This window comes from Halorarum halophilum, assembly GCF_013401515.1.
In the GTDB taxonomy this organism is placed as follows: Archaea; Halobacteriota; Halobacteria; order Halobacteriales; family Haloferacaceae; genus Halorarum; species Halorarum halophilum.
The window spans coordinates 1,380,725-1,438,167 of record NZ_CP058529.1 but is presented as its reverse complement, the minus strand read 5'-3'; the positions used below and the strand labels follow the sequence as shown (position 1 = coordinate 1,438,167).

The following is a 57,443-nucleotide window of genomic DNA, read 5'->3' as shown; positions in this document are numbered from 1 at the left end:
TGATTTCAATGGCCGCGTCGTCCGCCGCCGTCCCCGTGATCGTGACGTCCTCGAAACTGATCGCTCGGTCTGCGCGAACGGGATCGACGGCGTGTTTGACCTTGATTGCGTTGATGCCGTCCGCATCGATCCTGATCTCGGTGTTCCGAACGGTCGCCGACGCAAGCGATTTGCCGAGGGCGATTCCCCCATCGCTTCCGGTGACCTGCTCCATCTCGACGGTACAGTTGTCGACGAGCACGTCTTGCCCGTGCGTGAGCCGAATCCCGCGCATGTTGGTGTACGAGGCGGGGGCACTGTCACACCGGACGTGGACGTTGCGGACGACGCTGTCGGCGCCGACACGGACGTTCGAGATGTTCGAGTTCGCGTAGTAGCCGCCGATGACCTCGACGGATCCGTGGTCGGGATCAGCGTACAGGCCGTTATCGTGGTAGCCCTCGATCCGGCAGTCCTGAAACCGAATGTTCCCCCGGTGCGTACTGCCGACGAAACAGCCGGTGACTCCCGGGACAGTGGCCCCGTCCGGGAGCCGCAGCCGGTCGACGACGCCAGTTCCCTCCGGGTGCGTTACGTCGACGCGAAGCCCTTCCCCGCCCGCGTCCTGTGCCCCGACCACGTCGAGATCGCGAACGAGCAGGTCGTCCGCAACCAGCGCGTTCAGTGGACGCGATCCCGTCTGTGGTGCCCGGAAGTCGAACGTGAGCCCCTCGACCAGCAGACCCGAGGCTCGGTCGGGTCGGCCGAGATCGAAGAAGTAGTCACTGAACCCGGCCGCAGGCACGATGACGGCCTCAGGGCCGACGATCCCGAGGTTTTCGAATTCCAGACACTGGACTCTCGCGTCCAGCTGATACCGGCCGGCAGGGAGATACACGAGTGTGTCGTCGGCCATCGTCTCCTCCAGAAGGCTGACGACCGACGTCTCCCCTGACGTCTCGGCCCCCGCTGCAGCCAGATCGACGACCGTGTCGAACTGGTCGGCGTACGGCGGTTGGTCGGTGGGTAGCATTGGCGTCTCCGTCGGCGTCTGATTCGACGGGGAGGAGTGTGGCTCTTCCGGAGCCGAGGACCGGTCACTGTCCCCGAACAGCCCCACACAGCCGGCAAGTGCCGTCGCGACGCTGGTTGCGCCAAGCGTTTGCAGCACCTGCCGTCTGCGGGGCTCGGGGCTCGTCATGCACGAGAATATGTAGTGATGGGAGTACTTCAGTACAGGCTACATACCAGGGACAAGCGCCGGTTCCGATGGGCTTGACAACTGGGATGCGGGGCGGTTTCTCGAGCGGGTGTCCACCATGTCCGCACCGAAACCGGGCACTGACTGGCGTCTTCCAGCGAATCGCCGTCGTCCGGCCCGGAGTGTCGTCTCGCCCTGGCGAACGGGAACGAGCGCTCCGGTGAACCATTCTACACTTCCAAACTGACTGCCAGTAAGAAACCGAGCTCATCGACGTGGCGACAGTCACGTCAGCTGCTCGTGTCACCCTGCATCACCCGCACCCGACCACTCCTGGCGCCACACGTCCCGCATCGGAAGAACAGCCGGACCTCGGCGGTCGGCTGCGGGAGCAATTGACTGATCGCAACGTCGGCAGCGCCACAGTTGGGACATGCGAGCCAGTCGGCAGGAGGGAGTTCATTCATTTGAACAGGTTAACATGTTCATCCATAGTGAAGTTTTCTCCGCACCCTTCGCTCGTGAGTCCCCGAGTCCTCGAAATGTGGAATGAGGAAGTGACCGACTTCGAAATCCGACACACCTGCGTTAGTGCTCCTCACGTCACAGTCATCCGTCCGGACGTGCCGCTGCCGTCATGACATGCTGGTACGTCTCCGGGCTCCCACCCCGCTATTCGGATGTCGGTCGGCCTTCAGACGGTGCGGTGTCGCCGTGAGACTGAGCGAGCGAGGACGCCCTGCTACGAGCGATTAGGCATCGTCAAAATCTTGGGTGAGGTGGAGGACCTTCTCGACGTACGGTGGGGGATTTCCATAGCGGATGATTCCACTGTCGTGGTCGTACTCGATGAGGCCGAGGTCATCCAATTTTGGGAGCCGCACATGATACAGCTCCACCGCGATCCTCGTGCGGACAGCATCGGGGGATCCCGCCGCTGTGTCGCCCGTCTCGATGGCCGCAATTACGTCAACGAGCTCGTCGAACTCGGTCGATTCATGCTCCAGCAGATGGTACAAGATGTACCGGTCGTACTCCCGGACCAGTCCCTCTAACGGACGGTCGGATACCGACTTCCCGCCGTCTGCAATGAGCGACCCCTGGTTGGTGTGGAGGTGCGGCCACTCCCTTCCCCGATCGTCCACGCTCGTGACTGTGGATACACTGCATTTCTCGCTCGGGTGGCGGTTGTCTCTCATCCTCTCTCGGGTACGAACGCGAGCGGCAAAGTCACGAGTCCTAAAGAACGCAATACTCCCACTTCGCTGATGTACCAACAAATTTCGTCAGGCAATCAATGGACGTGGCTGGTGAACCGGGGTGGCCGAACCGTACTGAATTCTGATGCGTTTCGGTGATCACGTGTGGGCATCTCGTTCGCTGGCGAGTCGCCGTGACGCGACGACCGATGACCTACAGAGATTGGGTCGACTACAACTCGCGTCCTCGCCACGTCGGCTTTGAAACCAAACCTCCCGACCGCACCCGACGGGACGGCCGGCGTGGATGGCGCAGTGTGACCCGGCAGGAGAATGGGGGACGTGGGGACGATTGCTTCGTTGGGACCGCGCCAAGCCGGCGGCGGGCGCAGTCGGTGGACTGGCCCCGGCGCCTACCATAGTTAGGCCTCCCGTCATCCACTACATCCCGACGACGAATGCCGGAGCGGCCAGCCTAATTACGTTACCTCGTCGCTCCCCCACAGCCCGAACCGTTCGGGTGCCCTGTGGCGAGCGGTACGTCCCAGCGTCGTCCACTCGGCAGTCGACCGGCAGCAGGCGGTGGCGCGTTAGGCGGCCAGCGCGTCGTCGATGAACGCTTTCACGAGTTTCTGCATCCCCCCACGGGCGTGTTGGTGGAACGTCGCCGGTGCGACATCGAGCGAGTCGGCGACCTCTTCGCCGGAACTGTCCCGCGGCCACTCGAAGTATCCTGCGTAGAACGCGGTCTCGAGGATCGTCCGCTGGCGAGTCGTCAGCATCTCTTCGAGCGACGTCCGGAACTCGCGGTTCGCGTGGATTGTCCGCTCGTGCGTCTGTTTGCTGACGAGTTCTGTTTGCGCAAACGTCGACTGGACGGCCTCAACGACGGTTCTGACGTCGGCCGTCTGGGGGAACGCTGCGACGATCGTTCCCCGTCCTTCGGTGAACCTGGCAGTCTGGATCGTGCCGCCGTACTCGGCCAGGGCGGTTGCCAGTGATGGGCCATCGACGATGAACTCGAAGAGTGCGCCGCCCTCCTGCTCGTCGTCGTCGTGCACACTGACGACGCGTGCGTGCTCGATGCCGGGATCGTCGCTGGCGAGGTCCAGCACACGCTCAGGCGCGATCTCGGGGACTGTGAAATACTGGAGATACGTGCCATCGGATTGCGAGGTGATCCCTTCGAGCTCGAACTCTGCGTCGAGTTCGGCTGATGCGGTCACGAAGAACACGGTCGGATCGTGGAACCCGAATTCGAGCTCCACGACCGTATCGGCGACCAACGCTTCCTTCCGTTCGACGGCGTTGATTGCGAGCCCGATCGTCTTGCCGAGTTCGAACAGCACGGCCTGCTCCCGGACGCTGAACGCGTTCGCGCGTGACGAGTACGCGACGAGCACGTCGTAGACCGTCTCCTTGTAGATGAGCGGGATCACCGCAGCCGACGGCTGCCCCCGCCCGAACGCTCCGTCGTCACTGGATTCAGGCCCGGGCAGTCCAGACGGGAGTCTGCTGACGTCACGGATGAGTTGGATGTCACCCGACTCGACTGCCATCGAAATCGCGTCAACTGTGTCGATATCGAACGCTCGTCCGAACGAATCGGTGCTGAGTCCGTCGCCGGTCGTTGGCGTGACGTCACGGAGACCAGTATCGACTTCGCCGATCCACGCGGCATGATACAGTTTTGCAGCAGCGAGCGTTTCACAGACCTGGCTCTCGATCTCCGCTCGAGTGGCCGCCTGGACCAGCCCCTGGTTGACCCGGCGGATGACGGTATTGATCTGATTGAGTGTCTCGAGCTCGTCACGCTGGTGGCCGAGTTCGAGCTGCTGTTCTTTCACTTCGGTGATGTCGTCGATGACGCCGACGAACCGGTACACCTCGCCGTCCTCGTTCTGCAGCGGGAACGCGAAGCCGTTAACCCACCGGATGGATCCATCAGGCTGGACAACACGGTACTTCTCCTGAAACCTGATTGCGGTGACGGCGTTGCGCGACGTCTCCGTCACCTCCTTCATCGCCGTTTCGACGCGACGCTGATCCTGTGGATGGACAGCATCGAGGTGATGTATCAGGTTGTCGTACACGGAGTCCCGTGAACGGCCGGTGATGTCCTCATAGGCGGGGTTGATGTACAGGACTTCGCTCAGGTTCGCGTCGGCCATCCAGATGGCGCTGTTGATGTTTTCGGCGATCTGGCGGAGCCGGCCCTCGCTCTCGCGCAACCGCTTTTCGCGTTCCTTGCGGTCGGAGATATCCGTCGCGATGACGACCGCTTTCTCGACGTCGCCGTCCGGGTTCTCGATGGGGGCGATACTGAGGGCGGTCCAGACGCGCTTGCCGTCGGGACGCTCCAGCCGGAACTCGGAGTTTAGCACGCGCTCGCGATCCTCGAACACCCGACTCAGCAGGTCTTCGGGCTGCACCTGCTGTCCGCTGGCGCCGTAAAACCGGCGCTGAGAAACGTCGAGCGTCTGGTTCGTGATCTCTTCGATCGTCAGCCCCAGTAGCTCCTCGGCTTGGTCATTGACGCGGGAGATGTTCCCGTCGGGCGTGATTACGCCAACGCCGACCGGACTGGTCTCGAGGATGTGCTCGATGACGTCGCGCTCCTGGCGGAGTGCCTCCTCGCGCTCCTTCCGATCGGTGATATCGGTGGCGATGATGGCTGCCTTCTCGACGTCGCCGGCGGCATCCGTCATCGGCGCGATGCTGATGGAGGCCCAGACGTGATCGCCGTCCGGTCGTTCGAGGGTGAATTCGGTGTCGATGACCTGCTCGCAGTCGTCGAACACTTGGCTCAGCAAGTCCGCAGGCGATACTTGATTCCCCTCCGAGTTGTAGAGTTTTCGCTGGGACGCGTCGAAGGTCTGGCTCGAGAGCTCCTCCATGGTCAGCCCGAGCACCTGCTCGGCCCGATCGTTCACCCGGGCGATGTCGCCGTCGGGCGTGATTACCCCGATGCCCACGGGGCTCGTGTCGAGGACGTGCTCGATCAACCCCCGCTCCTGCCGGAGTTCCTCGGCGCGTTCCTTCCGATCTGAAATATCACGAACGATGCCGACCGTCCCCTGGATCGATCCATCCGAGCGGAGGAGGGTAAGCCGCGCTTCGCAGGGGATCGTCCCATCGGCGGCAGTGTGTGCGTCGAACTCGACGGTCGCGATCTGGTCGTCGCCGTCGAGCAGGGTCTTGATGGCGGTCAAAAAGTCGGGGATATCAGCCGTGTCGACGACTATCGACGCGTGCTCGCCCAGTAGGTCCTCACGCGAGTACCCAAGCGCCTCGATGATCGGCTCGTTGACCATCCGAAAGTAGCCGTCACGATCCAACTGATAGACGCCATACCCCGTCATCCCAGTGATCGCCTCATAGCGGTCGATCGTCTGCTCGTACGTCTCGGAATCGATGGAGTCGCGAACGAACACCGCATACAGCTGGTGACCGCCGACCTGGAATTCTCGCAGATCGGCACGGACGCGAACCGCGCCACCAGCGGCATGTCGTGTCAGTACATCCAGTCGGTCGGTTCCCTCGGCGGCGGAGCGGAGCGTCGATACGTCCCATTCGATGACGAAGTCCTCGACCGATCTCCCCACGAGTTCGTCGGGTGGATACCCCAGAACATCGCTCATCGTCTCGCTGGCAAAGACAACCGTCTCGTCGGAGTCAAGGATGAGCGTATCGAGCTGTGCGGTTTTGAGTATACTCCGGAAGAAGTGCTCGTGGTTGAGGGGCTCGGGGGTGGATTCAGCGCTGACGGTCGTGTCAGTCGCGATGTTATCCGGTGGAGAATCGTGGGCCATGACTGTCTAGGATGCGGGGGAGCGATGGTAAAGACACGTCAACGGATATGTGGCGAACAGGGTGAGAATACACAACCGTTCCCTGCGAATGTTTGCGGTTTGTGTACTGATAGTCCCTCGAAGACGGGAACCGCTGGCGTGGCTGGGATGGCAGCCCGACAGCGTCGTCAGGTGAGCTAATGACGCGACGACGACCTCGTCGCTCCCGGGGACGAGCGAGGGCCCTGATCGCAGCCCAATAGTCGACGGTGAGTTAGCTTGCTATAGGCGGTAAGCTCCACCCTCAGCGGAGCGAGCCGCGTTAGCGGCATCGAGTAGGGTAGTTTACAGAATGCTGTCGAGATACTGGGCCTCCCAATCCCGCCGATCCGCGAGTTCACGTCGACCGCGCTTGGTCACGGTGTAAACGTTCGTCCGGCGATCACGTTCCCCTTTCTCGATGAGGGCCTTGTCGACGAGCGTGTCGAGATTGGGATACAGCCGACCGTGATGGATCTCTTTCTCGTAGTACTGATCGAGCTCATCCTTGATGGCCAATCCGTGGGGCTCCTCAAGGCCCGCACTCACGGCCAACAGATCGCGCTGGAACCCGGTAAGGTCGAACATATGCCTCCAGAGTACTCCTATTCCAATCTGACCTATAAACCCGCTGTAAACTGAGTGAGAAATGTGTGAGGGAATGCAAATATTCGAAGCCATGGTCCGGAACAGAAGCTGTCGTTAATTGCTTCTACCATTCCCGACAGGGGATGTTCCCAATTGGGGCCTGCAGGACGCATGCTCGATCGCACTGCGATATGTCTGCTGCTGGCTTTTGGGGCCACCGTACATCGTCGTTGACTGTGCAACCGCTGGCGTGCCATAGTACTGTCCCAACCAGCCTCGTGACCTCCTTGCGATAGAAACAAAATGACTTCACAACTGTCGAACTATAACATACACCCATAATCGGGTCATATCTTCATTCAGAGAGACGCGTATGATTTCGGCATGGAAATTCAGAGTAATATACGGTTAACCGTTGACAGAGAATGCTAACGTAGCCAATAGTTAAAAGTGAATACGAAGAATACGAGTTCACAATGGGATTCGAAAAATTCGACGACTCAGGGCGCGGCCGTGGGCGCAGGGCCGGCACCGACCCGATGATCTCCATCCGAAAGTCGGGCAGCATCGGGGCGAACCAACCAGTGACCGAGGAGTACTTCGACGGGATGGATGGGGCGGTCATGTACTTCGACGAGGACACCAACCGTGTCGGGATCGAACCGGTCGCGGACACGGACGCTGACGAGGCCGCCTACACCGTGAGCAAGACCGACTCCGGCGGGACGATCGCTCCCAAGGCGTTCCTCCGGGAGTACGACCTCATCCCGGACGTCACGACTCAGTACGCGCCGGAGTGGGACGAGGACGCGGACCTCATCAGCATCGACCTCGACGACCCGATGGGAACGTACGGCTCCCCGGCCGACGACTCCGCGGACGACGAGGAGTAGTCCACCGACAATCCGCCCCCCCACTCCATCCGCCGTGTTTGGCCGGTGTGTGTACTTGCAGTTGCGCTGGCAGGGGACGTACTCGCAGTGTTTGTGACGGAATTACAGCACATCAACATCCAGGACATCAGTGAGCCCTGGAACGTCAAAATCGGCGTCCGTGACGGCGAGCCGTTCGCCGAGTTCCATCGCGGCCCCAGCGATGAACGCGTCCCGAGCTGTGAGCGGATCGCCGTCTTGTTGGAGGTGTGCCTGGAGCTCGCCGGCAGCGCGCGCAACGCCATCAGTCCCATCAACGACCGACAGCCACCGTAAGGCGTCGTCGACGGCGTCGAAGTCCGCCGGGCCCGATTTGTACACCTCTCCCTGATAGACCTCGAACAACACAAGCGGCGGGGCGACAGGGCGTTCATCGAGGTGCGACTCGACGTAGGTCACGACATTCTCATTCCCGTCGAGATAGTCGATGAGGACGCTGCTGTCATACAGCGTCATCGGGTACCGACGTCCTGCTTCATCTCCTCCCGTGCCTTCTGTGCCTTCTCTGCGGCATCAGTTCCTTTCCAGAGCCCTGCTCCCTTCCGTACAGTCTCACGCCGTTCACGGACCAGTCGAGAGAGTAACTCATCGAATGTCTCGTCCTCACCTTTGAGTGCGGCAAGCGCTTCATGGGTATCGTCCGTGACTCGAATGCTTTTACTCATACGAGTCTGTATACGGGTCGGTATACAATACTGTTGTGCCACCCCTGAGTGACCCAACTAGTACACACCCGCGGCCTCAGACGCCGTCCATCGCATCGGCGACAAGCTCCCGCGCGTTCCCCAACAACTCCGCCGCACGACCCGCGGATCGCGCCTCGGCGGTCACGCGAACCAACGGCTCGGTCCCACTCGCTCGGATCAGGAACCAGCCATCAGAATGCGCAACACGCACGCCGTCGAGCGTCGTCACCTCCTCGTAGCTCGACTGCACCGTCCCCTCGACAGCATCCATCACGCGCTTTTTCGCGTCCGTCTCAACCACTGCACGCTGAATCGGATACGAATCGTATGCAGTCACCAACTCCGAGAGCGGCCCAGACTCGACTACAAGCTCCGCGAGCCGACGTGCAGCAAGCGGCCCATCCGGACACAGGGTCTCCCCGGGCCAAATCCATGCCCCGCTTGGCTCCCCGCCGAACACGACGTCGTCTGCACGTGCCGCCTCCGCAACGTAGACATCACCGACACGTGTCCGGACGATCTCGCCACCCCGCTCCGCCACGGCATCCGCGACAAGCAAACTCGTATTCACCGGCACCGCCACCCGATCGCCCTCGCCGACCATCGCACTCCCGAAGAGCGCCAGCAACTCGTCACCACCCAAGAACCTCCCCGTCTCGTCGACCGCCATCATCCGGTCGGCATCGCCATCGTGGGCGATCCCCATGTCTGCATCCGTCGCCGCGACGACCGAACACAACGTCGTACAGGTCGTCGCGGTCGGTTCGCTCGGCCGGGCCGGGAACCCGCCGTCTACATCGGCATTAAGCGTCTGCACGTCTGCCCCGAGCGACCGGAGAACCTCCACTGTCGTCCCACCCATGCCATTCCCTACGTCGACGACCACGCTGAGCCCCGCGAGCGACTCGCCACCATCCACCAGCACGTCACGATGCCTGTCGGCTGCCTCATCGATGCACACCGCGTCACCCAGTTCATCCCACGCAACGGGCAATCCAGCCGCATCGCGAATCGCGTCTTCGAGTAGCTGGCGCTGTCCCTCGTCGAACGCCTGGCCGCTTGGCGTCCAGAATTTGAAGCCGTTGTCCGCTGGTGGATTGTGCGACGCAGTGACGATCACGCCTGCGTCGGCATCGTGCCACCCTACGCTCCGTGCAAGCGTTGGCGTCGCAACCTGGCCAAGCCGAATCACATCGATCCCGGCTTCACGAGCGCCACTCGCAAGCGCATCGGCCAACAATTGCCCTGTGTCGCGACCGTCGCGACCGAGGGCGATCGTCTCGTAGCCACAGGCACCAAGCGCGTGGCCGATGGAGAGCGCGAGCTCGGTCGTGACCGCCTCGCCGAATCGCCCGCGGATGCCGCTCGTACCAAACATTGCTGACACGTCAGCACGATCGATATTAATCTACTGGGTGTTCGCTGGCAGCGACGGAATCTGTCCCAGAGATGGGACCTGGCCAAAGGGACTACCAAGGGTTCGAGACAAACAAATTGTTAATATTGAGGGTTTCAGTGTGGATTGCTGATAATCTATGTAACTCGCTGAAAATAGACTTATGGACGTTTGACCGGATATTTTGTTCCGTGCCGAAGCCGCACACCAAACGCACGTTTCTCAAAGGTATCGCTACCACACTCGCAGTCGGTGCAAGCGCAACGACGGTCCTCGGCCAGAGCAACAAGTCCATCGAGTGCGCGGAGGTCGCCGTCGAGGCGGAGTACGTCGTCTTCAGGAACACGGGCGACAGTGAGGTCGACGTTTCCGGCTACGAAGTGGCGTTCGAGTACGGCAACGATGGCACAAATCAGCGACGAGCGCTCCCCAAAGATACGACGATCGAGGCGGGTGGAGAGCTCAAAGTCGCCTCCGGGTACAAACCCGTCGACGATGCCGATGTGACGTTCGACTACGACGGCGGCGTGCTCAACGATGATGGGAACGACGTGGTCGCGCTGCTCGACCCCGACGGCAACGACGTCTGTACCACCAACGACCAGCCCGTTTCAACCTCGACCTCGACTGAGACTTCGTCTAGCACCGGCGACTCCGGCGGGGACGACACTGAGGACTCGACTGCGACTGACGAGGAGTCGACGGCAACCGAGGAAGAAACGTCGACTGAGGAACCCACGTCGACTGCAGAGGAACCGACTTCGACCGAGGAACCGACCGCGACTGCGGAGCAGACAGCCACAGAGGAATCCTCGACGCCGACCGCAGATGACGGCGAGAGCGACAGTACTGACACGGCCACGTCGACGCCAGACAGTAGCGCCGAGAGCGGTGACAGCGAGACGACGTCCTCGGACGACGACTGTTAACTGCGCCACCGCCTCGCGATTTTTGGGTGTCGTTGCTTTGGAGTCCGAAGTGTTATCCACGATACGTGGAGTGCGGATTACCTCATGCAGGTGTTTCAGAACGCGCTCTCGACGGCGTTCCATCACTATGACGAGTCATCGCTGGCAGTGCATGTGAGCGGTGAACGAACGATCGGTGGCAGTTCTCCATGGGTTGTTGGCGACAGCATCGCGGCTATCGATTTCACGGAACTTGATCTGAATCACTGTCCATGACCTCCCAACTTCTCAAGCGGAGACGCCAGTATCCCCTGTCAGATCGTATCGCGGTCAGTGTAGGTATGACGCTCGACGATGACGTCGTCGTCAAACGTGTGGAAGTCAGCCCACCCAAAGTCGACGGTATCGCCGCCCTGCTCGCCGGCGTAGCGGCCGTGAACGGCGACGGTGTCATTGTCGACGACGAGTGACTCGATGGTGTGTTCGCCTAGTTCCAGTGGGCGTTCTTCGAGATAGAAGGTTTGGAGAGCCTCGATCCCCTCGATGGGTGGCTGGCCAGGCCGGTGATACGTTATCTCCTCATCGAATAGTTCGAAGACGCCGTTGTAGTCGGCAGCATCAATGCAGTCGTAGTACCTGCGGACCAGCGCCGCTAGACGTACGGTCGAGTCGGTGGGCATATTGAGACGAACAGGCCGCCACCTGGTGCTAGTTTGCACGGCGGCAAGCCGTACCTGTACCTGCGAAAGTGGATTTCCAAGCTTGCGTTTCGCCCCTGTGGACAACGAGGCGCCGCCGGACCTCCGCTGGATAGTTTTTTGGGGGCGACGTCCAACGAGCCAGAATGTAGCGCCAGTACTGACTGTACGCGCGATATTCGAACCCTTGCCGGACGGGCGCAATTAAATAGCTAATCTGCTGGTTTTCTACGCCCGATATCGTCCCTATCGAACGCTGTTGCAGTACTCCGCAATTCTCGCAGCGTACTGTATCGAATAGTTCAGTAGCGTCTGCGAACGGACGGTTCTTCTTCGGCTGTCTCGTTCACGCTCACCCAACGGAATGTGCGGCAACGCATCACGGGACATAATTCCATGAGTAAAACTGGGGATTTATTATGTGGTGGGTGCTAGCAAGTCACTATGAGATATCAAATTGGCCCTGACGAGCCGGTGGACGTTGCAGTCGTTTCGGCGGTGAGTGCGGCCGAAGAGTGTGCGCCGGAGGCGCTCCCACAGCTGACCGAAGCTGTCAACCCCGATGCGCTGAACGAGATCTTCGCGCCCAAGGACGAGGGGCCAACTCGTCGCTCGGGAACAGTGTCATTCGACTACAGCAACTCCCGAGTCACCATTGAACGCAACGAATACCTCACGGTTGAACCACTCGACGTGATTCCGACGCCATAAGCTCGCGCAGCCCTCACCGGTACTGAGTGGTCGTGTCCACGGGCTCCCCGAGTTTTCGCTACCACACCGGTTCCGGTAGTCACGTGTATACTCGCGAAACGGCTATATAGCGGCGCTGGCGTACAGCGGAGGAAAATGGGTGAGGACGAGCCAACGTCTGGTGGCGACCCGGAAGGGTTCGGCATGTGCACGGAATGCCGGAACGTGTACACGGTGCAGCAGACCACGGAGAATCAACTCCGCCCGATGGGAACGAACGGTACGTGTGAATGCGGGAACACGGAGTTTGTCCCCTACACCGATCCGTAACGTCACGCTCAGTAAGAACGGGTTCTCAAACTCCAGCCCTCAGCCTGCGCACGGCCGTCGGCGATACAGGTGTCAACCGATACTGCCCGCTACGGTGATGAGGATGACGCTGTGCCGCATTCGCCCGCTTCCTGGGACGCCACTTCGCTCACAACGTCGACCGCCTCGTCGCCGTGAACGACGATCTCGTACCCGCAGTACGTGAACTTGATTCGACCACGCTCGGTAGACTGTCCTCCACGTAACGGAGCAAAGATGGAATCCAGTGCATCAGTGTCAATGGCGTCGACGAGAACGGGAAGGTCAGTCGGGTCAACCCCTTCCAGCGCTGCGACCCTTTCGATGACTTTGGTGCTCACTGCGGTCCCATCGGTACGAGGCTGAGGTGACTCGCTCTCCATCTCGTAGAGATTCCCAGTACCCGTGAATAAGCGTAGGGGAAATATTCCTCCATTTTGAGATAGAACCCAACCACGTTGCTTGGTTCGAAAACCCGACCGAATTCTCAGCATCATCTCTGCTGTGTTTTGCCGTTCCCATGCTCGGAGATCGCCTTCCGGCTTCACCGAGTCATCTATCTCACTCACTGAACCGACCGACGAGCTGGTGGGAGACGTTCGTTAGGTAGGTCGCCCCCAGAGTCGCGGCGACGATCGCGCCAGCGAGATTGTACAGGAGGTCGCCGACCGTGTCATTCACGCCGTGCTGGGCGAGCACGGCTTCGAAGCCGAACCGGAGGGCGGCAAGGTCGATAGCGAACTCGACGAGCTCCCAGACGACGCCGACTGCCAGCACGAACAGCAGGATGAACGCGAACATCGTCTTCGCGGGGAGGTAAACCGAATCGGCGTGGAGGTCGATCGCACGCACGATCGTGTACCCCGTGGCCGCGACCAGCGACGCCGACATCGCGTGAGTCAAGCTATCCCACTGGCCGATGGAGTCGTATAGCCCGGCGGACCCGAGCGTATGGAGGAACGCCGCCGCGGTCAGCCAGATGACGAGCTCCGGTTCGATGGGAAGCCGGTAGTTCCGCTCGAGGAACGCGGGGAGGAAGGTGACCGTCAGGGCGATACCCGCGTTCGTGATTGTTGGGACGTCGCGGACGACGAGCCCGTAGACGAGGAGCCCGCCGAGGACGATCTGCATCGGCCACGAGAGTCGCCGGATGCGTTTCTCGGAGATGGCGAAGCGATCGCGAATGAGCGATGGTGTTGGGTCCGGCTCCACAGCAGGCGCTTCACGGGGGGCCGCAGTATTCGCGGTCGAGTCAAACGACCGATATCGGAGATAGCCAGTGAAGACCACGCCAGCTACCGATCCGGCGATTGTCGCAAACAGGAAGTCGATCATCATCGCATGATTGGCGGCATCCTGGGTTCGACCGCCCACGAGATAGGACGTTCCGAGCGCTATGTCGGCGATCCACTGGGCGACGTTCCAGGTCGCGCCGATCGCCAGCGTCGCGATGATGACGAGTGCGACTGCGAACGGGCGGTTCATCCGCACTGGCGTGAAGGTATGCACGTCAACGGCGACGATCAGTGCGACCGCCGCGACGGCAAGATACACCGCGATCGGCGAGAGCGCGGTCTCATCGAGGATCGCCGCGTCGACGACCGGGATCGCCACCACCAGCAGCAGTTCCCATGGCGGCATCGCAGACGGATCCCGTAGCACCGCTGCGGGAAGGACGATTAGCACAATCGCCATTCCTGTGAGGGAAAGCCAGCGGTACGAACCAGCGACGCCCAGCCAACTCGCCAGTCCGGCGAGCAGCACGACAACCAGCCAGCCGGCCGCGGCATTCCGTCTCGTCTTCTCGATAGCCCCACCGAACCGAGCACCCGTCATGGAAAGCAAACACGCCCTGCCAACCTGAATAGTCTCTGTATCGAATGACGGCGTGTTGGGACGTATCACCGGCGATTACGGCTTCTCATAGGAACGAGGGGGACATTGAGTAGCGGCGTGTGGTAGACTCAAGCAGTACGAGCACGCGCCGACGTATCCCCTCGACGCCGCGTCCCTGCGCTGGTGAACTGAGTAGCGAATGGATACTACATAAATAGTAACCGCCACCAAAAGTGATATGAAACGTGTTTACGTACTAACCCATCGGGGACATCGATGGACTATCAATTCGAGTGCGGGTGTGGTGAATCGATCGCTGATTTTACGCGGGGTGGAGATATCGAAATCAGCACGAACACGATCTGCGAGGCGTGTGGCACGAGATACGCGGTGACCATCACGACGATCCAGAAGAAGTACGACTGAAGGCGGTTCTATGGGGTCATCTCTGCTCAATCGTTACTCACAGGTGACCTCGCAACGCGACGGATTCACTGTCCTTCGAGCCTTCTCTGGTATGGACGAACGTTACTCCAACTAAGCGCTCCGAAGCATGAGTTCAGAGTGCGCTACTCTTCGATAGTGGACAGCGTGTCGGTGATGTACAGTTCTGCATGGCAGCCCGGGCACACAAACCCCATTCCTGTCGGTTCGCCCCGCTCAACGTTCTTGATGATGGTCTCATGACAGCGACCACACTCATACGAGGTATCCCCAGTCCCTCGAAAAAACAGGTGAGTCCGAAGGTCGGGCTCATAGAGGTGATCGATTTCCGCACGCGAAATATCGGTCCGGTCGAGTGGAGGAATCCGAATCGTTCCCATGAACGAAAGCATATGCGAAAAACAATTAGCCTGTTGACTAGACGTTCGGCGACGTTCATTCGGCTCCCCGCGAACGCTGGCAGAGGGGTGGCTGGTCAGGGGCACGCCCATTCGCTTGGAACGGGGAGAGGGATGCGAGAGAACAGGGTCCGAATGAAATCACCTAGCAGTGTGACTCCGAGCAATCGATTCCGTTCCCGGATTCAGCCGTCGCGTACCCCATCGAGGTAGTCGTCGATGAGAACGTCGAAGTTCCCGTCGTCGTACTGTTCTCGCAGGGCAACGGCCGCACATCCCCGGTCGGTGATCTCGTAAAGGCCGCTGTTCGGCGCCGGGCCGACCCGTTCGACCAGGTCGTACTCTGCCAGAACCGGGAACCGCGTGTTGATGTACGACCGGTTTTTGTCGAGCTCGTACGAGAGGTTCGCGGCGTTATTCCGGTTCCCGTCCGCGAGTGCCTCTAGGATTTCGAAATCCGTCGGGGACGTGAGTCTCATTTCCCGAAACCCACGAACTAGCCCACTAAAATGATGATGGATCCGAAGTATTGGTGCGCGCCGTCAGTGCAATTACGATTTCTTCTTACCGGGACCCGAACATACCACAAATCGGTTTTAGGACGCGACCGCGCCACAGTGCCTTGTAGGATCCGTCATCTCAACATCAGTGACGACATGAGGCACAAATGTGAACTAAACCCACCATGGCACCCCTTATACAACCAGCGGAGACGTTAAGGGACATGGGCCTTGTCGAGCCGTTTGACCCACCTCAGCCATGCTCACACAGCAAGGCCAGCGTGAACTCGACGCTCGAGGGACGTGGGAAACTGAGTGGGTCGACGGTTAGAGCTCGAATCGAATAATCTCTCCTCGGTCGCACGCCGGACATCTCGTCCGCTGACACGCCACGGTAGTTCCGCAGTGTCGACACTCACAGACCGTGTCCGGATCACCGGCCTGGCCGAGTACTCGTTTGACTAATTGATTCATGATTGGGCGCGGTATTGAGAGCGAACGTCCTGCGAGCACTCCGAGCTATCGACCCCCATGTCTATCTCCTTCCCCTCACGGTATCCGATGAAGGCGAGTTGGGTAGGGAGATTACCAGCACCGTATGCGTAGTCGCCACGCAGTCGATTTGGGAATGACATGGTTCTTGCTGGGAACGCGGAACAGGCGGCTGAGCGCCGTAAACGGGTTCCAGCAGGCTCGTCATCTCGAGCCCACATAAAACTCAGTAGAGCGGCGTGAAAGTGAAGCGGTACACGGACGGGTTGTTAGTCGACGATCTCTACGGCCGTGATCTCGAACCGAGCACCACCCTCCTGACCATCGGTCGCCTCGATCGCCCATCCGTGTGCGTCGACGATCTGTTTCACGATTCGAAGCCCGAACCCGGTCCCGTTGGTGCTCGTCGAGTAGCCGGCCTCGAACACCGCCTCACGCTGGTTTGGTGGGATGCCTGGACCGTCGTCTTCGACGTAGAAGCCGGTGTCCAAATCGCCTGCAGTGATGGTGACGTCCGGACCGCCATGGTCGATGGCGTTCCGAATGAGGTTTTCGAACAGCTGCTGCAGTCTCCCCTCGTCGGCCTGGATGGCGTGCGTCATCTCCATCACGAGTGTGGCGTCACCCGTCTCGACGTACTGCCAGCTTTTATCGAGGGTTGCAGCGAGTTCGACCGTCACGAGGTCGGTGACGGCGACGCCCTCGCGGGCGAGTGTGAGGACGTCGTCGATCAACGTCGCCATCCGGTCGAGCGCGCGGTCGATGTGTGGCAGCTGGTCGCTGTCACACTCCTCCGCTGCCAGTTCGAGCCTGCCCTGGGCGACGTTCAGCGGGTTGCGGAGATCGTGCGAGACGACGCTCGCGAATTCGTTCAGCTGTTCGTTCTGCTGTTTGAGTTCGGCTTCGGCAGTCAGTCGGTCGAACGCCTGCACCGTATGTTCGACGAGCAGTTCGGCGAGCTCGCGATCGTCCTCGTCGAAGTGACCGACCTCCTCGCTGACGACCTGGAAGACGCCGTAGTCGCCGATCGGGACGCTGATCGCCCCCCGATACGGGCCCTGGGGGTTCGCCCTCTCGACTGTCTGCACGTCATCGAACAGGAATGACTCATCACTCCGGTACGTCTTGCCGACGATGCCCTCATCGACGGCCATCGTCGTCGCGCCATCGGGGGGGACGCCCTTCGAGAGCGCTGTGATCGGCAACATGCCATCCTCCTCCAGGTTGATCACGCAGAGATCGAACTCCAGGATGGTTTCTGCGGCCTCGATCGTCCGCTCGCAGATCGCCGTTTCTGTGTCATAGCGTGTTCGATCGGTTGCGATGCTATGGAGCTCCCGGAGCGCCTCCTCGTGCCGTCGGCGCTCCGAGATATCCAGGTGGATGCCGGTGGCACGAATCGGCGTGCCGTCGTCGCCCCGTTCGACGACCGTCCCGATATCCCGAATCCACTTCCAGTCGCCGGACTTCGTCAACATCCGTTGGTCGCTCTCGTAGTAGTCCGTCTCCCCCGCGAGGTGCTCGTTCAGCGTTTCCCAAACCCGGGGCAGGTCATCAGGGTGGACCCGGCTCTCCCACGTGCTCAACGTCGGCTCGAGTTCCTCGAGCGAGTAGCCGAGCATCGTTGCCCACTGCTCGTTAATCGTAATCTCGTCCGTCTGGACCATCCAGTCCCAAACGCCAAGCTCCGCGCTCTGCATCACGAGATCGAACCGATCTTGAGTCTCCCGGAGTGCGCGTTCGCGCTTCTTCTGCTCGGTGATGTCTGTAATGAACCCCTCCAACCGCTCTCCGGGGATCCTTCCTGTACAGTCCCTCCCTCCCCGCTCTCGCACCCACTTCGTGTCCCCGTCCATCATCAAGATACGGTAGGTGACGTCGAACTGCCTCCCCGCCTCGAGGGCGTCCTCGATGTCCTGGACGGCCGCCTCCCGATCGTCCGGATGGACGATGTCCGTCTCCCACCCCACTGTATCGGTCTCCAACGCAGCTGCTGCATAGCCGGTGAGGGTTTCACAGTCGCCTGCGACGTTCTCCATCTGCCAGGGTGATTGCGTACGACAGCGATACACGATCCCAGGGAGGACGTGGATGAGCATCTCCAGTCGACGCTCGTGTTCCCCGTTCGTCCGTCGATGGCGCGCGCTCTCGACAGCGTTTTGGATCCGGTTTGCTAACAGCGTGTACTGGTCCATCCCACCTCGCTTCTGGAGGTAGTCGGTAACTCCCGCTGCGATGGCGTCGCTGGCGATCACCTCGCTGCCTTTTCCGGTAAAGAGAATGAACGGAATGTCGCCATCGCGTTCACGGACGACGTTGAGAAAGGCGATCCCATCCTGACCGGGCATCTCGTAGTCGGAGACGATACAATCGATCGCACGACTGGCAAGCGTCTCGAGCGCGCTCTCAGCGTCGAGTGCGGTGATGACCTCGATCCGGTCGTCCTCCCGTTCGAGGGCCGTCGCCGTTAGGTCCGCAACGTCGGATGCATCGTCGACGTGGAGGACACGAATCGCGTCGGTGGTTCCGGTCATACGGCGGGTGCTGCGTGTGCCGCTCGAGCAAGCTGTCCACCACTGCCCGAGGATCCCTCGCTTTCACCACCCCACCACAGAGATGGTGTGACAGCTGAGTCTCGATCCAATCGGTCGCGAGAACTGTCTCCCTCGGTGCCGATTCCGTGTCCCGAATCCACACGAATCCGACCATGTCCACTCCGGTGTTCGATATCACGTCGGTCCCTATTGGGGTATGCGAGGGAGGGCAGATGGAGTGCAAGGCGGATGACCGTTGTACGTACAGACGTCATATGTCAAGCCAGGCATGAGATGACATATAGTTAAGGATTTTGGTTAGCTGAAACAATATCTGCGCTCGGCGATTGGTGTCTCTCTGGCCCGTTCCTCCGTGCTGTGCCCACGTGTTCAATCGGAGAGTGTGAACCACGTCGAGAGCTTCGATCGCTTGTCGGAGAACGTGATTGGAGTTTCGCTTACAGGGGGTTCATCCAAGTGCGTTCAAATCGGCCTCACCAGCCTCCGCACTGAACCAGCGAGTACTGATGCTCAGTATCCCGGGTGTTGTTCGCACTTCGACTCCTCACTGGGTTGACTCCGTTCATCTCGGATCTCCGTTAACGAGACTCTCGACTCATGTACGTTCAGAATAACGAATATCGCGGACCAACAACACGTCCCTGATGACGCCCCCGCTGTCCCGGTTGGGTGGGAGATGAGCCTCCGCGAACTCACGGCGTTCGTGATCGTCTTCGAGATGTGCGCACTCGGCGTCGTGTTCGCGGGCATACTCGGGGCAATCGTCGCCAACGGCGGCGTTCAGACGATCACGATCGACATGACGATGTTCGGCGAGTTGTGGATCGAGTACGTCCTCCTGCTGGTCATGATGGCGGTGACCCCGTACGCCCTCTACGTCATCGAGCGTCGCCTAAACACTCGGTGACGAACTGACGGGCACAGTCCCTGATCGAGGAAGCCTCCATGCTTTGATGGTTCCCGCGGCTTCGACGCAACCGCATGCGGCTCGGACCTCGTAGTATGGATTCAGCATCAGTCCCTGATCGATTTCGCATCTCGAACTAATGTGTCTCCAACAAGCGACACGGTCGCCCAGCAGTACTAGCTGCAGTTCCTTCTCCCCCGGTCCATGGCACGGGTCGGATGGGCGACGAGGTTCCAGACGTGACTCGTCGGTTCTGCCCGAGCTGCCGAGCGGAGGGCAAGATGATCACGACGGTCGCCTGGCAGGCTGACAGCTGTGGCCCCTGTAGCCGTGCCCTGCCCGACGAGTAGCGGGGCTGGCGCCCTCACAGAGACACCGTAAGGTCTGACGGGTCGGTGGTCGGAGCGGGCGTTCGTGTTCTGATGGTGCGATCCGTGAATGACGGCTGCAGGCGCTGCGGGACACCGTTCCCCGACATCGTCGTCCACTGGCTCAGTTAGTCGAGGTTTGCCAGTGGTCGCATGCGGCTCAAGTACGCGCTCGCTGCCAGTCCCGCGATCGTGCTCACCAGGATGGAGACCACGAACCCACTGAGAAGGACGCGTGGCACGACCGAAACCACCCCGTCGAAGCCCGTGACGGCCACGGCGACGCGGTTCAGTACCCAGATTCCCGGGATGGAGAACGCGATGCCAAGCGCGCCGCCCAGGAGCCCGATGACCAACGCACGCGTTCCCACGACCACGATCAGTGAGAATTGAGACGTGCCCAGCGCCTTCAACGCGCCAAACGTCCTGCGGTGGCGGTAGACGAACGAGAGTTGGAGGTTCGTGAGCAGGAGCACGCCCGCGACGAGGGCCATGACTACGAGGCTCGCCCCACTCGCGAGGACCACGGCCTGTTCCTCGAGGGTCGCCCGAAGCTGTTCGTGGTTCGTCCGGACCGTATACTGTGGGTACTCCTCCTGCAGTTCGGCTTCGACGGTCTCCGGATCCGCACCGTCGGCCAGTTGAATCGAGATGAACGTTGCCCGGTCACTCACCGTGGTCCCCGTAATCTCCTGGAGTTCGCTCAGGTGGATGGTGACCGTTGGCGCCCCGACGAACTGGGAGTACGTCGGCGAGATCCCGACAACGGTGAACTCGTGGCTCCGTGCGGCCCCGATCGAGCCGCCTACGTAGATCGTATCGTTCACCGAGACGTCCAGCAGCTCCGCAGCCCGTTTGTCGATGACCGCCTCGTACGTCATCGGGCCAGTGTAGGTGCCGTCGGCGTAGTGGATATCCTTCTCGCTGACGTGCCGCCCGTCAGTGATGCGGACAGATGCACCACGAGCCGGTGCGCCAGCGCCGATAACCGTCTCGAATTCGGAGGTGTTCGTCCCGACATACACTGTCTGGAACCCCATCGGAACCGCGGTGGTGACGTCCTCTCGCTGTTCGATTTCGGTGGCGACCTCATGTGAGTTAATCAATGTGTTCTTGAAGCCGCCGACGCTCCCGGGCTGGAATTCTAGTGGGCCGCCAGTGACCCAGAGGTCGCGATTGGACTGGTCGAACTGCTGTTGGCCGGTCTCGAGGACGCCGACGCCGACGCTCGCCAGCAGGACTGCTGCCAGCACGGCCAGGGCGACACCAAGAACGGCTAGGAGTGTCTGGGTTCGTTCGTGGCGGAGTTGGCGCACCGCGACGCCGAGGAGCCCGACCAGTCGCGACAGCCGACTCACCGTGACAACACCTCGAGCGCATCGGTGCGACGGCTCAACAGAACGGGGTATGCTGCACCGAGGACGCCGATGACGCTGGTGACCACCAAGGCGTACACTGTCAGGCGCGGGTCGAGCATAGCAACGGCCCCGACACCGAACGTCACGGTACCGAGGTGGTTGGCGCCGACGATCCCGAGTACGCCGACGCCGAGCCCGACAACACCGCCGATGGCTGCCACCACGACTGTCTCGACGGCGACGAGCGTAGAGCGAGCACGGTTCGAATACCCAATCGCTGCGAGCGTTGCGAGTTGTCGCCGGTCGGCGCTCACTTCGAGTCCCATCAGCGTCGTGACGAACAGCACCCCGACGACGACGGCAGATACGAAGGCACTCAGCGCGACCGCGAGCGGGAGGTTCGACGTGGAGACCTCCTGTGCGGAGAGCCCGTCCCGTTTGACTACTGTCGTCTGTGGATAGACCCCCTCGAGGCTCGATTCCACAGTCGGATCCGTCGTACTGACCAAGATCTGGTCGGCTTGGTCACCTGCCGTCTCGCCGGTCAGTTCCTGAAGTTCGCTCAGGTGGACGACGACGACCGGAACGGTTCCCGCAGCGTTGGAGAACCCGCCCTGGGAGACGTTCGCCACCGTGAAGCTCCGATTCGTCTCCCTGCTGTCGACCGCCATCGTGCTCCCGGTTGAGAAGTTGGCAAGGCGGGCCGTCGCGTCGTTTGCGACGACCTGGCCGGTCCACGGACCGTCGTACTGTCCGTTCGCGTAGTGGGGGTCACCTGGCGTGAGTGCGACTGTCGACACTCCGTTGAACGGTCGCCCATCAGCCGGCGCAATGATGCCCACCGCCAGCACGTACTTCCGGTCGCCGGTGACCTCATCGCGAACGGGCAGCAACTCCAGTAATACTGGCGTCGAATACGGTACGCGGTCATCCGCTTCGATGCGTGCGCTCACGTCGTGCACGTCGCCCAATTGGAGACTGTCGGTCGAGATTGCGATCGACGACACGGAGCTCTCCTCAGGGACAATCCAGAAGTCCACACCGTCGCTTTGGACGACCGACTGGGACGCCAATCCCAACGAGACGCCGGTCACGGTGACCATCAGGCCGACTGCAATCGCCACGCCGAGCACCGTGAGGAGAACACGTTGTGGTGCGATTCGGAACCGCCCGATGATCCGCCGAACCGCGAGCGAGACGTGTCCGGCACGACGTCGAAGCCAGATGGCTCGCTTCCCGTTCATCCGTCAGCCAGCTGTCGGCGCCCATCGCGAAGTCGCACGACCCGATCGGCGACGTCGATCGTCGCCGCGTCGTGGGAGGCGACCACGACGGCATGCTCATCGCTCAGTTCCTCGAACAGATCGAGTACGCGCCGGCCCGTCTCAGAGTCGAGTTCCCCCGTCGGTTCGTCGGCGACGAGCAGGTCGGGCTCGGTCGAGAGCGCGCGAGCGATCGCGACCCGTTGCTGTTCACCCCCGCTCAATTGCCCGGGTCGGTGCGTGGCTCGACTGGACAGCCCCACCGCCTCGAGCAGTTCGGTCGCCCGTTCGCGCCGTTCGCGGCGCGGCATGCCGAGTTCGATCAGCGGGAGCGCCACGTTCGCCCGTGCCGACAGCGCAGGCAGCAGGTGGAACCGCTGGAACACGAGCCCCACATGATCGAGTCGGAGACGGGCCCGCTCCCGCTCCGAGAGGCGCGTGACGTTCCGTCCGGCGACCGTGAGCGACCCGGCGGTCGGCGTGTCGAGCGCAGCGAGCAGGTGGAGCAGCGTCGACTTCCCGCTCCCACTCGGTCCCTGGATCCCCACGATCTCGCCGCTCGAGACCGACATCGAGACGCCGTCAAGCGCTCGAACGACAGGCTGGTCGCGTGACCCGAACAGCGCGCCTCCCGACCCGCGCCGGTACTCGCGGACGAGCGAGTCGCAGGTGACGACCGTGTCGGCGTGCTCGCCATTGCGTGCCTCCACGTCCGCATTCCGAGACGACATCTACTGCCACCCGTTCTCTCAGGGGATTGATAAAGACTGCGAGGTCGGGAGAATCCATGCGGGGCTGTCCTGACGGAATCTGCCGCTACTTCTGGGACACTGACTCACGCGCTGGCTAACCAACTCTGTCGTCTCGGGTTGTTTCCTGCGAGGACTGATCCCTCGGTGATTCCGGGTGAGTCCATTGATTGTGAGCGTATAGAACCTAGTCGAATTCCCACTCCGATGAGGCACGAATCGGGGCGGGCAACGGATGCGCGAACCTAGCTTTCTTCGAGGAGAGAATCCCGCCGTTTACGGCGAGGAGGATGTCACTCCCGTCTGCCCGCCCTGAGCTGCATCCAGGCTCCAGCGAGTCCCAGGAGGGCAAACCCAAGGATGGGGAATCCGGGTGCTGTCGTCTCCGTCGTGGTCGTCTCGGTGTCAGCTGGCTGGATGGCGTTCGGCTCCGTCGTCGTCGTCTTGTCAGTCGGTTCGGCGGGCGTCGCGTCGGATGTGTCCGGTGACGAGGTGGTCGTTGTCACGGTCGGGGACTCGTTGGTGGCTGCCGAATCCGTCACTGTCTCATCCGGCGTTTCCTCCGCTCCATTCCCGGCATCGCCACCACCAGAGGACGTGTCCGACTCGTCCGCATTCACCGTGATGATCGACACTGAACTCAGCCCTGTCACTTCCTTCTGACCATTGAATTCGTTGTCGCTGTGGGTCGTCACGTACATCGAGTACTCCCCCGCTGCAAGCGTCCCTGGGATGTCCGCGACGTAGGCACCACCGTCCTCGGACGCCGTGAACTGCGTATCCCACGTCCCGTTCGAGAGCGTGACGGCTACGTGCTCGGGTGTCGTCGACGAGCCCGACAGCATCGCCTCAAGCGTGAACGACGAGCCGGCGGTCACGTCAGTTGGGGCGTCGACGTCAATCTCGTAGTCGGTGATCACAACCGGTTGGATCACCTGCTGTACGCCGTTCACGCTCACCACGAGGACGTACGACCCTGACGTGTACCCGGACGTGTCGAACGACACGGTTCCATCCTCGGTCTCACGGGTCGACTCGACGATTTGGCGATCGCTATTGTAGAGGTGGACCGAATACCGATCGACACCAGGTGTGTCGACGTCGAACGTCAGTTCCCCCTCGGTCGGGGCCTTTCCCATTGAGGCCACCGTGTACGATTGGCCCTCGATGGTGATTGTCCGCTCCGGTGTATCGATCTCCGTGTCGACCGTGATCTCGTACTGGCTGTCGCCCGATGCGATCAGCGGTACCGTCCCAGAGACGATCAGCAGGGCGCACAGCACAACAACCATAGCCCGTCGAGCTGTCATCATCATCCGTTCAGCCGCACGTCGTGTTCCTCATCAGTCATTCTCTCTAAACTACTTGATTTCCACCGCATAATAATAAGTTGGGTAACGGTGTAACACAGAGTGGCTGGTAGTTTCTGATCTCAATTTGACGCTTCAAGTCGACCGAATAGCTTGAAACGTGGGAACCAAGCCATGTCTGATGGCAAGGACTCGCCGCACAGAACTATCACTCACCGCACGTAAAATCGTCAATCACCGGCTAACTATTGATTCGATGATTATCACTTACTAACTGACTTCGAGCCTGAAATTGAGAAGAGCCAACCATTATAATACCAGGGTCGAATACGTGTCATATGACTAAACAGCGTCCGTTCCGAATCAAGGGTCTCGGGCTGTTCCTCGCCCTTCTGATGCTCGCGTCACCAGTGGGCAGTTCGATCGCCTTCGCGGCACCCGCAGAGACCGGCCAACCCGCTGCAGGCCCGACGAACTCGTCGCTCCAGACGACCGGCGAATTCCCCGGGATCGAGCTCGATGGCGACGAGCTGGTCGATGCTGGGGATGGGGTCTCAATCTGGGACCGTGCAATCTTGCCTCTCCGAGCGGATGACGACGCCGCAGCACACAGCTCGCCGAACGCTGAGGCAAAGGTGCGCGTCGAGGAAGAAGGAATCGAGCGGTCATTGAACAAACCCACTCTCAGCGTGTACAATACTGGGACGGCGATCGACCTGACGTTCCTCCCTAAGCGTGCTGACGCGATTCCCGATGACTTCCACGGCGGCGAAGTCCAGCTGATCGCCGCCAGGATCGATGGCGATCAGGAACTCCCACGGTCACAGGGGGAACTCATCGATCTCGCTACGGACAACGATGCTGCCACGTTCGAGATGGTCGATGAGACAACTATCGACATTGACACCTTCGAACTTGGCGGGGCTGATGTCGAAGGTGACACCTTCACCTTCACGCCCGACGAACCGGGCCAGTACGTCCTCCTGCTTGCTACACCTGATGGGGACGACACCGGCTTCTCCGTCGAAGACGGCGAGCTCTCTCGGTCTGGGGACGTGACCATCATCGGGATGGACGCGGTGACGGTCCAGGAGGATCCCTCCGATGTTGATGCACCTAATACGGTGACGCGAGGTAACAACGTCACCTTCGACGTTGACACGCCGGGCGCGGCCGACGACAGCCTGGTCAACCACACGATCGTCCTGTACGACGAGAAAACCTTCACGGAGACCAGTACGACGTTCACCTTCGAGACCGTCTCCGCTGACGCGGACGTTAGCGTCTCGACCGACATCAAGTCGATCAACGGCGATGTCTACCTGATCAACGACCCGTCAGTGTTGAACAGGGACGTATCGAACTCGGAGCTGGCACCACCTGTATCGACGACCTCAGTTGCGAATGCGATCCTCGCTGACCGAGGTGACCTCACGGTGACTGACGACGCCGTACAGCTCGACGCCTCCATGACGGCCGAGCGGACGACGCCTAACGCTAAAATCGATGTGGGTACTGCGGAGAACTGGTCGGCCGGTCGCTACCACTGGATCCACATCGCGACGACCGCTGACGGCTCCGTCGTCGGCAGTAACTCGGGCAACCTCACGGTCAACAACGCCGGTGGCGGCGGAAATGACGGCCGCAGTGGACGGTCGAACAACGGCCAGGGCTCACCGCCGGTCTCGATCGAGGAGCGAACCGAAAACGGCCGCACGACGTTCGTCATCCAGAACGCCGCGGCGAACAAGACCATCCGCGTGTCCCCTGGTACGTCGGGATCCGGCCCGGCGAATCCCACGCTGACTGATCTCGACGTGAGCTTCACCAAGGACACTGACGCAGAACTAGGCGTGAACGGCGACCGCGGTGCCACTCCGCCCGTCAATCCGAACGCCGATCTCGGCTACTTCAATATCACGCACGAGGTCCCCGACGATGACATCGGTGGGGTAACCTTCTCCTTCACGGTCGACGCAGACCGTCTCTCTGACCGTGGCGTCACGCCTGAGGACATAATGCTGTACCGGTACCACGATGGAGAGTGGACCGCACTGGAGACGCGCCACCTCGGTACTGCCGACGGCGTCCACCAATTCGAGGCCGACTCACCTGGGCTCTCCGTGTTTGCGGTGAGCACGCGGAATGCCCAGACTGCTACATTCGAGGTATCCGAGGCCTCCCTCGATACGGACAGCGTTGAAGTGGGTGACTCGGTTGAGGTCACCGCGACTGTCGAGAACACTGGCGGCAGTGAGGGAACCTACACGGCCGAACTACTGGTTGACGGTGAAACGGTTGACCAGCAGGACGTCACAGTCCCGGCGGGGGAGTCCGAACCAGTCAGCTTCACCCACACGTTCGACGAAGCTGGTAGCTACGACGTGACGATCGGCGACACTGCAGCCGGCACGGTCGAAGTGACCGCCGCCGACACACCGACGGACACGGCGACCGCGACAGAGACGCCCGTTCCGTTCCTCGGCGGTGGGTCCTCTGCCATCATCGTACTCGTGCTCCTCGTGTTCGCGGGCGCAGTTGCACTGCTCTACCGGTCGGGCCGCCTGGACGACCTCAAGTAACCGGATCGCCAGGGGCGGTGCGTTTCCCCTGGCTGCAGTACTGTCGGTTCCCGTTCCGAACATACTATTCCTCTCGGCAACGCACCTCCCATGACAGCGAGTCCGCTTTCTGGTTCGCGCTTAGGGACCACGCTGGGAGACCATGCTCCCAATATCGTCATCGCCGTCGCCTCAAACACGCTCCCCTCAGCAGGACCCGGGTGTGTCCGTTCCGTCACCGCTGAACGTCAGCTGTCTCGGTGGCATCCAACAGGCCGAGCTCCAACACCAGGTAGTGGACGATGAAGGCGAGACAGAACCCGAGGAGGTGGGCGTACGTGTTCAGAACTGCCCCATCGACGGTCGCCGAGAGTGGGAATCCGATGAACAGGTATCCGAGGAACACGATGAGCCCGATGAAGAACTGGTCTGCCCAGCCAGAGGACGATCCGGTTAGCACCGATTCGCTGGCGGCGGTCGGCGACTCACGGTGCGACGTGCGGAGGGAACTCGCGTACAAGAGTACGACGAACCCGGCCGCAATCGCGAGCCCCACACTCAGTAGCGTCAGTGGGAGCGCGACCAGCGAAACGAGGACGAGGCCGGAAAAGAATAACGACGGCGCGTGGCGGACGCCGACAGCGGGGTTGAGATTCTGCTCGGTGTATTCAGCAAGTAGTAGCGGGAGCAACCCGAGCAGTGCCATATTGACGCCGGAGAATCCGTACCCGATCGCATCGCGTGGGATTGCGAGGTTCAGCGCGGACAGGACGAGCGGGAACGCGAGGAGGTACGTCGTAATTGCCATGCCGAACAGCTGTCGTCGGTCAGCGAGAACCGCAAGCACGTAGCAAACCCCTGCAAGGAGGATGTACCCCACGAGGTTCACCAACAGGTGCTCGAGTGAGAGGTGGACGAAGTGGGAGGTGTAGGCAGTTACCAGCGTCGGCGCCCTGAACCGGAATGCGAGCCCACGTCGTACCGGCTCCGGGAGCGCATGGACGAGGAGGAGCAGTACTGGCACTGTAGAGAGCAAGACGAGATCCATGCGCCGCACGTTCTCGTGCAGCACGTCGATGAAGTCCGTCGTGGAAAGTGCCAACTCCTCCTGCCGTTCGAGCGTCACGCTGTGAGCGAGAGCTGTTGCACTGAAAGTGGTACCGCCCCCGTTCTCGGTTGTGAGAATGATCGAGGGCGTTCGTTGTCTGGTACGCTACAACAGATTGCGAAAACTGAGAGATGGCGTGACGTTCGACAGCCGGCATGCACCGGCACTGGGTCGGACTGCCTGTGTAGACGAGTACCAGTGTTGATATTATTCATCCATCCGTCCAGCTAGGAGGACCAACTCATTACCCAACTGGTCGTCCGACTGAACATTGTCTCCCTCCCCAACCGTTGCAACGTGCACCTAAATGACGTGGATTTACCTACGGCCGAGTAAACTGCAACCCATGGGTAGGAACTACGAGTCGCTTCACGACCCGAACGCGGAGTACACGATGCGGGAGCTCTCCGCGGAAACGATGGGCGTAGAAGCGAAACGTGGCGGCGGCCGCGACGTGGAGATTACCGACGTGCAGTGCACGATGGTGGACGGGAACTTCCCGTGGACGCTCGTCCGCGTCTACACCGACGCGGGCATCGTCGGCACGGGCGAGGCGTACTGGGGCGCCGGCGTCCCCGAACTCATCGAGCGCATGACGCCGTTCGTCGTCGGCGAGAACCCGCTCGACATCGACCGTCTCTACGAGCACCTCATCCAGAAGATGTCCGGCGAGGGCTCGATCGAGGGCGTCACCGTCACGGCGATCTCCGGCATCGAGATCGCCCTGCACGACCTCGCGGGGAAGATCCTCGAGATCCCGGCCTACCAGCTCCTCGGCGGCAAGTACCGCGACGAGATGCGCGTGTACTGCGACTGCCACACCGAGGAGGAGGCCGACCCCGAGGCGTGTGCGGACGAGGCCGAGCGCGTCGTCGACGAACTCGGCTACGACGCCCTCAAGTTCGATCTCGACGTCCCCTCGGGCTACGAGAAGGACCGCGCCAACCGCCACCTCCGCCCGGGCGAGGTCCGCCACAAGGCGGAGATCGTCGAGAAGGTAACCGAGCGCGTGAAGGACCGCGCGGACGTGGCGTTCGACTGCCACTGGACCTTCTCGGCCAACTCGGCCCAGCGGCTCGCCGCCGAGATCGAGGAGTACGACGTCTGGTGGCTGGAGGACCCCGTTCCGCCGGAGAACCTCGAGGTGCAGGAGGAGGTCACCAAGTCCACGACGACGCCGATCACCGTCGGGGAGAACCGCTACCGCGTGACCGAGGAGCGACGACTCATCGAGAACCAGGCGGTCGACATCATCGCGCCCGACCTCCCGAAAGTCGGCGGGATGCGCGAGACGCGGAAGATCGCCGACGTGGCGAACCAGTACTACGTCCCCGTCGCGATGCACAACGTCTCCTCGCCGATCGCGACGATGGCGTCCGCGCAGGTCGGCGCAGCCATCCCGAACTCGCTGGCCGTCGAGTACCACAGCTACGAACTCGGCTGGTGGTCGGACCTCGTCGAGGAGACTGTCATCGAGGGCGGCTCCATCGAGATCCCCGAGGAGCCGGGGCTCGGACTGACGCTCGACATTGACACCGTTGAGGAGCACATGGTCGACGGCGAGACGTTGTTCGACGAGTCGTAGGCGGAGTCGGACTCGCGAATCGAAGATCCGCCGATTCGACGGGGGGTAGCTCTCTCGGATTCGCGGATACTTTTTCACCCGCACGCGGGGCATCAGGACGCCTAACTCCCAATTCTCCACCGTATCCCGCATCCCGACCGCGCGACCAACAAAGCTCTTACCCCTCGACTCTGTTCGCCCGATATGCGCCCCGGTCGCGTCGCGCTCGTGCTGGGGGTCGTCGGCCTCCTGCTCGTTCCGGCGCCGCTCTACCTCTCCGCGGCCGGACACGCCGTCGCGCCGCCGCCGAAGACCTCGCAGGTGTACGACGCCCGATCGATCGACCTCGCGACGGCCGACGGCCGCGACGCGGTCCTGCGGTTCCACGCCTTCGAGACGACGCTCTCGCTCCACCAGGTGTCGGGAGCCTACTCGGCCGGCGAGTATCGCGCGCCGAACCGGACCCGGCGAACCCTCCAGACTGCCATCCGCGAGGGCAACGCGACCGTCGACGACCCGGCGGTGCGAGCGGACCTCCGTGCCATCGCTCGGAACCACACGTTCCTCACCGAGACGTACGGCGAGCGCGACTCCTACGCCCGCTTCAGCGTCCGGGGGAACGGGAGCGTCGTCACCGCGCGGAACGTCACCGACGCCCGCGTCGCGAACGTCACCGCCGAGCGCCGCACCGTCGACGCTGCCGACCTCTCGACCGCCGAGCGGCGGACGGTCGACCGAATCGTCGGCAACGGCACCGACGACTCGGGCTACCGACCCCGTGCCGACGCGGCGTTCGTCGACCGCCTCCCCGCGCTCGTCAGCGTCGACGGCACGCTATACAGCATCCACACCGTCGGGCACGTCGACGACCTCGGCCCCGGGTTCACCGGGTTCGTCTACGGCATGTACGCCACCGGGTTCGGCGTCGTCCTGCTCGTCGTCGCGGGCGTGCTGGCGGTCGTGGCCCGCCGAAGGAACTGATCCGACACCGGTCCGAGCGCCTGTCGTGGCGGCTGACCCCGCGCCGACCGCCGGGCGGATCTATCACTCATCGAATGAGTATTGATACCATGGGACAATCGCCATCGACAGCGGACGAGTACGCGGTCGACTACCGCATCTCCGACGCGGATCGGAACATCCACAGCGCGTGGGACAACTCGCTCGATCCCGTCGTCACCGTCGAGTCGGGCGACGTGGTTCGGTTCGAGTGTCGCGACGCCGTCGACCGACAGATCGACGTGGAGACGACCGCCGCGGACGTGCCGGACGTCTCGTTCGACCCGGTCCACCCGCTCACCGGGCCGGTGTACGTGGAGGACGCGGACCCGGGCGACGTGTTGGAGGTGGAACTGCTCGACCCCCAGCACAAGGGCTGGGGGTACAACGTCTACTTCCCCGGCGAGATGGAACTCGGCCTCCTGCCCGAGGACTTCGATGAACCCGGCATCCACATCTGGGACCTGGAGGGCGACATCGGAAAGTTCGTCAACGGCATCGAGGTGCCCCTTGACCCGTTCCCGGGCGTCATCGGCAACGCGCCGGGCGAGTCCGGCGAGCACGACACACTCCCGCCCCGCGACGTCGGCGGGAACATGGACGTGAAGCACATGACCGCCGGCACGACCGTCTACCTCCCCGTGGAGGTCGAGGGCGCGCTGTTCTCGACGGGCGACTGTCACGCAGCGCAGGGCGACGGCGAGGTGTGCGTCACGGGCGTCGAGGCGCCGATGTTCGTCACCGCTCGTTTCTCCGTCCGGACGGACATGGACGTCGACCAGCCCCAGCTCCAAACGCGAGGGCCGTTCACCCCGACCGGCGTCGACGAGCCGATGTACGCGACGACCGGCATCGACCCGAACCTGATGGAGGCGACGAAGAAGGCGACCCGGCACATGATCGGCCACCTGCACGAGCACCGCGACCTGACGAGGGGCGAGGCGTACCTCCTCTGTTCGGCCGCGATGGACCTGAAGGTGAGCGAGGTCGTGGACGCCCCGAACTGGACCGTGACGGCGTACATCGCGGACAGCATCTTCCCCGGGTGAGCGCCGATCGAGGCGTCGGTCCAACGGGATCATTTGTCCGGCCGACTACTCGCCGACGGCCCCGCGGAGCCGGTCTGCGATACGCTTCCCCACTGTTCGCGAATCCGCCTCCAGCAGTTCGAGTTCGTCACCTACGCCGACGCCTCCCGGTTCGACCACGTCAGCGCAGATGCCCCCACGTCGCTCCTTCAGCGCCCGGGCGACGCCCTTCTCATCCGCGACCTGCTCGACGTGGGCGCACGGCGGCCGGGGCCGGGTACCGCGGAACGTCGCCCCGCCGACGCGGAACGTCGCGCCGAGGAGGTCGTGGAGTTCGTCCGTGCCGACGCCGCGGAGGACCACGTTCCGCCGGTGCCGACCGTCGGCGAGGTCGATGTCGAACGACTCGCGGATCTCGTCGATCGCCGCGGCCGAGACGAAGGTGACCTCGCACACGTCGAACGGCGAGTAGTAGCCGGTGCCGAGCAGGTAGCGGTCACCCTCGATGCCGCCGTCGACGCACTCGATCCGGTCGTGGCTTCGCATCGGTGCGGAGTCCTCGGGCGCGGTGAACAGCGATTCGACGGTGACGGTCATGCCTTCTACGTTGGTCCCGGATCTGGATAGTTGTTCGCTGAGGATGGACGGGCCGTGCAGTCGCTCGGCGAGGCAACGGGACGGAGCGACGGAACGCGAACACGGACGAACGAGGAAGAGCCGACCTCGACCGGATCGAGACCCAACTCGATGCGAACGACGCCTAGGGCCAGTTCCCGTTGTTCGCGTACGCGTCGGCAACGCGCTGGATCGCCACCACGTACGCGGCGGTCCGGAAGTTCGGCAGGTCGTGCGCCTCGAACTCCTCCACGAGGTCGTCGAACGCCGAGACGATGTGGCGCTCCAGTTCCTCGTTCACCTTCTCCTCGGTCCAGTAGAACCGCTGCCGGTTCTGGACCCACTCGAAGTAGGAGACGGTGACGCCGCCCGCGTTCGCGAGGATATCGGGAAGCACGTACACGTCCTTCTCGGCGAGTACCTCGTCCGCCTCGGGCGTCAGCGGCCCGTTCGCCGCCTCGACGATGACGTCCGCCTTCACGTCGTGGGCGAGGTCGCCGTCGATGGCGTTCTCCAGCGCCGCGGGGACGAGCAGGTCGACGTCGAGCGTGAGCAGTTCCTCGTTTGAGAACTCCTGCTCGGCGTTCTCGTACCCCGTCACCGACCCCGTCTCGTTCTTGTGCTCCTTCACACGACGGGTGTGGAAGCCGGCCTCCCGGTAGATGGCACCGGAGGAGTCGGAGACGGCGACCACGTCGGCGCCGAGCCCCTCGAGGAGGTACGCGGCGATGTGGCCGGCGTTCCCGTACCCCTGCACGGCGACGGTGGCGCCATCGATGTCCTCGTCGATGTAGTCGAACGCCTCGCGAGCGGTGAGCATCGTGGAGCGGCCCGTCGCCTCGACGCGCCCCTCACTCCCGCCCGCGTTGAGGGACTTCCCCGTGACGACGCCCGGCTCGGTCGTGTTCTCCAGCGTCTCGTAGGTGTCCTTGATCCAGTTCATCTCCTGCTGGCCGGTGTTCACGTCCGGCGCGGGGATGTCCGTGTCCTCGCCGATGAACGGGCGGAGCTCCTTCGCGAACGAGCGCGTGATGCGTTCCAGTTCGGCCTCGGAGTACTCGGCGGGGTCGATGACGATGCCGCCCTTCCCGCCGCCGTACGGGACGTCGACGACGGCGCACTTGTACGCCATCCACCCTGAGAGCGCCTTCACCTCGTCGCGGGTGACGCCGGGATGGTAGCGGATGCCGCCCTTGTACGGGCCGCGGTCGCCGTTGAACTCCGAGCGGTACGCCTCGAAGCGGCCGACGGTGCCGTCGTCCAACTCCACGGACAGGTTCAGTTCGAGCACCCGCTCGGGGTGCTGGAGTCGCTCGATTACGTCGTCCCCGACGTCGAGATACGCCGCCGCGTCGCCGACCTGCTCCTGCAGGCTCTCGAACGGATTGGCTTCACCGGGCATACTCGTGGATTCAGACCTCTGTGGGTTAGGCTTGTCGACCACTGCGACTACTGCCGGCCGCGGCCGCTTGCGATTTCTCCCTCCGGGGGCGGAGCCAGGCGTCGAACGACGGAATATTAGTGCGTTTAATGACCTAAGTGAGGTTGATATCATCAATATTTTATCCATCAACGGCGGAACGTCGAGCACGGAACGCCGTTCCCGCACGGCGCTCAGACCCACCACTATGTCAACCGGAACCGCCGATACGACGGAGACGAAGGCGAGCGAGAGCGAACCCGAGGAACCGGAGTCCGCGCTCGAGACCGCCCGCCGGCAGCTGGAACACGCGGCGGCGCACCTCGACGTGGACCCGGGCGTCATCGAGCGGCTCAAGCACCCGACGACGGTCCACCGGGTCGCGGTCCCGCTCAAACGCGACGACGGCTCGGTGAAGGTGTACACCGGGTACCGCGCCCAGCACGACGACGTTCGCGGTCCCTACAAGGGCGGACTCCGCTATCACCCCCATGTGAGCGAGGAGGAGTGCGTCGGCCTCTCGATGTGGATGACCTGGAAGTGCGCCGTGATGGACCTCCCGTTCGGCGGCGGCAAGGGCGGCGTGGTCGTCGACCCCAAACAGCTCAGCGACGGGGAGAAGGAGCGGCTCACGCGGCGGTTCGCCGAGGAGCTGCGGAAGTTCGTCGGTCCGAAGAAGGACATCCCCGCGCCGGACATGGGGACCGACTCGCAGACGATGGCGTGGTTCATGGACGCCTACTCGATGCAGGAGGGCGAGACCATCCCCGGCGTCGTCACCGGCAAGCCGCCGGTCGTCGGCGGGAGCGAGGGCCGACAGGAGGCGCCCGGCCGCAGCGTCGCCATCATCACCCGCGAGGCCGCCGACTACTACGACCTCGAACTCGACGGCCTCACGGTCGCCGTGCAGGGGTACGGCTCGGTCGGGGCCAACGCCGCACGCCTGCTCGACGACTGGGGCGCCGATGTCGTCGCCGTCTCCGACACCGGCGGCGCGATCTACGACCCCGAGGGGCTCGACACCCACGCCATCCCCTCGTTCGCAGAGGAGCCCAACGCCGTCACGAAGCAGGACGCCCCCGAGACGCTCGAGGACGGCTCGGACATCCTCGAACTCGACGTGGACGTGCTCATCCCGGCGGCCGTCGGGAACGTCATCAGCACGGAGAACGCGGCGGACGTGCGGGCTGATATCGTCGTCGAGGGTGCGAACGGCCCGACGACGTTCGCGGCCGACGCCATCCTCGACGAGCGCGACGTCGAGGTCATCCCGGACATCCTCGCGAACGCGGGCGGCGTCACCGTCTCCTACTTCGAGTGGCTCCAGGACATCAACCGGCGGACCTGGTCGCTCGAGGAGGTCAACGAGGAGCTCGAATCCGAGATGCTCTCGGCTTGGAACGACGTCCGCGCCGAGGTCGAGGCGCGCGACGTCACGTGGCGCGACGCCGCGTACATCGTCGCCCTCTCGCGCATCGCCGAGGCGAAGAGCGTCCGCGGCCTCTGGCCCTGACCGGCCCGCACCCGATCAGCTTTCGTTCCCGTCGCGGCTTTCGTCATCGCCCCGCTCGCTCGCGAGCCGCGCGTACTCGACGATCCGCTCTGCCTGCGCGATCAGCGGCGCGTCGATCATCTCTCCGTCGACCTGGAAGACACCGCGGTCCTCGGCGGCGGCCTCGTCGCGGGCCGCCAGCACCTCCTCGGCCCACGCGAGGTCGTCGCAGTCGGGCGTGAACGCGCCGTTGATGACCGGCACCTGTGCGGGGTGGATCGCCATCTTCCCGTCGTAGCCAAGTCCCCTCGCGAACGCCGTCTCGTCGCGGAGCCCGTCCGTGTCCCCGAAGTCGGTGAACACCGTGTCGATCGCGTCGACGCCGGCCGCCGCGGCCGCGACGACGACCTTCTCGCGGGCGTACAGCACCTCCGTTCCCTCGGCCGTTCGAGTCGCGCCCATGTCGGCCGACAGGTCCTCCGCGCCGAACAGCAGGGCGTCGGTCGCGTCGGCGTCGGCGATCTCGGCGGCGTTCAGCACGCCCCGGGCGGTCTCCACGAGCGCGAGCACCGGCACGGGGGAGCCGTGCTCGCGGAGCTGGTTCGCGAGGTGGTCGACCTCGTCGGCCGACTCCGCCTTCGGCAGCATCATGGCGTCGAACCTCCCCGGCCCCTCGTCGGCGAGGACCGCCAGGTCGCGGTACGTGTCAGTCCCCGTAACCCGGACGCCCACCTCGGCGTCCGGGTCGAACTCGGCCTCGGCGAGCACGTCGCGGACGGCCGCCCGCGCCTCCGCCTTCCGGGCAGGTGCGACCGCGTCCTCGAGGTCGAAGACGATCGTGTCCGCGCCCGCGGCCGGCGCCTTGCGCATCAGTTCCGGGCGGTCGCCCGGCGAGAAGAGAATGCTCCGTCTGACCATGCCGGGGATTCGGGTGGTCGGGGTTTCAATCCCACCGGCTCTGCCCCCAGGCCGATCATCGCGGACGCGTCCTTCTACCGTAGAAGATTCCACGTGACCGAATACATATGAATGTTGTCTCATACTGGAAAATATTTCTATACTGGTCATATGGTTTTGGTCTACTTTTCATGTCGATCCGCCCGGACGCGGAGGTCGTGGTGGCGCATCGCCACCGTCCCTACCGTGCGGGATCGACCCGTGAGGGTGCGCGTCGACGGGACCTTCTCCTACGAGTTCCGCGGCGGACGGCCCTACCTCTCACCGGTACCATTCGGACGGGGAGCAGGCGGTTCACGTCGGCCCAGCCGCGGCGTACAGCCGGGACCGCTCGTCGTCGACGCGAACCGCCTTCCCACACATCTGATTCGGATCGTTTCCGTCCGCTGCCCGTCGTTCTCCCTCGTCCACGTTCGAACGGCAGTTCGAAAACACCAGAAATTAAAATAATTAGACATATAAGAAAGAAAGTATATATGCGATAGATACCAGTTTGGGTGGAGTCATGCCCTGACGTTCTCGTGATTGGCGTCGGTTCTCGCTTGATGGCGTCTCACCTCCCTTCGACGTTTTGACCGACCTCAGTACCAAACCGACCCGCCGTCGACGTTGATGTCCTGTGCCGTAATGTGGCGTCCCCTCTCGCTCGCCAGGTAGACGGCCATCGCGGCGACGTCCTCCGGGTCCACGAGGGTTCCCAGCGCAGCGTCATCGGTGAACACCTGTCGTCTAGCCTCCGCCTGAGAGACGCCTAGCTGCTCGGCCTGCCCCTCGATGACGCGGTCGATTCGTGGGCCCCTCGTCGCCCCGGGACAGATGGCGTTGACCGTGACGTCGTCGGCGCCGAGTTCGAAGGCGAGCGTTCGGGTCAGGCCGATGACCGCCATCTTCGAGGCCGCATATGGGGTCCGACTCCGGAGCGGCCGCTTGCCGCTGATCGAGGAGAGGTTGATCACGCTCCCCCGGTCGCTCTCGCGAAGGTGTGGGACGGCGTGCTTCGTCAGCAGGAAGGTGCCGGTGACGTTGACGGCCATCGTTCGGTGCCACTCCGCCACGTCGACCTCCTCGACCGGCGCCGTTGGCCCGGCGATGCCGGCGTTGTTCACTACGACGTCGAGGCCGTCGAACTCCGCGACTGTCAGTTCGACGGCACGCTCGACGGCCTGCTCGTCGGTCACGTCTGTTTCGACTGCCAGCGTCCGGTCGGGGTCGTCTATCAGGTCGGCCGTCTCGTAGATTCCCTCGCTCCGGGCCGCCAGTGTGACATTCGCCCCCTCAGCGGCGAACTCGCTGGAAATACATCGACCGATTCCCCCACTCGCCCCAGTCACGATTGCTGTGGTACCGTCTAACACGCCCATGATTCGTGCTGTTCGAAACGGGTCGCCAAAGCGTTTCGGGACGCCGAGCCGGTGGTGTACGGAGCGGTCCCGCGGAGGAGGTATTCCGGAGTCAGTCGACGTCGTACGGCGAAGAGGCGCGAAGTGGCGTCGTACACGGTGAGGATTCACGGTCGCTGTCTCCCTATTGGTGATGAGTGCGACTCGTTAGAACGGGGGCTCTAGGCGAACGAGGTACCAATCAGGACGATGACACTCCGCGCCAACACCCGGTGCCGTTATGATGTCGACCTTCCTCACTAGTCGAATATCAAATGTAAACGTGGAAACGCTGTATCGTTCGTTGGGACGAGACTGGAGACTGATGCGAAATACCAGCTGACCGGCGCCCACGCTCGAAAACGCACGGCAGTTGATGAGTCTGCGGAAAACCGTTGTCGTGTTCCATCCGTTTGTAGACGGCTCACACGTCGAGATCTAATTCTATCCCACTCGTGACGATTGGCGTCACGGTCGTAGCCGACCATCTTTATTATCTCACGTCGTCAATCCATCGGCCGTGTCACTCGAAATCACGCGAATCGAGAGCACCGAGTTTCGCTATCCACTGGAGGACGTCGGTACGGACGAACACGGGTTCAACCTCGTGTACGATCCGGGCACGACCACCGAACGGAAGCTGTTCGGACTCCGTATCCACACGAACGATGGACTCACCGGCGAGTACGTCGGCGGCAACTCCCCTGCTGCGGCCCAGATAAACACGTTCGCCGACTACCTCGTCGGGAAGAATCCGCTCCACCGGGAGCGACACTGGAGCGAGATGAAGCGCGCGCTCCGCAAGTACGATCGGATGGGCATCGGCCCCATCGACATCGCCCTCTGGGACCTCGCCGGCAAGCTCTACGATGCACCGATTCACGAGCTGCTCGGTACATACCGCGAGCGGATTCCCGCCTACGCTTCGACCTACCACGGCGACGACGCGGGCGGACTGGACTCGCCGGAGGCGTTCGCCGACTTCGCCGAGGAGTGTCTCGACATGGGGTACGGCGGGTTCAAGATTCACGGCTGGGGCGGGGGCGACGAGCGCCGCGACCTCGATCGGGAGATCGCGGCGGTCCACGCGGTGGGCGAACGGGTCGGCGACGAGATGGACCTCATGCACGATCCGGCCTGCGAACTCGAGACGTTCGCCGACGCGCTCGAACTCGGCCGCGCGCTCGACGAGGAGGGGTTCTTCTGGTACGAGGATCCGTATCGCGACGGCGGCATCTCCCAGCACGCCCACCGGAAACTCCGCCAGATGCTCGACACACCGATCCTGCAGACCGAACACGTCCGCGGGCTCGAACCCGCGACCGACTTCGTCGCCACCGAGTCGACCGACTTCGTACGCTCGGACCCAGAGTACGATGGGGGGATCACGGGCGCGATGAAGCGTGCCCGGGTCGCCGAGGGCTTCGGCCTCGACGTCGAGTTCCACGCACCGGGCCCCGCGCAGCGACACTGCATCGCCGCGACCCGCAACGCAAACTACTACGAACTAGCGCTAGTCCACCCGGACTGTGCCAACACCCAACCGCCCGTCTACGGTGGCGAGTACTCGGACATGCTCGACGCCGTCGACGACGAGGGGACGGTCCCAGTTCCCGACGGGCCGGGCCTCGGTGTCGAGTACGACTGGGACTACATCGAGACGAACGCCACTGGCAGCGTTCACGTCTACGAGTAACCGCCACCTCGTCCGGCGGCGGTCGTCCGCTCTCCTTCCGACCTCGACGCCGTCGTCGAACGGCGTCAGGACGCCGGTGACCACGTGGCGGAGACAGTCCGAGAGCCGTCGGCTGGATCGGGTTCGCACCATGGAAGGAGTCCTCCGGACGAGCACAACAACCCACCTATCGTTCGTTCGGCTCGCACGCGTCCGATTCGGCCGCCGGCGGGGCCCCCGCGTCGCCGCCATGCGGGCGAACCGACCCTCGGGTTCGTAGACCGCCCATTCGGCCTCCACCGACGGGAGAACGCGTGCCCCGGAAGGGGGCGTTCTCCCGCCCGAAAACACCTCGAATCCATTTGCGTCGGTTCGAGCGCGATTCGACGTGTCCCATCGTTGAACGAAGCGAACTACGTTTCCCGCGTGGCCGCTCGGGCCGACGGGCCGTCGAACGCGGAAATCGGGCCGGAGTCGCAATTTTCAATCGACGAACCGTCCTCCCATTACGACCATATGATTGTAATTTCCACCGGCCTCCTCCCTTTGTAGCCCTCTTATCGTCACATACTTCGATCGCGTGGGCCGCCCTAGAAGGCGTGCCGTGATATCAAACCACGTGAGGATGTGGATTTGTTGTCCCGAACGCGGTTATATCCCAACATCGTAGGATAATTCGGAAAATACTGTCGATTTGCATCGCTTCCATCCCTGCCGACGAACAGGCACCGATTTTCGAACGTTCGTCACTATGGCACGCCCGTCGCTGTTCCCGCTCGCGAGCGCTCGAACCAGGTCGGAAACCCGCTCGATCGGCCCCGTCCGGGGCAGACGAAGACGGATCGGAAACCTCGGGACTGGGCCTTGATCCCGGACCACCATCGCCACGACGCGGCAGGCGTCGACACCGGCGGGTTCGCTCGGAGATTCGCCGAACTAGGCATCGATCGTCCGGAGGGTGACGCCCAACTCCGCGAACCCCTCTGCCTCGATGACGCGGTCGAACGCGCTCCCCACGTCAGCCGGACGGTGAACTCGGTGTCGCTCGGAAGGACCGATATCCGCCGACTGGCGCATAAACCCGCGTTCGCCCCGCCGTTGCCCACAGGACAAGTGCTAACTGTCCCGGTGGGACACTCTCACGCATGACACACGACGCGGCGGCCAGGTGGTTCGCGTGACCGACGAGAAGCGAGGCGGCGACTACGTCTACGAGGCGCTCCTCGACGCCGGCGTCGACCTCCTGGTCGGGATTCCCGGGACGCAGACGCTTCCACTCGACCGGACAGTCGTCGAACGCGACGAGATGGACTACGTGATGGCGCGCCACGAGACGGCCATCCCCCACGTCGCGTGGGGGTACTACGAGTCCGGCGGCGGCGTCGCCGCGACGCTCACCGTCCCCGGACCCGGCGACACGAACGCGATGCACGGGCTGAAGAACGCGTACGACGATTGCGTGCCCGTCTTCCACGTCTCCGCCGACGTCAACCCCGAGGACCGCGGAAAGAGCCCTATCCACGAGATCGAGGCCGACACCTTCGACAACGTGGTAAAGGAGAACGTCACCGTGGAATCGGGACTCGAACTACCGGCCGACATGGCCCGCGGCATCGAGGCGGCGTTCGAGCCGCCGACCGGACCGGTCCGCTTTGGCGTCCCGAGCCGCATCCTGGACGAGTCGTTCCACGCTCCCGCCGCGGAGGTATCGCCCGAGCGGACGACGTGGGACGCCGACGCCGACATCGACGCCGCGACGGCATTGCTCGCGGACGCGGAGCGCCCCGTCGTCTACGTCGGCGGGGGCGCGCGGCGCTCGCCGGGCGGGGTCGAGGCGATCCGCGGACTCGTCGAGGACCTCGATGCGCCCGTGGCCGTCTCGTACAAGGGGAAAGGTGTCTTCCCCGAGGATGACCCTCGATTCCTGGGCGTCACGGGGTCACACATCCCCCCCGGTGCGAAGCGCGTCCTCGACCGGGCGGACGTCGTGCTCGCGCTCGGGACGAACTTCGACGGAATCACGACGGCGAACTGGTCTCTCCCCATGGGCGACCGACTGATCCACGTCACGCTCGACCCCGAGTCCGTCGACGTCGCCTACGAGGCCGACGTCGCCGTCCTCGCCGACGTCGCCGATGCCGTCGAATCCATCCGGGACGGTCTCGAGGGCGCCGACGGGTGGGACGGAGGCACCCTCGCGTCCGCGGTGCGCGAGGAGTACCGCGAGGCGCTCGACGCGCTGGGGCTCTTCGATGACGGACACCCGCTCAACACGCCCGGCGTGCTGGACGCCGTCCGGACGGCGACGCCAGACGACGCCGTGGTCACGACGGATGTCGGCGGCTTCCGCCTGTGGTCGAAACAGGTGTTCGAGGCGTACGATCCCGAGACCTACGTCACCGCGGGGTCCTGGGGTGGGATGGGCGTCGGCCTCCCCGCCGCCATCGGGGCGGCGTTCGCCAACCCCGAGAAGCCGGTCGTCTGTCTCACGGGGGACGGTGGCCTGATGATGTGCATTCACGAACTCCACACCGCCGCCGAGTACGACCTCAACGTGACCGTCGTCGTCTCGAACAACGCCGATTACGGCATCATCAGCAAGTCGCCGAAGATAGACGAGTACACCGAGGGCCACCAGTTCACCTGGAACTCCCCGGAGTTCGTCACCGTCGCCGAGGGCTTCGGCTGCCGGGGCACCCACGTCGAGTCGCTCGACGACCTCCGCGACGCCGTCACCGACGCCGTCGGCCGCGACGGGCCCGATCTGATAGACGTCCCCGTCGAGACGGACGAACCCTCCGCGCCGGAGGCCGCAGCCTACGAGTCGACGGTCGAACTGCTCTAGCGGTTTCGAGTGTCGTGGGCGCTCTCACCGTGGGGCCCGTGGAAACGACGCCCGCTCAGACCTCGCTCGTGATGCGGTCGTAGTAGGTCTCGGCGCGCTCGCGGTCCGCCTCGGAGAGGTCGACGAGAGGTTCCCGCACCGGTCCCCCGTACAGTCCGGCGAGTTCCTGACCGAACTTGACTGCGGGGACGTTGTTCGCCGCCGGGACGTGATTGGCGTCACCTGTGTCCTCGCGGAGGTCCTCGTAGGGGCGAAGCAGGTCGCGGATGCGCCGCGCCTCGTCCCAGTCCTCCTCGCGGAGGGCGTCGTTCAGGGCGAGCACCTGTTCGGGGACGAAGTTGCCGATGCCGGTGGTGAACGCCTCGGCCCCCTCGATGGCGAAGGAAAGGGCGAACCGCTCGGCGATGCCGTTCGACCAGACGACGTCGTCCTCCGTGTCGGAGATCGCCCCCGAGAACGCCTTGACGTCGTTGTCAGCGTACTTGACGGCGACGACGTTGTCGTACTCGGCCAGCGTCGCGAGGTGGTCGGTCGTCAGTTCGGGGCCCCGCTTGTAGAGGACGACGCCGAGGTCCGTCGCCTCGACGATCCGCTCGTAGTAGCGGCGGATGCCTTCGTGGTGCAGGTAGGTGTGGACCGGGTGCATCACCATCACCGCGTCGACGCCTGCGGTCTCGTATCGTGAGAGGAGGCCCAGCGCCGACTTCGTGCTCCCGCCGAGGCCGCCGACGACCGTCGCGTCGCCGGCCGCCTCGGCCGTCGTCGCCACCACCTCGGCACGCTCGTCCATCGACAGCGAGTAGTACTCGCCCGTGTTGCCACAGGGGATGACCACCTCTGCCCCGCGGTCGACTATCCACTCGACGTTGGTCGCCAGTTCGTCGTGGAGGACGTCCTCGCCGTCCTCGCTGAACGGCGTCGGGTTTGTGAACGCGACGCCCCGGAGGCCGTCCTTGAGTTCCTCGTAGTCCATTGGTAACGTGTAACAGAGGAGTGACGATGGGCAAAAAGGTTTGCAGTAGCGGCCAGAGGGTTCAGAAGTGGCCAAGAGGTCACTCGGGTGCTCCGCACTCTCGGCCCCGCGGCGGCTGTGATTGCCGGCGATGCGGTACGCGTCGACGGCTACCCCCGACCGAGGGCGCGTTTCACCGCGTCGATGAGCCCCTCGTCCGCGTCAGTTCGGCGGACGAACCGGCCCGGGACCTTCCGGTACCTCGTCCCGTCGGACTCGTTCTCGTATCGGGTGATGGCGCTAGCAAGGTTCCCGAACGCCTCCTCCTCGACGTATCCGAAGCCGACGCACTCGGTGACCGGGTCCTCGGCGGTCCAGAGCGGTTCGTCCAGGTCGTACACCGGGGGCTCGAGGCGGTCGATGGTCGCCCGTTCTCGCAGTTCCTCCGCGTCCATCGTAGTGTATCGGGCGACGACCTACATAGGTGTCGGGGGAGCGTGCGCCGGGTGGACATCGGACACGTGGGCAATCCAGGCGATCCCCTACACCGGGCGGTCGCCCCCGTCGGTTAGTCCTCGGCGGGAACGCCGCCCTGCGGCCGGGTCGACGGATAACTCTCGACGAGGAAGTGCGCGACCAGCGCCGTGGCAGCGAACGCGAGCAGACTGCCGGCGGCGAACGCCGTCTCGTAACTGAACAGCGTCGCAAGACCGCCGACGAGCGCCGGCCCGGCGGCGCCGCCGAGGCCACGGGCCGTCGAGTGCAACCCCATCAGTTCGGACTCGCGCTCGTCGGGAGAGACGTCGCCGATGAACGCATAGGTGCCCGTCGTCTCCGAGGAGTACGCAGCAGCCAGCACGAGAAACGAGGCGGCGACGACGACGGCCCGGACCGGTACCGAAGCGGGGATGACGGCGGCGGCGACGACGATGGCGTGGACGCCCGCGCCGGCCATCCCGTAGACGACGAGAGGTTTCCGCCCGGAGGCGTCGGCGACGTGACCGAACACGTACATGAAAACCATCTGCGCTGCGGGGTTGATCGCCAGGAGGACGCCCATTACGAACGCCGAGACGCCCACCTCGCTCACGAGGTAGATGGGGAGGAGACTCGACGTGCCGAGCACAGTCATGTTCCGCAGGAGGACGGCCGCGTAGAGCCACTTCAGGCCGTTTCGATCGAGGTGTTGGCGGTCCTGCTTGGCCGGGAACAGTCGCGTCTTGACCTCGATGACCAGCTCGGAGCGCGTCGACGTCCCGCCCCCGGCTGGCGTCGAGTCGCGGACGAACACGGAGGCGACGGCGACGATCCCGCTGACCGCGGCGACGACGAGGTAGACCGTCCACGGCGCGACCAAACCGAGGAGGACGCCGGCGAAGAACTGCGCCAGCGTAAACCCGATGGCCTGCGTGCTGTTGAAGAAGCCGAGCGACTGGCCGCGTCCCTCGCTGCCGCCCCGTTCGCTCACGATGGTGAGCATGACGGGCAGGAACCCGGCGGCGAAGACGGCGAACAGGCCGCGGAACGCGAGCGGTCCCCAGACGCCGTCGACGACGGTCAACGGGAGGACCGTGAGCGTCGCGAGCGTCGCCGTCCCGACGAGCACCGCCCGGCGGCGGCCAGTCACGTCGGCGATGGCCCCCGCGACGGGCGAGAAGACCATCAGCCCGAACCAGTAGACGGTGAACACGAGGCTCACCGCGAAGGGCGACCCGACCTGCCCGATGTAGACGGACATCACCGTCCCCATCAGGACGACCCGTCCCTTGTTCGCCGCGGCGGCGATCCCGATGGCGAGGCGCTGGTACCGCTCCCGACGGCCGAGGGGTTCGTTCACGTTGGACGTATCACCTGATAGTGGGCTAGTCCCTCAGCGGCTTATTAAGGCAACCGGTCGGGGAACTCTACGGACGCCAGTCGGGGACGCACGCTCGAAATCGCGGCCGTCGCCCGGATCGTCGACGGCGTCGCCGACGGCGACGATCAGCGCCGCCTCGTCGACCATCGCGCCCCGGGCGACGTTGAGGAGGTAGGCCTCCTCGCGCATCGCCTCGAACGCCGCGGCGTCGAACAGTTGGTGGGTCGCCTCGTTCGGCGGGCAGGGGAGCGCGACGAACCGCGCATCGGCGACGGCCTCGTGGAGGTCCGACGCCTCGTAGACTGTCTCGCCGTCAAGGGTGAACGGTTCGTCCCACGTCGGTGACGCCAGACGTGCTCGGACTGCTGGTCGGCGTAGACGTGGAGTCGGCGGGCGAAACTGAGCATGTCCCCCGCCGTCGTCTCGCCGACGCTCTCGCCGTGGATGCCCGTGCTGTTCGTGAGGACGACGCCCCGCGCCTCGAACGCCTTGAACGGGAACCGGTCGACCCCCGCCTACATTGAGTGAATCCAGTCGACCCCGGCTTTCAGGAACGCTCGGTGTACGCGAGCGTCACCACCGCGTCGCACGCCTCCAGGTCCGCGACCTCGTCGTTGACGACGGTCGGTTCGCAGCCGTCGACCTCGGCGAGGTCGTCGCGAAGCACCTCGGGCGGGAACAGGAGTTCCGTCGACTCGTGGACGCCGATTCGTGTCACGTTCATGCACTCCCGTTCCCCCAGGGGGGTGTTCAATTTTTACCGTCCCGAGCGCGTCGCGACTGGGTTCGTCACCGCGCCGAGTGCCGATTAGTCGTAGGTCCGCCGGCCTGTCTTGTTGTCCTCGATGTAGTCCCAGTCGTACTCGACGCCGAGGCCCGGACCGTCCGGAATCGAGATGCACCCATCGTCGTCGATGGATTCGAGCTGGTCGTCGTAGTCGTCGGCGTACACCGGCGGCGTCGTATTCGGAACCTCCGGGTGGACGAGCGCCATCTCGTAGTAGTTGGTGTTGCGGATGGCGGCGATGCACTGCCGCTGGGCCGGACCGGGCGCGTGCAGTTCCACGTCGAGGCCGAATCCCTCGGCGACCCGGGCACGCTTCATCGCGCCCGTGATCCCCCCGTCGTACTCCGGGTCCGCGCGGAGGTAGTCCGTCGACTCGGTGGCGGCGAAGTCGGTGAACGGCTCGAGCCCGCGGACGTGTTCGGTCTGCAGGATCGGCGTCGTCAGTTGCTGGCGGAGTTTGCGATGGGCGTGCTGGGAGATGCCCCCGTCCCGATACGGATCCTCGTACCAGAAGAAGTCCTCCTCGTCACAGGCTCTCCCCACCCGCAGCGCGTCCGCGTACGTCTCCAGCTGACAGGCCGGGTCGAGCATGAGGTCCATCTCGTCGCCGACCCGTTCGCCCACCGCGTGGACCACGTCGACGACCTCGTCAGTGTCCCGCCACTCGCCGCCCCAGACGTGAATCTTGAAGCCCTGATACCCCATGTCGAGACACTCCTCGGCGAAGTCGGCGTACGCCTCCGGCGAGTCGAGGCCGCCGTTTCGGTCGCCGCCGTACGTCGAAGCGTAGGCAGGGATGCGCTCGCGGTACGTACCGAGCAGCTCGTGGATGGACGCGTCGCGGTACTTCCCGGCGAGGTCCCAGAGGGCGATGTCGATGGGGCCGATGCCCATCCGGTCGTACTTGCGGAGCGCGCGCTTCATCTCGCTCCAGTGCCGCTCGCGTGCCAGGGCGTTCCTGCCGACCAGGTAGTCGGCGATCATGTTCAACTCCGCCATGCCGGGGGAGTTGCCGCCGACGTACTCGCCCGTCACGCCCTCGTCGGTGTGGACGCGCACGCCGAAGAGGTGGCGGGTGGCCGTATCGCCCGGGTGGTAGGCCATCCCGAAGCCGCCGGGGTACGACCCGCGGTCCTCTAGTTCGTAGCTGAACTCCGTCGATTCGATCTCGGTGATAGTCGGCGCCATACGTAAGACGCGACCGCCGGGATAATAAGATTCAGCACTCACGGGGTCGTCAGGAGGACGACGCCGCCGACGACGAGGACGACGCCGGCCAGGAGCCCCGGCGTGACGCGTTCGACGTCCCGCAGGAGGATGACGGCGAACAGGGCCGTGAAGAGCGGCGCGGTCGCGGTCACGGGGTCGACGACGACGACGGGGCCGACCCGGAGCGCGGCGAACACGGCGAGCAAGCCGACGCTCACGATGACCCCGTTAACGAGGAAGTAGTTCCGCGCTCGCGACGGAAGGGGATCGCGGAGTCGCCCCGTCGCCGCCGCGTAGCCGAGGACGACGGCCAGCGCGCCGGTCTCCCCGATCGTCACCGCCGGCAGGATATCCACTGGCGCGACGGTGAATCCCTGCCGACGGACGACGTTGCCGACCGCGAAGAGCACCGCCGCGGTTACCGGCACGAGGAGGTCGACCCGCTCCCAGCCGCCGATGTCACCGCCCCGCGACGTCGAGATGGCGACGAGGCCGCCGACGATGACGACGACGCCGACGGCCATCGGGAGCGAGAGCGCCTCCCCGAGCAGGACGACGGCCAGAACGACCGCGAACAGCGGCCGGGTGTTCGAGATGGCGTTACAGACGCTGGACCCGACCTGGTCGACGCCGACGAAGAAGAGGAGGCGGCCGACCCCGGACGCGAGGACGCCACCGAAGAGGAACAGTCCGGCCACGACCGGCGTGAGACCGGCGAACAGGGGGCCGTCGCCGACGGCGAGCAACGCGATCCAGAGCAGCGTCGTTCGCGTCGTCAACACGACCACCGCGTTCGAGACCCACGTCCCGCCGCTTGCGAGGCCCCGCTTCGAGACGACCGGGCCGAGACCGAGGAACAGCGCGGCGACAATCGAGAGGAGGTAGACCTGCGGGAGGACGCCGTCCATGCTGGACCCTACCCCCGACGATACTTAGCCCGTTCCCCCTCGGCGGGGACGCCACCGTGTCCGGTCGCGACCCGCCGCCGGTTCGAAGCGGCCGTCGGTCACGACCTACGGCGCGCCGAGGTAGCCGGTCCGGTCGGTCTCGGCGCGGTACAGACACCCGTCGTACCCGGTCAGGTAGAGCGTTCCCAGGTCGTCGCCGCCGAAACAGCAGTTCGTCGGACGGGGGTCCGGAACCGGGTGGGTCTCCAGCACCCGCCCGGACGGCGCGAAGACGTAGAGCATCGGCCCGGGGCCACTCTCGTCGGCCCCCGCGGTGGCGACGACGTTCCCCGCCTCGTCGAGGCACATCCCGTCGATGCCGCGGTGCGGGTGGAAGTTGTGCAACACCTCGTAGGGGCCGAGTTCGTCGCCGTCGATGGGGTACGCTCTGAGTTCGCGAGCATTGTCCTCGCCGTACCGGCTCTGTGCGACGTATAGCGTCCCGTCGTCGGGAGCGACGAGGAGGCCGTTGGGGTTCGTCGTGTCGTGGGTCATGCGGGTGAGCGTCCAGTCGTCACCGGGGTCCGCCCGGTAGACGGACCGGTGGTCGAGGTCCAGATCGTCCCCGTGCTCCACCCAGTCGGTGTCGTAGAAGGGATCGGTGAACCAGAGGCGACCCTCGGCGTCGAACGCGAGGTCGTTCGGGCTGTTGAGTCGTCCCCCCTCGAACCCGTCGGCGACGACCGTGACACCGCCGTCGTCCTCGTAGCGGACGACCCGGCGGCCGCCCATCTCACAGGCGTATAGCCCGCCGTCGGGGCCGAGTTTCAGCCCGTTCGCGTTGCCGGTGTCCGTCCGGAACGTCTCGCACCCGCCCGTCGTCGCGTCGTACCGCATGATCCGACTCGTCGGCATGTCGGTGAACAGCACGCCGTCTCCGTCCCACACGGGGCCCTCGGTCGTCTCGAACGGGCCCGCAACGCGTTCGAATTCCCAGCTCATGCGACGAGTTGTCACTGTCCCCGTTGATAAGTGATTCTCCGCCGGCGCTCAGTCCCTCTGCTCGTCGATTGCGCGCTGGAGTGCCGCCAGCCCCTCGTCGCGGCGGCGCGTCACCTCCCTGGCGGGGACGTCGTACTCGAAGAAGCCCGCGCCGTCCTCGATGCCGCCGCGACCGGCGTCGAGGTATTCGTCGTACAGGTCGCTCGGTTCGTCGGCGTCAGAGAGGTGGGGATAGAGGTTGCCCGCGACGGTCCGATACAGGGCGAGCCCGCCGACGTCGACGGTCTCGAACGGCCCGATGACTGCGGTGCGGCGAGCGTAGCCGTCGCGGATGGCCGTGTTGATGTCCTCGACGGAGGCGACGCCCTCCGCGGCGAGGTGCATGCACTCGCGGACGACGGCGTTCTGGACGCGGTTCCAGACGAACCCGGGGACGTCGCGCTCGACGACGACGGGCTCGCGGTCGATGTCCTCGATGAACGCGGTCGTCCGCTCCATCGTGGCGTCGCTCGTGGCCTCCCCGCGAACCACCTCGACGGGTTCCAGGAGGTACGGCGGGTACCACCAGTGACAGCCGACGATGCGGTCGGTGGCGTCGTTGCCCGCGGCGATGTCGGTGACGGGGATGCCCGAGGTGTTGCTCGCGAGCACCGCGTCCGACGGCGCGGCGTCGGCCAGCGCCGCGAACACCTCGCGCTTGAGGTCGAGTTCCTCCGGCACGGTTTCGAGGACGAAGTCGACGTCGCTCACGCCCTCGGCCCGGTCGAGTGTAAAGGTGATGCGGCCGAGCACCTCGTCGGCCGACGCCGAGGCGAGGCCCTCCTCGTCGTGGAACGCGACGACCTCGCGAATGCGCGCTTCGGCCTCCTCGAGGTTCGACTGCCGGTGATCGATCAGCGTCACGTCCCGGCCGTGCAGCGCGAAGTGGGCGGCGAATCCGTGTCCCATGTCGCCCGCGCCGACGACCGCCGTATGCTGTATCATGACGTGTGTCATCCCCCCTGGGGCAGTACTAAACCTTGCCCTGGCGGTCGACTCCGGCCGATGGGGGCTTCGAACGCCCGGGAAAGCCCGGTTCCGCCGCTTTAAAAACCGTTATTAGCGTCCTCGCCCTCGCCCGAGACGGATGCGGACCCCCTCGTCCGACGGACGCTGGCTCCTCGTGGTCGAACTGTTCGCCCTCTCGGCGCTGGCGAACGCCTACCTCATCGCCCCCGCGAGCGTCCTGCCGGTCGTGATGTCGGAACTCGCTATCGGCGCGGCCGCGGCCAGTTGGATCGTCAGCGTCGTCTTCGGCATCCAGATACTCGCTACGGTGCCCGTCGGCTTCGGTCTCGACCGCTACGACACGCGTCGGTTCGCCGCGGCGGCGACGCTCGCCATCGTCGCCGCCGGCGTCTGGGGCGTCGCCAGCGCGGCCACCGGCGCGTACTACTCGCTCGTCGCCTCCCGCGTCCTCGGGGGACTGGGGAGCCTCGTGTTCTGGAACGCCGGCGTGTCGGTGCTCGGGCGCTCCTTCGACGACCGCCGTCGGGCGACGGCCATCGGCGTTTTCACGGCGGGCGCGCCCACGGGGTTCGCGCTGGCGCAGTTCCTCGGCCCCCGAATCGCCGAGAGCTTCGAGTGGACGCTCACGCTCGGCGTCTTCGGCGTCTGTACGATCGTCCCCTTCGCCGCGTTCTGGGCGTCCTCGCGCGGACTCGACGTCGCCGTCGGGTCGACCACTCGGCCGCCGAAGCTGGCCGACGTGAGCCTGCTGTTCGAAAACCGCGTCTTCTGGGCCGTCTTCGTGATGGGGATGGCGACGTTCTCGCTGTACTCCTTTCTCAACAGTTGGCTGCCGACCTACCTCACCGAGCACCTCGGCGCGACGCTGGCGACGAGCGGCCTCGCCGTGTCGCTGTTCCCCGCGATGGGCGTCTTCGCCCGCTCCGGCGGTGGCTTCCTCTCGGACCGCGTCTTCGGCAGCCGACGGCGGCCCGTGACGATGCTGTCGTTCCTCGTGCCGGTCCCCGTCGTGGTGGCGATGACCCACACCTCGACCGTCGCCGTCGTCTTCGTGCTCGTCGTCCTCTCGGGCTTTTTCATCCAGCTCGCGGTCGGCCTGCTCTTCACCTATGTCCGCGAACTCGTTCGGCCGTCGGTGGCGACAACGGCGGTGGCGGCGCTCACCGGGGCGTCGTCGCTCGGGTCGTTCATCGCCCCCATAGCCGCGGGCGTCCTCATCGAGCGGACGGGGTCGTACCTCCCGGCCTTCCTGCTCGCGGCGCTCGTGGGGTTCGTCGGACTCGCGACGGCGTACGTCACGCCGGAACCGACCGCCGTCGGGACGCCGGCCGCCGATTAGTCGGCGAACGAGTGGGGGATCGCCGACTCGACACCGGCCTCACGGGCGGTGTCCGCGAGGAGGTCGAGCGTCTCCTGGTAGAAGGGGATGCCCTCGGCGCGTCGCTTCCGACGCGTCTCGTGTTCCGCCGCGCCGGGGAGCGTGGCCCGGTCGCCCTTCGCCGTCGGCCCCATCGACACCGCGTCGGGGTAGTCGGCGTTCCGAAGCATCTCGGCCAGCGCCTCGACGCGCGCGCGGTTGTCCGCCGGCGTGGAGTAGACGTCGGGGTCGACGAAGCAGAACATCGCCCCGTTGTTGACGCTGTGCTCGGTCGGCTGGCCGGTCACCTTGCCGTCGCCGACGACGCCGGCGAACAGTTCCGCCATCATCGACAGGCCGAACCCCTTGTAGCCGGCGGTCTCGCCGCCGAGTGGGAGCATTGCCCCGATGCCCTCCTCGTAGTCGGTCGAATCCGTCACCGCGTTCCCCTCGGCGTCGATGACCCAGTCCTCGGGAATCGGGCGGTTCTCGACGGATCGTTTCGTCACCTTCCCGTGGGCCACCTGGCTCGTCGCCATGTCGAGGACGACGGGGTGGTCGAGCGCGCCGAACGGGGGGACCCCGAAGGCGATAGGGTTCGTCGAGAAGAGGCGTTCCGCGGTGCCGGGCGGCGTCACGAGCGGCGCGGCGCCGCCGGTGTTGACGAGCGCAGTGAAACAGAGCCCCTCGTCGGTCGTCCGCTCGGCCCACTCGCCGATCCGCCCGAGGTGGGTCGCGTTGCGGACGCCGACGGTGGCCATGCCGTTCTCGGTGGCGAGGTCGACGCCGGTCTCGACGGCGCGCCGTCCCACCACCTGCCCGTACTGGAGGTTCCCGTCGACCTGGGCGGCCGTGGGGGAGAGACGCGTCACCTCCGGCGTCGCCCGCGGGTCGATGTCGCCAGACCCGACCATCTCCAGGTACGTCGTCCCCATCCGGATGGAGCCATGCGAGCCGTGGCCGGTGAGGTCCGCCTCGACCAGCGACTCCGACACCTCGTCGGCGACGTCCTTGTCGGCACCGAGGGCGGCGACGAGCGCCCCCACGAACTCCTCGAGCTCAGCCGCGTCGATCCGCTTCATGGCTCACCCCTCTGGGGGCTGGATGTTAAACCCTCCAGTCGGTGGGCGATTCGCCGTGCGGGCGCACGACGGTCACGGGTGGCAGTTAGTTACAGCCTACCGGACCCGCATCGACCAAGACCAGACCGGTGGTGACGACCGGACTCCGGCACGTCTGCCGGCAGCGGAATCATGGGAAGTCGACAGTCAATTCACGATATGCCGATAGACGGAGCGGTGCCGGTTGACGGAGTGACGCCGAAATGGAACGGTGATTCATGCGTGCATCGTGCGAAAGACTATTGCAATCTCTTCCGAACACTCGGTCCAATGGTTCCGACTTTCACCGGATTCAGACGGGACGACGGACGGGTCGGCGTCCGAAATCACGTCGCCGTAATCCCAACGTCCGTCGCCGCCTCCAGCATCGCCTCGCGCGTGGCGAGCGAGGCCGGGGCGTGGGCCCGCGCGACCCCCCACCAGATGGGTACGACCCAACCCGACGAGACGCGCGACCAGACCGAGCGCGTCCTCGCCGGCGTCGGACGGAACCCGAACGTCGGTGCGGCGCTGGTCGTCGAACTCGGCACCGAGGACATCGACGCCGAGGGACTCGCCGACCGAATCGCCCGCTCCGGGAAACCCGTCGAGACGCTCTCCATCCGCGAGTGCGGCGGCACGCTGACCGCCCTCGACCAGGGGGCCGAACGGGCAAGCGACCTGAACGAGGCCGTCGGCAATGTTCGCCGCGAGGAGGCCGACGCCTCCGAACTAGTCTTCGGCGTCGAGTGCGGCGGCAGCGACGCCACCAGCGGCATCGCGGCCAACCCGGCCGTCGGCGACGCCTGCGACCGCCTCGTCGAGGACGGCGGCACCGCCTGCTTCAGCGAGACGCCGGAGTTCATCGGCGCCGAACACATCCTCGCCGACCGTGCGGCGAACGAGGAGGTGCGAAAGCGCCTGCTCGCCTTCGTCGAACGGCGCGAGAACCTCGCGAAGATGATGGGCGTCGACATCCGCGGCGCCCAGCCCTCGCCCGGTAACAAGGAAGGTGGGCTGACGACCATCGAGGAGAAGAGCCTCGGGGCCATCGCCAAAGGTGGCACCTCGCCGGTCAACGGCATCGTCGGCTACGGCGAGGACTTGCCAGTCGGCGGCGGCCTCGTCCTCATGGACACGCCCGGCTACGACGTCGAGAGCGTCGTCGGCAAGGTCGCCGGCGGCGCGCAGGTGGTCGCGTTCACAACCGGCCGCGGCAGCACCACCGGCAACCCAATCGCGCCCGTCATCAAGGTCACTGGCAACCCGAAGACCTGGGAGCGGATGTCGAACAACATGGACGTCAACGCCAGCACCATCATCGGCGGCGAGTCGCTCCCGACCGTCGGCGAGCGGACGTACGACAAACTGCTGGCCATCGCGGACGGCGACCCGACCGAGGCCGAGCGGCGACGCCTCGAGGAGTTCGCCATCAACGAGATCCAGCCGAACGAGATCGGCGAACTCGGCACGGAGGTCCGGACGTGAAGGGCGACGTGCTCGACGACGACGCGCTGGTCATGACGGTTGAAGACGTCGTCGCCACCGCCATCGACGACCTCGATGCGGGTCACGAACTCGACCTCGGAGACCGGACGCTCGTTCTCTCTGAGGCCGTCGCGTTCGGCCACAAGTTCGCGCTCGTCGACGTCCCGGAGGGCGAGGAGATCGTCAAGTACGGCGAGGTCATCGGCCGCGCGAGCGAACCCATCGCCGCGGGCGACTGGGTCCACGTCCACAACTGCGAGAGCACCCGTGGACGGGGCGACCTGGAGGTCGGTTCCGACGGGGGTGAACCGGCGTGAGCGCCGGGAGCGACCTCGAACCGACGCCCGAGGCCGGCCAGTTCGAGGGATACGAGCGGCCGACCGGGCGCATCGGCGTTCGCAATAACGTGCTCGTGCTCCCCTCAGTCATCTGCTCGCACGTGGTCGCCGACCGCATCGCTGACGCCGTCCCCGAGGCGGTCAGCACGCCCCACGGCCACGGCTGCGCCCAGATCGGCAGCGACAACGACCAGACGAGACGGACGTTCCTCGGCCTCGGCTCGAACCCGAACGTCGCGGGGACGGTCGTCGTCGGTCTCGGCTGTGAGGTGCTCCAGTCCGACGACGTGGCGAGCCGACTCGACGAGCGCGGCGTCCCCGTGCGCGAACTGTCGATCCAGGACGTCGGCGGCACAGAGGAGTGCGTCGAAGCGGGCGTCGAGCACGTCCGCGACCTCCGACGTGTCGCTCGGGAGACGGCCCACACGACGGCGGGGCTGGGCGACCTCACCGTCGGCGTCGTCAGCAGCGACCTCGACGACTCGACGGTCGCGGAGGCGGACCCACTTGTCGGCCGCCTTGCGGAGTCCGTCGTCGAGGCCGGCGGGCGCGTCGTCGTCGCCGGCAGTGAGCGCCTGACCGCCCACCCCGACGACGCGCGTGCGACAGCGGTCGACGAGGCGACCGCGGACGCGATGGACGAACTCCTCACCCGCCACCGCGACTATCCCGCGAAGGCGACGCGAATCGCCGCCGAGGCGGGCGGGATGGAGTTCGCGGACACCACCGCCTCGTGGGGCGGACTGCCGGTGAGCGAGGTCGTCGACTACGGCGACCGGGTCGCCGTCGACTCCGGGCTGGCCGTCCTCGACGCGCCCTCGCGGTTCGAGGAGGCCGCCACGGGACTCGCGGCCGCCGGTGCACAGATAGTCGTCCACGTCACCGGCGACGGCATCCCCGCGGGCCATCCAGTCGTCCCGGTGGTGAAGGTGTCCGGCGACGCCGATACCGTCGACGCGCTCGCCGAGGACATCGACGTCGACGCGACGAGCGCCGACCACGCTGCTGTCCGCGAGCGGGTGCTTGCAGTGGCGAACGGCGACCCGTCCCGGGCCGAAAGACACGGCCTGACCCAGTTCGCCATCACCCGCGTCGGCCCCTCGATGTAGGCGGCGTCCGGTCGGGGGACATTCAGTCGGGGGACGTCGAAACAGTCAACACGTCGGCCCATGCAGTCCATTCCATGACGTACCGAGCGGGCATCATCGGCGCGGGCGGCATCGCCGGACTTGGCATCCTCGGCCTCCACGACGAGGAAGACATCGGGACCAGGAAGTTCCCCGAGAGCCACGCCGGCGGCTACCACGCGACCGAGGACATCGACCTCGTCGCCGTCGCCGACGTCGACGAGGGGAAACTGGACACGTTCGGCGAGGCGTGGGACCTCCCTCCGGAACGCCGCTACGTCGGCCACGAGGCGATGCTGGCGGCCGAAGAACTGGACGTCGTCTCGGTCTGTACCCCCTCGTTCCTCCACCACCAGCACGTCCTCGACGCGGCGCGATCGTCGGCAGACCCCGATGTCATCTGGTGTGAGAAACCCATCGCTTCGGGCGTCGGGGAGGCAGAGGAGATGTGCGAGGTCTGCGCGGAGACGGACACCGAACTCGTCATCAACCACTCGTTCCGCTTCACCGACAAACTCCGGACGCTCCGCGACCACGTCCGGGACGGCCTCATCGGCGAGGTGAAGGCCGTCACCGCGCAGTTCCGCCGCGAACTGCTCCGGAACTCGACGCACCTCATCGATACCCTGGTCTACCTACTCGACGCCCGGCCGCGGCGGGTCAGCGGCTTCATCAACGGCGAGAACGACGCCGTGACGGCCCTGGAGGGGGACCGCGAGGTCGACGACTCCGGCGGCGGCGGGTTCGTAGTCATGGACGACGGCACGTTCGTCTCCATCGACTGCACGGTCGCCCGCGACATCTCGTCGATGACGTTCCAGTTAGTCGGCACTGAGGGGAAACTCTACATCAACAACGACGACGGCGAGTGGCGCTACTGGGCGCTCGAGGACGGAGCTCACGTCGAGAAGCCGATTCCGGGCATCGAGGACGCGTGGCGCTGGGACGAGGACTACCGCGGTTCGTTCGCCAACGCCGCCCGGCATGTCGCGGACCTGCTGAACGGCGAGGCCGAGAACCGCTCGCCGGGCGAGGAGGCCGCCCGGTCCGTCGAGGTCATCGTGGGCTTCTACATCTCCCACTACACCGGCGGCCACGTCTCGGTGCCGTTCGACCGGCCGCTGAAGGACGTGACCATCACCTCATGGTGACGCCCACCTCACGGTGACTCCCCGCGGTCAGTGAGGCGTGCTCCCGTTCGTCGGCGTCCCCCGTCACTTCGTCGCTCGGCAGGCTACGAATCCGCCCGCCTTCGCGCGAACGAGCGATTCACTTATTGCTGTAGCTGTGGCATTCTTTCACATACAATGACCGAACGTGGGGACCCCACCGTCGGTCCCATCCCGGAGGAGACGATACTCGAAGTGTGTGGCGAGCGCGACCTGCCCCGGATGGGCGTCATCGAACAGATCTGGGAGACGGATCCCATCCCGATCGACGAGGTCGAGTCGCGGGCCGCGGAGGCCGTCGACTCGCTGGCACTCGACGAGGTGCCCGACGGCGGCGAGATCGCGGTCGGTGCTGGCAGCCGCGGCATCGCCAACCTCCCCGCCATCGTCCGCGGCGTCGTCGGAGAACTGCAGTCCCGCGGCTACGAGCCGTTCGTCTTCCCGGCGATGGGAAGTCACGGCGGGGCGACCGCCGATGGCCAGCGCGGCAAACTTGACGCCCTGGGCGTCAGCGAGGAGACGGTCGGGTGCGAGGTCCGCGCGACGATGGAGGTCGTAGAGGTCGGGACGACGCCCGAACGGGGCGTCTCGGTCGTTGCCGACGCAAACGCCGCCGCCGCTGACGGCATCGTTCCCATCAACCGGGTCAAGCCCCACACCGACTTCGATGGCCGCGTCGAGAGCGGTCTCTCGAAGATGCTCGTCATCGGGATGGGCAAACAGCGCGGCGCGAAGTTCGCCCACGAGGGCGCGGTCAACTGGAGCTTCCGGGAGATGATCCCCCAGATCGCCCGCATCCTCCTCGACGCCCTTCCGGTCGTCGGTGGCATCGCCGCGGTCGAGAACCAGCACGACGACACCGCGATACTGGAGGGCGTTCCGCC

51 protein-coding genes (2 of these 51 running past the window's edge) are annotated in these 57,443 nt (G+C 64.5%); 20 read left to right on the top strand and 31 right to left on the bottom strand.

Annotation, left to right across the window (positions count from 1 at the left end):
* From HUG10_RS07400 to HUG10_RS07385, 4 genes are all read right to left on the bottom strand, one after another.
* A protein-coding gene (locus tag HUG10_RS07400; RefSeq protein WP_179168958.1) for a right-handed parallel beta-helix repeat-containing protein crosses the window boundary here: on the bottom strand, positions 1-1,012 show its 5' portion. It extends 212 nt beyond the left edge of the window; only the first 1,012 of its 1,224 coding nucleotides appear in the window; the start codon lies at positions 1,010-1,012; its stop codon lies off the left edge, out of view.
* Positions 1,013-1,932: 920 nt separating this feature from the next.
* Positions 1,933-2,379: a DUF7344 domain-containing protein gene (locus HUG10_RS07395; protein WP_179168957.1), complete on the bottom strand. Its 447-nt coding sequence runs from the start codon at positions 2,377-2,379 to the stop codon at positions 1,933-1,935.
* A gap of 590 nt (positions 2,380-2,969) precedes the next feature.
* Positions 2,970-6,191 (bottom strand): PAS domain S-box protein, encoded by a 3,222-nt coding sequence (locus HUG10_RS07390; protein ID WP_179168956.1) that lies wholly within the window; start codon positions 6,189-6,191, stop codon positions 2,970-2,972.
* 324 nt (positions 6,192-6,515) lie between these two features.
* Positions 6,516-6,797, bottom strand: coding sequence for a PadR family transcriptional regulator (locus HUG10_RS07385; RefSeq protein WP_179168955.1), 282 nt, complete (start codon positions 6,795-6,797; stop codon positions 6,516-6,518).
* A gap of 476 nt (positions 6,798-7,273) precedes the next feature.
* On the opposite strand from HUG10_RS07385, the gene HUG10_RS07380 reads away from it, so the two are divergent.
* Positions 7,274-7,690 carry a hypothetical protein gene (locus tag HUG10_RS07380; protein WP_179168954.1) on the top strand — a complete coding sequence of 139 codons (417 nt, stop codon included), beginning with the start codon at positions 7,274-7,276 and terminating at the stop codon, positions 7,688-7,690.
* 102 nt (positions 7,691-7,792) lie between these two features.
* On the opposite strand, the gene HUG10_RS07375 is transcribed toward HUG10_RS07380, so the two are convergent.
* The 3 genes from HUG10_RS07375 to glmM all read right to left on the bottom strand — a co-directional run bounded on the left by HUG10_RS07375 (position 7,793) and on the right by glmM (position 9,793).
* Positions 7,793-8,185, bottom strand: a complete 393-nt coding sequence (locus HUG10_RS07375) for a PIN domain-containing protein (protein ID WP_179168953.1) — start codon at positions 8,183-8,185, stop codon at positions 7,793-7,795.
* Positions 8,182-8,394: an antitoxin VapB family protein gene (locus tag HUG10_RS07370; protein WP_179168952.1), complete on the bottom strand. Its 213-nt coding sequence runs from the start codon at positions 8,392-8,394 to the stop codon at positions 8,182-8,184. Before HUG10_RS07370 ends, HUG10_RS07375 begins: the two co-directional genes overlap by 4 nt.
* A 76-nt stretch (positions 8,395-8,470) precedes the next feature.
* A complete protein-coding gene (gene glmM, locus HUG10_RS07365; RefSeq protein WP_179168951.1) occupies positions 8,471-9,793 on the bottom strand; it encodes a phosphoglucosamine mutase in 1,323 nt (440 codons plus the stop codon).
* Between the two features lie 209 nt (positions 9,794-10,002).
* Between glmM and HUG10_RS07360 the strand changes: the two genes are divergently transcribed.
* Complete coding sequence (locus tag HUG10_RS07360) at positions 10,003-10,740, top strand: lamin tail domain-containing protein (RefSeq protein ID WP_179168950.1); 738 nt, start codon at positions 10,003-10,005, stop codon at positions 10,738-10,740.
* 84 nt (positions 10,741-10,824) lie between these two features.
* Positions 10,825-10,995, top strand: coding sequence for a hypothetical protein (locus HUG10_RS07355; protein WP_179168949.1), 171 nt, complete (start codon positions 10,825-10,827; stop codon positions 10,993-10,995).
* 38 nt (positions 10,996-11,033) lie between these two features.
* Here the strand turns inward: HUG10_RS07355 and HUG10_RS07350 are convergent, their stop codons facing one another.
* Positions 11,034-11,399 carry a nuclear transport factor 2 family protein gene (locus tag HUG10_RS07350; protein WP_179168948.1) on the bottom strand — a complete coding sequence of 122 codons (366 nt, stop codon included), beginning with the start codon at positions 11,397-11,399 and terminating at the stop codon, positions 11,034-11,036.
* Positions 11,400-11,861: 462 nt separating this feature from the next.
* On the opposite strand from HUG10_RS07350, the gene HUG10_RS07345 reads away from it, so the two are divergent.
* Positions 11,862-12,128, top strand: coding sequence for a HalOD1 output domain-containing protein (locus HUG10_RS07345; RefSeq protein WP_179168947.1), 267 nt, complete (start codon positions 11,862-11,864; stop codon positions 12,126-12,128).
* 398 nt (positions 12,129-12,526) lie between these two features.
* On the opposite strand, the gene HUG10_RS07340 is transcribed toward HUG10_RS07345, so the two are convergent.
* Together HUG10_RS07340 and HUG10_RS21750 are read right to left on the bottom strand one after the other, a co-directional pair.
* Positions 12,527-12,838, bottom strand: coding sequence for a HalOD1 output domain-containing protein (locus tag HUG10_RS07340; RefSeq protein WP_179168946.1), 312 nt, complete (start codon positions 12,836-12,838; stop codon positions 12,527-12,529).
* Positions 12,839-13,016: 178 nt separating this feature from the next.
* Complete coding sequence (locus HUG10_RS21750) at positions 13,017-14,291, bottom strand: hypothetical protein (RefSeq protein ID WP_179171021.1); 1,275 nt, start codon at positions 14,289-14,291, stop codon at positions 13,017-13,019.
* A 276-nt stretch (positions 14,292-14,567) separates the two neighbouring features.
* Between HUG10_RS21750 and HUG10_RS07330 the strand changes: the two genes are divergently transcribed.
* Complete coding sequence (locus HUG10_RS07330) at positions 14,568-14,717, top strand: hypothetical protein (RefSeq protein ID WP_179168945.1); 150 nt, start codon at positions 14,568-14,570, stop codon at positions 14,715-14,717.
* A 601-nt stretch (positions 14,718-15,318) separates the two neighbouring features.
* On the opposite strand, the gene HUG10_RS07325 is transcribed toward HUG10_RS07330, so the two are convergent.
* On the bottom strand, positions 15,319-15,612 hold the full coding sequence (locus HUG10_RS07325) for an ArsR family transcriptional regulator (RefSeq protein ID WP_179168944.1): 294 nt from the start codon (positions 15,610-15,612) through the stop codon (positions 15,319-15,321).
* Positions 15,613-16,394: 782 nt separating this feature from the next.
* On the bottom strand, positions 16,395-18,659 hold the full coding sequence (locus HUG10_RS21745; protein ID WP_179168943.1) for a hybrid sensor histidine kinase/response regulator: 2,265 nt from the start codon (positions 18,657-18,659) through the stop codon (positions 16,395-16,397).
* A 697-nt stretch (positions 18,660-19,356) separates the two neighbouring features.
* Here HUG10_RS21745 and HUG10_RS07315 point away from each other — a divergent pair.
* Positions 19,357-19,587, top strand: coding sequence for a hypothetical protein (locus tag HUG10_RS07315; protein WP_179168942.1), 231 nt, complete (start codon positions 19,357-19,359; stop codon positions 19,585-19,587).
* Positions 19,588-20,083: 496 nt separating this feature from the next.
* On the opposite strand, the gene HUG10_RS07310 is transcribed toward HUG10_RS07315, so the two are convergent.
* The 4 genes from HUG10_RS07310 to HUG10_RS07295 form a co-directional block, all read right to left on the bottom strand.
* Entirely contained in the window at positions 20,084-21,313 is a 1,230-nt protein-coding gene (locus HUG10_RS07310; protein WP_179168941.1) for an ABC transporter permease, read from the bottom strand.
* Entirely contained in the window at positions 21,310-22,557 is a 1,248-nt protein-coding gene (locus HUG10_RS07305; RefSeq protein WP_179168940.1) for an FtsX-like permease family protein, read from the bottom strand. The genes HUG10_RS07310 and HUG10_RS07305 overlap by 4 nt, the downstream gene beginning before the upstream one ends.
* The gene (locus tag HUG10_RS07300) at positions 22,554-23,306 is read right to left on the bottom strand and encodes an ABC transporter ATP-binding protein (RefSeq protein ID WP_179168939.1); all 753 of its coding nucleotides are present in this window, start codon (positions 23,304-23,306) and stop codon (positions 22,554-22,556) included. Before HUG10_RS07300 ends, HUG10_RS07305 begins: the two co-directional genes overlap by 4 nt.
* Before the next feature lie 311 nt (positions 23,307-23,617).
* Positions 23,618-24,640 (bottom strand): T9SS type A sorting domain-containing protein, encoded by a 1,023-nt coding sequence (locus tag HUG10_RS07295; protein WP_179168938.1) that lies wholly within the window; start codon positions 24,638-24,640, stop codon positions 23,618-23,620.
* Positions 24,641-24,972: 332 nt separating this feature from the next.
* On the opposite strand from HUG10_RS07295, the gene HUG10_RS07290 reads away from it, so the two are divergent.
* Entirely contained in the window at positions 24,973-27,216 is a 2,244-nt protein-coding gene (locus tag HUG10_RS07290) for a PGF-pre-PGF domain-containing protein (protein ID WP_179168937.1), read from the top strand.
* A gap of 214 nt (positions 27,217-27,430) precedes the next feature.
* On the opposite strand, the gene HUG10_RS07285 is transcribed toward HUG10_RS07290, so the two are convergent.
* On the bottom strand, positions 27,431-28,321 hold the full coding sequence (locus HUG10_RS07285; RefSeq protein WP_218780657.1) for a hypothetical protein: 891 nt from the start codon (positions 28,319-28,321) through the stop codon (positions 27,431-27,433).
* Positions 28,322-28,649: 328 nt separating this feature from the next.
* Between HUG10_RS07285 and HUG10_RS07280 the strand changes: the two genes are divergently transcribed.
* From HUG10_RS07280 to HUG10_RS07270, 3 genes are all read left to right on the top strand, one after another.
* Positions 28,650-29,888 (top strand): mandelate racemase/muconate lactonizing enzyme family protein, encoded by a 1,239-nt coding sequence (locus HUG10_RS07280; RefSeq protein ID WP_179168936.1) that lies wholly within the window; start codon positions 28,650-28,652, stop codon positions 29,886-29,888.
* Between the two features lie 183 nt (positions 29,889-30,071).
* Entirely contained in the window at positions 30,072-30,848 is a 777-nt protein-coding gene (locus tag HUG10_RS07275) for a hypothetical protein (RefSeq protein ID WP_179168935.1), read from the top strand.
* An 89-nt stretch (positions 30,849-30,937) separates the two neighbouring features.
* Entirely contained in the window at positions 30,938-31,915 is a 978-nt protein-coding gene (locus HUG10_RS07270) for an acetamidase/formamidase family protein (protein WP_179168934.1), read from the top strand.
* A 45-nt stretch (positions 31,916-31,960) separates the two neighbouring features.
* Here HUG10_RS07270 and HUG10_RS07265 read toward each other — a convergent pair whose 3' ends face one another.
* Positions 31,961-32,491 (bottom strand): MOSC domain-containing protein, encoded by a 531-nt coding sequence (locus HUG10_RS07265; protein WP_179168933.1) that lies wholly within the window; start codon positions 32,489-32,491, stop codon positions 31,961-31,963.
* Between the two features lie 163 nt (positions 32,492-32,654).
* Positions 32,655-33,911, bottom strand: coding sequence for a Glu/Leu/Phe/Val family dehydrogenase (locus tag HUG10_RS07260; RefSeq protein WP_179168932.1), 1,257 nt, complete (start codon positions 33,909-33,911; stop codon positions 32,655-32,657).
* Positions 33,912-34,137: 226 nt separating this feature from the next.
* On the opposite strand from HUG10_RS07260, the gene gdhB reads away from it, so the two are divergent.
* Positions 34,138-35,442 (top strand): glutamate dehydrogenase GdhB, encoded by a 1,305-nt coding sequence (gene gdhB / locus HUG10_RS07255; RefSeq protein WP_179168931.1) that lies wholly within the window; start codon positions 34,138-34,140, stop codon positions 35,440-35,442.
* A gap of 15 nt (positions 35,443-35,457) precedes the next feature.
* Here gdhB and HUG10_RS07250 read toward each other — a convergent pair whose 3' ends face one another.
* Both HUG10_RS07250 and HUG10_RS07245 read right to left on the bottom strand, forming a co-directional pair.
* A complete protein-coding gene (locus HUG10_RS07250; RefSeq protein ID WP_179168930.1) occupies positions 35,458-36,339 on the bottom strand; it encodes an HpcH/HpaI aldolase/citrate lyase family protein in 882 nt (293 codons plus the stop codon).
* 620 nt (positions 36,340-36,959) lie between these two features.
* Positions 36,960-37,733 (bottom strand): SDR family NAD(P)-dependent oxidoreductase, encoded by a 774-nt coding sequence (locus HUG10_RS07245; RefSeq protein ID WP_179171019.1) that lies wholly within the window; start codon positions 37,731-37,733, stop codon positions 36,960-36,962.
* A 544-nt stretch (positions 37,734-38,277) separates the two neighbouring features.
* Here HUG10_RS07245 and HUG10_RS07240 point away from each other — a divergent pair.
* The gene (locus HUG10_RS07240; protein ID WP_179168929.1) at positions 38,278-39,453 is read left to right on the top strand and encodes a mandelate racemase family protein; all 1,176 of its coding nucleotides are present in this window, start codon (positions 38,278-38,280) and stop codon (positions 39,451-39,453) included.
* Between the two features lie 1,156 nt (positions 39,454-40,609).
* Positions 40,610-42,277, top strand: coding sequence for a thiamine pyrophosphate-binding protein (locus HUG10_RS07235; protein WP_218780655.1), 1,668 nt, complete (start codon positions 40,610-40,612; stop codon positions 42,275-42,277).
* Positions 42,278-42,332: 55 nt separating this feature from the next.
* On the opposite strand, the gene HUG10_RS07230 is transcribed toward HUG10_RS07235, so the two are convergent.
* From HUG10_RS07230 to HUG10_RS21740, 4 genes are all read right to left on the bottom strand, one after another.
* The gene (locus tag HUG10_RS07230; protein WP_179168927.1) at positions 42,333-43,250 is read right to left on the bottom strand and encodes a dihydrodipicolinate synthase family protein; all 918 of its coding nucleotides are present in this window, start codon (positions 43,248-43,250) and stop codon (positions 42,333-42,335) included.
* Between the two features lie 149 nt (positions 43,251-43,399).
* Positions 43,400-43,684 (bottom strand): hypothetical protein, encoded by a 285-nt coding sequence (locus HUG10_RS07225; RefSeq protein ID WP_179168926.1) that lies wholly within the window; start codon positions 43,682-43,684, stop codon positions 43,400-43,402.
* A gap of 113 nt (positions 43,685-43,797) precedes the next feature.
* A complete protein-coding gene (locus HUG10_RS07220) occupies positions 43,798-45,066 on the bottom strand; it encodes an MFS transporter (protein ID WP_246310232.1) in 1,269 nt (422 codons plus the stop codon).
* A 33-nt stretch (positions 45,067-45,099) separates the two neighbouring features.
* Positions 45,100-45,438: an NAD(P)-dependent oxidoreductase gene (locus HUG10_RS21740; protein WP_246310251.1), complete on the bottom strand. Its 339-nt coding sequence runs from the start codon at positions 45,436-45,438 to the stop codon at positions 45,100-45,102.
* 54 nt (positions 45,439-45,492) lie between these two features.
* Between HUG10_RS21740 and HUG10_RS22005 the strand changes: the two genes are divergently transcribed.
* Complete coding sequence (locus HUG10_RS22005) at positions 45,493-45,615, top strand: hypothetical protein (RefSeq protein WP_281375713.1); 123 nt, start codon at positions 45,493-45,495, stop codon at positions 45,613-45,615.
* A 19-nt stretch (positions 45,616-45,634) separates the two neighbouring features.
* Here the strand turns inward: HUG10_RS22005 and HUG10_RS07210 are convergent, their stop codons facing one another.
* The 5 genes from HUG10_RS07210 to HUG10_RS07190 all read right to left on the bottom strand — a co-directional run bounded on the left by HUG10_RS07210 (position 45,635) and on the right by HUG10_RS07190 (position 49,956).
* On the bottom strand, positions 45,635-45,811 hold the full coding sequence (locus HUG10_RS07210; protein ID WP_179168925.1) for a hypothetical protein: 177 nt from the start codon (positions 45,809-45,811) through the stop codon (positions 45,635-45,637).
* Positions 45,812-45,895: 84 nt separating this feature from the next.
* Complete coding sequence (locus tag HUG10_RS07205) at positions 45,896-47,062, bottom strand: enolase C-terminal domain-like protein (protein ID WP_179168924.1); 1,167 nt, start codon at positions 47,060-47,062, stop codon at positions 45,896-45,898.
* 38 nt (positions 47,063-47,100) lie between these two features.
* The gene (locus tag HUG10_RS07200) at positions 47,101-47,991 is read right to left on the bottom strand and encodes an EamA family transporter (protein ID WP_179168923.1); all 891 of its coding nucleotides are present in this window, start codon (positions 47,989-47,991) and stop codon (positions 47,101-47,103) included.
* Between the two features lie 105 nt (positions 47,992-48,096).
* On the bottom strand, positions 48,097-48,972 hold the full coding sequence (locus HUG10_RS07195; protein WP_179168922.1) for an SMP-30/gluconolactonase/LRE family protein: 876 nt from the start codon (positions 48,970-48,972) through the stop codon (positions 48,097-48,099).
* 48 nt (positions 48,973-49,020) lie between these two features.
* The gene (locus HUG10_RS07190; RefSeq protein ID WP_179168921.1) at positions 49,021-49,956 is read right to left on the bottom strand and encodes a 3-hydroxyacyl-CoA dehydrogenase family protein; all 936 of its coding nucleotides are present in this window, start codon (positions 49,954-49,956) and stop codon (positions 49,021-49,023) included.
* A 142-nt stretch (positions 49,957-50,098) separates the two neighbouring features.
* On the opposite strand from HUG10_RS07190, the gene HUG10_RS07185 reads away from it, so the two are divergent.
* On the top strand, positions 50,099-51,319 hold the full coding sequence (locus HUG10_RS07185) for an MFS transporter (RefSeq protein WP_179168920.1): 1,221 nt from the start codon (positions 50,099-50,101) through the stop codon (positions 51,317-51,319).
* Here HUG10_RS07185 and HUG10_RS07180 read toward each other — a convergent pair.
* Positions 51,316-52,419, bottom strand: coding sequence for an Ldh family oxidoreductase (locus HUG10_RS07180; protein ID WP_179168919.1), 1,104 nt, complete (start codon positions 52,417-52,419; stop codon positions 51,316-51,318). The genes HUG10_RS07185 and HUG10_RS07180 overlap by 4 nt on opposite strands.
* A gap of 309 nt (positions 52,420-52,728) precedes the next feature.
* Between HUG10_RS07180 and HUG10_RS07175 the strand changes: the two genes are divergently transcribed.
* The 5 genes from HUG10_RS07175 to HUG10_RS07155 all read left to right on the top strand — a co-directional run.
* Positions 52,729-53,925 (top strand): UxaA family hydrolase, encoded by a 1,197-nt coding sequence (locus HUG10_RS07175; RefSeq protein WP_179168918.1) that lies wholly within the window; start codon positions 52,729-52,731, stop codon positions 53,923-53,925.
* Positions 53,922-54,242 (top strand): UxaA family hydrolase, encoded by a 321-nt coding sequence (locus HUG10_RS07170; protein WP_179168917.1) that lies wholly within the window; start codon positions 53,922-53,924, stop codon positions 54,240-54,242. The genes HUG10_RS07175 and HUG10_RS07170 overlap by 4 nt, the downstream gene beginning before the upstream one ends.
* Complete coding sequence (locus HUG10_RS07165) at positions 54,239-55,372, top strand: UxaA family hydrolase (protein ID WP_179168916.1); 1,134 nt, start codon at positions 54,239-54,241, stop codon at positions 55,370-55,372. The genes HUG10_RS07170 and HUG10_RS07165 overlap by 4 nt, the downstream gene beginning before the upstream one ends.
* 74 nt (positions 55,373-55,446) lie before the next feature.
* On the top strand, positions 55,447-56,541 hold the full coding sequence (locus HUG10_RS07160) for a Gfo/Idh/MocA family protein (RefSeq protein ID WP_179168915.1): 1,095 nt from the start codon (positions 55,447-55,449) through the stop codon (positions 56,539-56,541).
* Between the two features lie 156 nt (positions 56,542-56,697).
* A protein-coding gene (locus HUG10_RS07155; protein WP_179168914.1) for a DUF362 domain-containing protein crosses the window boundary here: on the top strand, positions 56,698-57,443 show its 5' portion. Its footprint extends 604 nt past the window's final position; 746 of the gene's 1,350 nt are visible here — the first part of the coding sequence; it begins with the start codon at positions 56,698-56,700; its stop codon lies beyond the right edge, outside the window.

Excerpts from the sequence above, each read along its gene's own strand:
- HUG10_RS07185 (WP_179168920.1), top strand. The coding sequence starts at position 50,099 with ATGCGGACCCCCTCGTCCGACGGACGCTGGCTCCTCGTGGTCGAACTG.
- HUG10_RS07260 (WP_179168932.1), bottom strand. The coding sequence starts at position 33,911 with ATGCCCGGTGAAGCCAATCCGTTCGAGAGCCTGCAGGAGCAGGTCGGC.
- glmM (WP_179168951.1), bottom strand. The coding sequence starts at position 9,793 with ATGTTTGGTACGAGCGGCATCCGCGGGCGATTCGGCGAGGCGGTCACG.
- HUG10_RS07270 (WP_179168934.1), top strand. The coding sequence starts at position 30,938 with ATGGGACAATCGCCATCGACAGCGGACGAGTACGCGGTCGACTACCGC.
- HUG10_RS07380 (WP_179168954.1), top strand. The coding sequence starts at position 7,274 with ATGGGATTCGAAAAATTCGACGACTCAGGGCGCGGCCGTGGGCGCAGG.
- HUG10_RS07210 (WP_179168925.1), bottom strand. The coding sequence starts at position 45,811 with ATGAACGTGACACGAATCGGCGTCCACGAGTCGACGGAACTCCTGTTC.
- HUG10_RS07230 (WP_179168927.1), bottom strand. The coding sequence starts at position 43,250 with ATGGACTACGAGGAACTCAAGGACGGCCTCCGGGGCGTCGCGTTCACA.
- HUG10_RS21750 (WP_179171021.1), bottom strand. The coding sequence starts at position 14,291 with ATGACGGGTGCTCGGTTCGGTGGGGCTATCGAGAAGACGAGACGGAAT.
- HUG10_RS07280 (WP_179168936.1), top strand. The coding sequence starts at position 28,650 with ATGGGTAGGAACTACGAGTCGCTTCACGACCCGAACGCGGAGTACACG.
- HUG10_RS07340 (WP_179168946.1), bottom strand. The coding sequence starts at position 12,838 with ATGGAGAGCGAGTCACCTCAGCCTCGTACCGATGGGACCGCAGTGAGC.
- HUG10_RS07370 (WP_179168952.1), bottom strand. The coding sequence starts at position 8,394 with ATGAGTAAAAGCATTCGAGTCACGGACGATACCCATGAAGCGCTTGCC.
- gdhB (WP_179168931.1), top strand. The coding sequence starts at position 34,138 with ATGTCAACCGGAACCGCCGATACGACGGAGACGAAGGCGAGCGAGAGC.
- HUG10_RS07160 (WP_179168915.1), top strand. The coding sequence starts at position 55,447 with ATGACGTACCGAGCGGGCATCATCGGCGCGGGCGGCATCGCCGGACTT.
- HUG10_RS07390 (WP_179168956.1), bottom strand. The coding sequence starts at position 6,191 with ATGGCCCACGATTCTCCACCGGATAACATCGCGACTGACACGACCGTC.
- HUG10_RS07325 (WP_179168944.1), bottom strand. The coding sequence starts at position 15,612 with ATGAGACTCACGTCCCCGACGGATTTCGAAATCCTAGAGGCACTCGCG.
- HUG10_RS07290 (WP_179168937.1), top strand. The coding sequence starts at position 24,973 with ATGACTAAACAGCGTCCGTTCCGAATCAAGGGTCTCGGGCTGTTCCTC.
- HUG10_RS07180 (WP_179168919.1), bottom strand. The coding sequence starts at position 52,419 with ATGAAGCGGATCGACGCGGCTGAGCTCGAGGAGTTCGTGGGGGCGCTC.
- HUG10_RS07350 (WP_179168948.1), bottom strand. The coding sequence starts at position 11,399 with ATGCCCACCGACTCGACCGTACGTCTAGCGGCGCTGGTCCGCAGGTAC.
- HUG10_RS07175 (WP_179168918.1), top strand. The coding sequence starts at position 52,729 with ATGGTTCCGACTTTCACCGGATTCAGACGGGACGACGGACGGGTCGGC.
- HUG10_RS07330 (WP_179168945.1), top strand. The coding sequence starts at position 14,568 with ATGGACTATCAATTCGAGTGCGGGTGTGGTGAATCGATCGCTGATTTT.
- HUG10_RS07250 (WP_179168930.1), bottom strand. The coding sequence starts at position 36,339 with ATGGTCAGACGGAGCATTCTCTTCTCGCCGGGCGACCGCCCGGAACTG.
- HUG10_RS07205 (WP_179168924.1), bottom strand. The coding sequence starts at position 47,062 with ATGGCGCCGACTATCACCGAGATCGAATCGACGGAGTTCAGCTACGAA.
- HUG10_RS07375 (WP_179168953.1), bottom strand. The coding sequence starts at position 8,185 with ATGACGCTGTATGACAGCAGCGTCCTCATCGACTATCTCGACGGGAAT.
- HUG10_RS07190 (WP_179168921.1), bottom strand. The coding sequence starts at position 49,956 with ATGATACAGCATACGGCGGTCGTCGGCGCGGGCGACATGGGACACGGA.
- HUG10_RS07265 (WP_179168933.1), bottom strand. The coding sequence starts at position 32,491 with ATGACCGTCACCGTCGAATCGCTGTTCACCGCGCCCGAGGACTCCGCA.
- HUG10_RS07305 (WP_179168940.1), bottom strand. The coding sequence starts at position 22,557 with ATGAACGGGAAGCGAGCCATCTGGCTTCGACGTCGTGCCGGACACGTC.
- HUG10_RS07395 (WP_179168957.1), bottom strand. The coding sequence starts at position 2,379 with ATGAGAGACAACCGCCACCCGAGCGAGAAATGCAGTGTATCCACAGTC.
- HUG10_RS07295 (WP_179168938.1), bottom strand. The coding sequence starts at position 24,640 with ATGATGATGACAGCTCGACGGGCTATGGTTGTTGTGCTGTGCGCCCTG.
- HUG10_RS22005 (WP_281375713.1), top strand. The coding sequence starts at position 45,493 with ATGTCCCCCGCCGTCGTCTCGCCGACGCTCTCGCCGTGGATGCCCGTG.
- HUG10_RS21745 (WP_179168943.1), bottom strand. The coding sequence starts at position 18,659 with ATGACCGGAACCACCGACGCGATTCGTGTCCTCCACGTCGACGATGCA.
- HUG10_RS07225 (WP_179168926.1), bottom strand. The coding sequence starts at position 43,684 with ATGGACGCGGAGGAACTGCGAGAACGGGCGACCATCGACCGCCTCGAG.
- HUG10_RS07195 (WP_179168922.1), bottom strand. The coding sequence starts at position 48,972 with ATGAGCTGGGAATTCGAACGCGTTGCGGGCCCGTTCGAGACGACCGAG.
- HUG10_RS07315 (WP_179168942.1), top strand. The coding sequence starts at position 19,357 with ATGAGCCTCCGCGAACTCACGGCGTTCGTGATCGTCTTCGAGATGTGC.
- HUG10_RS07345 (WP_179168947.1), top strand. The coding sequence starts at position 11,862 with ATGAGATATCAAATTGGCCCTGACGAGCCGGTGGACGTTGCAGTCGTT.
- HUG10_RS07385 (WP_179168955.1), bottom strand. The coding sequence starts at position 6,797 with ATGTTCGACCTTACCGGGTTCCAGCGCGATCTGTTGGCCGTGAGTGCG.
- HUG10_RS07300 (WP_179168939.1), bottom strand. The coding sequence starts at position 23,306 with ATGTCGTCTCGGAATGCGGACGTGGAGGCACGCAATGGCGAGCACGCC.
- HUG10_RS07355 (WP_179168949.1), top strand. The coding sequence starts at position 10,825 with ATGCAGGTGTTTCAGAACGCGCTCTCGACGGCGTTCCATCACTATGAC.
- HUG10_RS07200 (WP_179168923.1), bottom strand. The coding sequence starts at position 47,991 with ATGGACGGCGTCCTCCCGCAGGTCTACCTCCTCTCGATTGTCGCCGCG.
- HUG10_RS07275 (WP_179168935.1), top strand. The coding sequence starts at position 30,072 with ATGCGCCCCGGTCGCGTCGCGCTCGTGCTGGGGGTCGTCGGCCTCCTG.